We start from the raw sequence: 57,671 nt of genomic DNA, 5'->3' as shown, positions 1-57,671 counted from the left end.
AAGGGTGATCCCATACCGACTCACCAGCCACCGAGTAGTGACCATAGCGCTCTACCTCGTCACGGAAAGGACGGATCATCTGTGAGTGACAGTTGTAACAACCTTCACGAACATAGATATCACGGCCTTCAAGCTCAAGCGCTGTGAGTGGGCGAAGCCCATCTACAGGCTCAGTAGTGTCTTTTTGGAACATCAGCGGGGTGATTTCCACAAGTGCACCAAAGCTAATCGCGAACACCGTTAGGATGGCCATTAGGCCGACGTTCTTTTCAACAATTTCGTGTTTGTTGCTAGAGTTTTTATTGCTCATCATCTACCCCTTAAGCTGGTTGTGCCTGTGTATCGTCAGCGATTGCGCCTTTTTTGGCAGCAATGGTGCGATAACAGTTATAAGCCATAACCAACATACCCGTTACGATGAATACACCGCCTAGGAAACGCATGATGTAGAAGGGATAAGACGCTTCTAGTGATTGTACGAAGCTGTACATTAAGGTGCCGTCTTCGTTCACTGCACGCCACATTAGACCCTGCATTACACCTGAAATCCACATTGCCACGATGTAAAGTACAACGCCCACAGTGTGTAGCCAGAAATGCGTGTTAACCAGCTTGATGCTGTACATGCGACCATGGCCGAACAATGCCGGGATTAGGTGATAGATTGCACCAATAGAAATCATCGCTACCCAACCAAGCGCACCAGAGTGTACGTGACCTACGGTCCAGTCAGTGTAGTGAGATAGGGCGTTTACCGATTTGATAGCCATCATCGGGCCTTCGAAAGTCGACATGCCGTAGAATGACAGTGATACCACCAAGAAACGCAGTACTGGGTCTGTGCGCAATTTGTGCCACGCGCCCGACAGGGTCATGATACCGTTGATCATCCCACCCCAAGAAGGTACGAATAGAATCACCGACATCACCATGCCTAGCGACTGTGTCCAGTCTGGCAGAGCAGTGTAGTGTAGGTGGTGAGGACCAGCCCAAATGTAAAGAGATACAAGTGCCCAGAAGTGTACAACCGATAAACGGTACGAGTACACAGGACGCCCCGCTTGTTTAGGAACGAAGTAGTACATCATTCCAAGGAAGCCCGCTGTCAGTAGGAAACCTACTGCGTTGTGGCCGTACCACCATTGCACCATGGCATCCACTGCACCGGCATAAATGGAGTATGACTTGGTCAGCGAGACAGGCACGGCCATGCTGTTCACAATGTGTAAAACGGCTACCGTGATAATGAAACCAGCATAGAACCAGTTTGCCACGTAAATGTGTGACACCTTACGCTTGATTAGCGTGCCGAAGAACACCACGGCATACGAGACCCACACGACGGCAATCAGAATATCAATTGGCCACTCAAGCTCAGCGTACTCTTTTGAGCTAGTAATACCCATAGGTAAGGTAATTGCTGCAAGTACGATGACAAGTTGCCAGCCCCAGAACGTGAAGGCCGCGAGTTTGTCGGAGAAAAGACGGGTTTGGCAGGTGCGTTGCACAACGTAATAAGACGTTGCAAAAAGGGCACTGGTGCCGAAAGCGAAGATAACTGCGTTCGTATGTAACGGACGAAGTCGAGAGTAAGTTAGCCATGGGGTATCGAAGTTCAACGCTGGCCAGGCAAGCTGGGCGGCAATCAGAACACCGACACTCATGCCAACGATGCCCCAAATCACTGTCATAATAGCGAATTGGCGAACAACTTTATAGTTGTACTCAGTTTGTGATGCTACTGTTTGGCTCATTGTCAGGTTTCCGCTGCATTATTATGCGATTAGAAATGAATTACCTATTCTATGCGAATAGGCCCTACTGATTGTGCTCCAAGCCCGCTATCTAAAACCCTCAACACTTTGAGCATTTCAGAAAACACACTCGAAACACGCTTATTATTTTCGGCCGAAATGATAAAATTTTTGACCTTAAAAAGATAGCGCAAATGGCTAAAATAATGACTTCAATCAAATTATCCCAAGAAGTTGGGGAAAATTTAACTGACTTCTGGTGTAATAAAGCATCAGCCCAATAATGTGTTAGCTACAAGTACGTAATACAGTGACAGAATCGATTACTTCACCACGCGTTGAGCGTGAAAAAAAATACCGCCCAAGCGGCCACCCCCTTTGCTCTGGTGTTGGCGTGCTGATCTGCACATTACTGCTTATCGCTGGTTGTGACAGCGACTCGACGACAAGTATAGAAAATCTCAGTCCGAATACCAGTTGTTGCGAGCATCAGCAGCAAACACATCAAGACATTACCTTTGCCTTGAGTGCTGAACAGGTTCACCCTGAGAACCCGTTTGCGATAAAACTAACACTGCCTAAGCACACTCAAGTAATTAAAGCGCACTTGGAGGGTGTTGGCATGTACATGGGACGCATCCCGGTTTTGTTCAACAAAGTGGGCGCGGGCACTTGGGTTGCAAACACTCAAGTAGGGAGTTGCAGTGAACCAACAATGCGCTGGCAACTCGTTGTTGAAACTGCACAAAACACTCAACAGCAAATTCATCACTTCCAATTTATCTCGACCCCAGCATATTAACTCGACCCCAGCATATTAAAAGACGAAGGCACTGGCTCACTCGGTGTCGATAAGCTGGTGCGGCAAGTCTTTATTGCGCAGCGAATATCTGCGTGTCTGTAAATTGATATGCATAAAAAATCATCCAAACCTGTATTAAATTCGTTCAAGTTAAGTGTTTGCATCATTCTCAAGTTGATTGCGATCGCTGTGCGCTTATAAAAAATAGTGGAGGTTTTTGAATGGGGTAATAAGTTTGTGTGTATAGGTTGTAAATAATCATTTAAGTTAAAACAATTACTGCTGGTTACATTGAATTACAAAATGCGTACACATAGTTTCATTAGTCAAATAAGTGTGTGAAAGTGGGGTAGGTTGCCTGCTTTTGCTGGTTTGTGGGTTGATACATTTATAACATTTCTTTACATGGGTAATGTATCTATATACCCACAGCTTAGGCGGGTTAAAATTAAATCTTTCATTCAGTTATTGTTCATTTAAATAGTCCTAAGTTGCGTCTCGTTATGCAGTACCTTCATATAAAAATGAACTGCTATCGGCCCGATATGGGTAAAAATTCAACAAGTAGGGTTTAATATGAAAAAGACACAACTAGGGCTAGCCGTTGCTGCGGCACTGCCTATGTTCTCAAGTGTTCAAGCAATTGCGGCAGATTCTTCAGCTGAAGCAATTGAAAAAATTCAAGTGACCGGCTCACGCATCAAGCGTGCCGACATGGAAACTGCTAGCCCAGTTACATTGATTGGCGCCGATGACATCAAAGCGATGGGCGCAACCAGCATCGACAGCGTTTTGCAAAAAATGACTGCGACCGGCGGTGCCATGACCAACCCAGGTATCAACAATGGTTCAGGCGGTAACGCGCGTATCGACCTACGTGGTCTTGGTGCTCAGCGTACGCTAGTACTTGTAAATGGTCGTCGTATGATTAACTCTGGTACTGGTGCAGCGTCAACTGTTGACCTTAACACTATCCCAGTATCAATGATTAAATCAGTTGAAGTACTGAAAGATGGCGCATCTGCAGTATATGGTACTGACGCGGTAGCGGGTGTTGTTAACATCATCCTTAAAGACAACTTCGAAGGTCTAGACATGAACCTTAACACTGCGATGAGCGGTGAAGGTGATGCAGAAGAAAGCTCGTTCGACATCACTGTAGGTGGTTCTTTTGACCGTGGTAACGTTGTAATTGGCCTTCAGTACACAGACCGTGGCGAAGCTTCTCAAGCAGACCGTGAATTTTCTGAGTGCCCAATTGCCGAAGCTGGCGGTGAGTTAAATTGTAACGGCGGTTCTGTATACGCTCAAGGTGGCCACATTTGGCAAGATGGCGTTATCGGTGATGTGAACAAAAAAGGTGAGTCTGTAGACGAAGACGGTAACCCAATCACTTCAGGTCTTGCGCTAAATGACTCAGGCCTTAGCGGCATGGGTGGTCTGCACCCGTTCACTGATGCAGATCGTTACAATTTCGCACCTGATAGCTACCTATACACGCCAATGGAGCGTTTAAACCTAACAGGTATCGCTAACTACGAGCTAACAGACGACACACGTCTTTTCACTGAGTTCACCTACAGTAAGCGTTGGTCTCAGCAGCAAATGGCGCCGCAACCAATCTGGTTTGGCTTCAAGTACGATGAAGCGATGGGCGATTCACTACTAGGTCAAACATACAACTCAAAAGTTGACCGTGATGGTGACGGCATTGCTGACCGTGATGCTGATGGTGAGTACATCACTGAAACAGCTAACTACGCATATGGAGACCAAATCTTCTATGGTCGCCGTATGAGCGACACAGGCCCTCGTTTCTTCGAGCAGTCTGTAGACACTGTTCGTGCAGTAATTGGTGCGGAAGGTTTTGTAGGCGACTACGCTTGGGATGTATCAGCTAACTTCGGTCGTAACGACTCTGTTGATAAGCTAAGCAACCTACACAACGTAGGTTCACTTACTGACAGCATCATGTTTACAAATGACGAAGGTCAAGTTGAAGGTACATTTAACCCGCTTGATCAGGCTGCATGGACTTCTGAAGATTTCCGCAAAAATATTTACACCGAAGTAAACAACGGTGGTAGCCAACTATTCATCTTGTCTGCGTCTGTATCTGGCGAAATGTTTGAAATGCCTGCTGGCTACTCAGCATTCGCTGCAGGTGTTGAGCGTCGTCAAGAAAAAGCATGGTACACGCCTGATTCACTAACAGCTCAGGGTCTGGCTAACGATCCAGCAGTTGAACCTACCTCAGGTGGCTTCGATGTAAACGAAGCGTATGTAGAATTCGCTCTACCACTTCTAGCAGATGTGCCTTTTGCTGAAATGGTTGACCTAAGCGCAGCAATCCGTGCGTTCGACTACAGCACGTTCGGTAGCGACGAAACATGGAAACTAGGTCTTACTTGGAAAGTTAACGAAGAGCTAATGCTACGTAGTGTTGTTTCAACAGCATTCCGTGCGCCAACTGTTGACGAGCTATATTCTGGTAACTCTCCGTCATTCGAGCAAGTAGAATTCCCTGGTGCGCAAGACCAAGCAGAAGTCACTGTAGGTGGTAACCAAGATCTAATGCCTGAAGAAGCAGACACGCTAACTGCAGGCCTAGTTTATGAGCCAAGCTGGTTCGAAGGCTTCTCAATGACACTTGATTACTATGACATTGAGATTGAGAACGCAATCACTGAAGTAGACAATCAGTACATCGTTGATACTTGTCTTGAAGACGCAGATAAGAACTCTGGTCTAGCACTTTGCCAGTCTGCTAATGTAACTATCGACTCAACTGGTCGTATTATTTTCAACAACCAGTTGCAAAACATTGGTTCAGAGCAAACTTCAGGTTACGACTTGAACCTTAAGTATACGTTCGAAGCGGCAGGTCTAAACTGGCGTACAAGTTTAGATACAACTTTCCTTGACGAGTACATTGTTCAAGCAACTGAAGAGCCAGTTGATTATGCAGGTTTAATCACATCAGGTACTGGTGGTTATGCTGAAATCAAGTCAAACTTCACTTTGAACGTCTCGGGCGATAACTGGGATATGCAGTATCAAGCACGTTACATTGCTGGTATGGATAGCTTCAGCTGTCTTGAAAAAGATGACTGTTACGCACCTACAACTCCTAGTGTTACATACCACGACCTAAGTGGTTCATACATCGTAAATGATGCAGTAACGCTAACTGGTGGTGTGAACAACTTGTTTGATAAGCAGCCTCCGTACTACACAGGTAACAATGACTCAAACACTGACCCGTACACTTATGATGTACTAGGTCGTCGCTTCTTCGCAGGTGTGAACGTTAAGTTTTAAACTGCGCTAAGCTACGAGTGATAAAATGCCCATCAGCTTGCTGATGGGCATTTTTTATGTGTCTAAACAATGGTATAACTAAGTTGAATTCAGCAACCTAGGTACGGCTCCTTTGCATCACCATATTAGCTTCAAACAAGATGAAGGCCTCAGGCTGCAAATCAGTCAATCGCTGTTGCCAAAGTCTCATTCGCTCGTGGAGTTGTATCTTTGCATTCCCAATGAAATGGGGATCAATCCTAATACTTTAAGTGAAGAAAGCTTTTATCATAACCATGTGAAAACGCGCATGGCTTATAACGCCAGTGGCATCCACCTGCCTTTGGTGCGCAGTCGTTTTATAAGTAAAAACCGAGGTGATGAGCAAGACTATCGGCAGAACCTCAACTTGTATTGTTATCAGGTAAGGTTGGCGTTAGATACCGATGTTAATGAAGCGTTGGCCATAAAGGAGCCGGATGCATTTTTTATTCGTGTTCAAGCCATGCAACAAGAAACTGAGCGGCTGTTAAAGCGTTTACGGCGGTATAAGCCCAAAGAAGAAAAGTTGTTGTCGTTTTTTTACAATGCCGATAACTTTCTTAGCTGGCACGCTGAGCAAGTGATTTTAAAACTCCTTGATAAAGGACCGAAAAGAAGTGAGCATGCTGTTGAGCGCAAGCAATTACTTCAGTTTTGCGAGGCAGAAAACGGCTACCGCGAACAAAAACGTTATAACTCTGTATCCACTGTGGATGACCCCAATCGGCTAGCGAATAAAATGCATTTGTTGCAACGCTTAATCGAGCATGGGGTGGTACTCAGACGAGAAACGCGAAACTTAAACACCTTATTAAGACGTGTTGTTAAAGGCTCGGTCACCGCGATTATGATGGCCTTTGTCATGTTACTGGTGCTGACTGCACGGACCAACTTCACTCAGGTAACTATCGGTTTAGTCGCTTTATTAGGCACCATTTACGGGCTCAGGGAGATCTTTAAAGAAGACATCACGCGTATTATTTGGCGTCGTATTATTATGGGCCGTGCTAAATGGTTACAGTCTTTTTATAACTCCACTACGAAAGTGAAAGTGGCGAAACAAAAGGTCTGGTTGGAATATATAAAACCAACGCGGATCCCCAAAGAGATAGCGGCTATCTTCTCTAAGCGCCGACAGCAAAATAAGCAGGCAGCGCAATGGATGTATATGCGCTTTGAATGTGATGTGCCCGTGAACACCTTTATGCCAGGCTACGATGCCTTGCACCAGAGCATAAACATTAGCATGGCGCCGATGGTGCGCTACTTACGTAAAGGGGAAGGGCGAGTATATGAGTACAGTGGTAAAAAAATCCGCAAGCATGCCGTTGAAAGGCGTTATCAAATTAATGTGGTACTCGTGACGCGTGATGATAACCACGAGGCTCAAGCCCAGCGCTATAAGATCACCCTCAATCGCTCACAAATTGTTGCCCTAGAAAAAATCGGCTCACCCAGTGCGTGAGCCGTGGCCTCGCTACAGCCCTTTTTCTGAATAGAGTGTTACTTTGTCGGAAACTAAGGTTATTTGAATATTTTTGCTCTCAGAGCCCCAAATACAGTTAGTGTGAAGCGCTTTCTTTTCACACGCATCAGCTTCTCCAAGCAGGGCTTCGACTTCGGTTTTATCCATGCCCACAGACAGTTGCTCGTAATTCTCCAGCGTTACTTTCGAGCAGGCACTCAAGGTGAGCACGGTGGCTAAAGAGAGAAAGAGAGATTTTTTCATTGTTTTTCCTCACATTGAATTAATGGTTAAAGCGCCTTATTTGCACCAGCATGCCTAGTTGTGGGTGGTCAAAATAATGGATTTCGCCGGAAATAACACGACGAAATTGCGAAAACTCGCCACTCAAGTGTGTTTCTGTATCCCCAGTCTGACGCAATGTTAACGCCGAGGTAATATAGAGGTAATGGTTTAGATGCACCTTTAAAAAGCCATCTAACTGCCAAATTAAGTTATATTCCGGACGTATTGGGCTCAAAAAATCTGCGCTATTAGGCACATTTTTTGGCACTCGAGCAATTAGCTCGCCACCGTACAAGCGGAATTTAGGGGCCGTTCGTTTCGATTGCCCAGGAAAGCGCCAACCTGTGTGCAAAAGCACTTGCCTACCAATGCGCGCCAGTTGATCACGCTTATCGCTAAATTGCAATTGCGATTGGGCTAGCACATAAGGCGTGTCGGTATGTTCATACACCTCTCCATCGACGACCTGAGGTAAACGGGTCAGTGCGCTAAAATCCTCTTTGCTGTATTCACACGCTGCGGATACTTGGTTGTCACTTGCAAGCAGAGGTTTGGCAGGCGTCGTGGGTGGGTCAATCTGCCCCGCTAAGCACTGCTTGGTGAGCGTCGTGATATAGCCCTCAGTGATAATATCGTCATTACTGTGATAATCATCGAGTTTGGCATTGTCATTGGCTAAGGTCTCACTGATTAACGCATCAGGTTGGCTAAACACCAAGACCTCAATTTCGAACCAGCGCCCATCGGCGGCGTAGCTCAGGCTACTAAAACACCCAGCCATCAGCATAGCTATTATTCTTATCATTTACTTCCTACCTTGGCTTCGAAATCCGCAATCATCGCGGTGATCAGTTTTAAGCGCTCTTGAGCATTGGCTTCATCAATCATTAAGCGTAACCGATTGGCGCCTTCCATTCTATAGTGCTGTGGATCAGCTTGGATTAAACCAATAATAAATTCGGGGCTAACCTTGGTCTGTTCACTAAATTCAAAGTACCCGCCCTTAGGATTGGCCTCAACCTTAGTGATACCCAAGGCCCCAGCGCGGATTTTCAGTTGCTGCACGGCAAATAAATTCTTGGTGGCATCAGGGAGTAGGCCGAAACGGTCAATAAGCTCGACCTTCAGCTCATCAAGGGCATCAAAATCACTGGCACTGGCGATACGCTTATAAAGCCCCAAGCGCAGATTAACATCACTGATATAATCATTGGGCAATAGCGCAGCCAGTTTAATATCGACTTCGGTGTGCGCTTTAATCAGCTTATCTAGGGTGGGTTCTTGGCCATTTTTTAGCGCTTCCACCGCTTGCTCTAGCATCTCCATGTACATGCTAAACCCGATGGTCTGGATTTGCCCGCTTTGCTCATCGCCAAGTAGTTCACCGGCGCCGCGAATTTCTAAGTCATGAGTGGCCAAGGTGAAGCCCGCACCGAGGTCTTCAAGGGACTCGATGGCCTCTAAGCGTTTTTGTGCGTCTTTCGACATCGCTTTAGGGCCCGGGGTGAGCAAATAGGCATAGGCCTGATGGTGGCTGCGGCCGACGCGCCCGCGCAACTGGTGCAATTGCGCTAAGCCGAGACGATCCGCGCGGTCCATAATAATAGTATTTGCACTGGGGATATCAATGCCAGTCTCAATGATGGTGGTACACACCAACACATTAAAGCGTTGATGGTAAAACTCGCTCATTAGGCTTTCTAGTTCACGCTCGCGCATTTGACCGTGGGCGACCGCGACACTGGCCTCAGGCACGACTTTGCGAATATCCTCGGCAGTGCGCTCGATGGTTTCAACGTTATTATGGAGGAAATACACCTGACCACCGCGTTTAATTTCCCGCAAAATAGCTTCACGGATCATGTCATCGTCTCGTTGGCGCACAAAGGTCTTTACCGCTAAACGTTTGGCTGGTGGCGTGGCAATAATGGATAAGTCACGCATGCCACTCATGGCCATGTTTAGGGTTCGTGGAATTGGCGTGGCCGTTAGGGTGAGAATATCGACATCTGCACGCAGGGCCTTAATCTTTTCTTTTTGACGCACCCCGAAACGGTGCTCTTCATCGACAATAAGTAAACCAAGGTCGGCGAACTTAATGTTTTCTTGCAACAACTTATGGGTGCCGATAACAATATCGACTTGGCCATCTTTTATTTTGGCTAAGGTGGCATTTTGCTCTTTCGTGGATTTGAACCGTGACAAAATATCGACTTCCACAGGGAAGTCGGCAAAGCGGTCACGGAAGTTCTCAAAGTGCTGCTGCGCCAACAGTGTGGTGGGCACCAATACCGCCACTTGCTTAGAATCGGCAACGGCAGTATAGGCTGCGCGCATCGCCACTTCGGTTTTACCAAAACCGACATCACCACAGACCAAGCGATCCATGGCATTTTTGCTTTGCATATCGCTGAGCACGGCATCAATAGCATTTTGCTGATCATCGGTGGCCTCAAACACAAAATTATCGCTGAATTGTCGATAGCCAGCATCATCAAGAGCAAACTTATAGCCTGGCTTAGCTTGGCGTTTGGCATAGATATCGAGCAGCTCAGCGGCCACATCACGGACTTTCTCGGCAGCGCGGCGTTTGGCTTTCTCCCAGGCATCAGAGCCAAGTTTATGTAATGGCGCGCTGGCTTCTTCTCCCCCGGAATAACGACTGAGCATATGCAATGCCGATACCGGTACATAGAGCTTGGCGTCATTGGCATACATGATGGTGACGAATTCCGTGGCAACACCCGCTGCATCGAGTGTCTCCAGGCCCACATAGCGGCCCACACCGTGGTCTAAATGGACGATTGGCTGACCTTCTTTGAGTTCCGCTAAGTTGCGGATCAGCGCATCACTGCTGGCCTGGTGTTTATGTTTACGGCGGCGGCGTTGTGATACGCGGATCCCGAGCAGTTCTTGTTCGGTGATTAAACTGACACGGGCATTGTGAGTTAGCACCACGCTTTGCTCAAAAGGTGCCACCAGTAAAGAAATATCCGCGTCGCTGTCTAGACATTGTGCCAAGGTATCAAAAGCGCGGATTTTCAAGCCGCTGGGTTTGAGCAACGTTAGTAGCGCTTCACGACGGCCATCGGATTCTACGCACAGCACGATACGCGCGCCTTGGCGCTTTTGCTCTACGGCGTAATCTAAAAAGGCGCCATAGGGAGGCTGCTTACTATGATCTATGCGTACCTCGGGCAATGGCTCGCAGGGAAGATTAAAGTAGCCGGCTTTGGTTGGCAGCTTCGCTTGCGATAAATCAATGCGCGGATAGGCTTTGCACTGCTGATTTAACTCTTCAATGGGCAAGTAGAGCTGGTTAGGTGGTAACAGCGGTCGCAGAGGGTCCACTTTGCGGCTTTCATAGCGGCTGTGCACATCATCTAAAAACTGCTGGGCACCATGCTGGGTATCGCCCATATGCATAAATACTGCTTGCTCGGGCAGATAATCAAATAAGGTGCCCAAGTGCTCAAAAAATAGCGGCAGGTAGTACTCAATACCCGCAGGCAGGGCGCCTTTACTGACTTGCATGTATACCGAGTCTTGCTCGGCACTGGCACCGAAGGCTTCGCGATATTGGATGCGAAAACGTTCAATGTCGCTATCCGTGGTGCCAAATTCATGCGCCGGTAATAAATTGATGTGGCTTATATTATCGCTAGAGCGCTGGCTGTCGACATCAAAGTGACTCATGCTGTCTATTTCATCGTCGAACAAATCAAAACGCACAGGCGCGTTTTGACCCATTGCGAATAAGTCGACCACCGAGCCGCGCACCGCATACTCACCATGGGCCATCACCTGCTGGGTGTGGATGTAACCGGCATCATCAAGCTGTTTGCGCAACTTGTCGATGTTAAGCGTGTCACCAACTTGATAAACAATGGCATTGCCATAAATAAATTCTTTCGGCGCAGCACGCAGCATCAGCGTGGCAACGGGCACAATCAGCACGCCGTGGCTGATATTGTTCAAACGACTGAGGGTATGCAGCCGGGTAGAGACAATGTCTTGATGAGGTGAGAAATGATCATAAGGCAATGTTTCCCAATCAGGAAATACCATCACTTCATCACGGCTCAAGGTCGCATGTAATTCATGCTCGAGCTTCAACGCACTGGGGGTGTCCGGTGTCACTAACACCACTAACTGCTGATGTTGCTTAACCGCTTCGCCAATGCTCAGAGCGAGGGCACTGCCATGTAGCTGGCCCCACTTTATTTTGTCTTGTTGTGTCTTTACCCAAGGCAATTCAATGAACTGCGCTAACTGCATGGAATACTCCGTTTTAATCGCGATAAAGTTTGGTTAAATCACCATAATGATCGATGCGGCGATCGCGTAGGTAGGGCCAAATGCGACGGACTTTTTCACCGCGCTGTAAATCAAGCTCTGCCACTAATACTTCGGGTTTATCATCACAGGCTTTAGCCAGTAACTCACCCTGCGGCCCGGCGATAAATGAGTGACCCCAGAAATCGATCCCGGCGCTGTGCCCGCTTGGGTCGGCCTCAAAGCCGGTGCGGTTGGCACTGATAACATAGACACCATTGGCCACTGCGTGGGCGCGCTGGGAAATAACCCAGGCATCTTGTTGACGTTGTTGCTCAGCAGCATCATCATTTTTATCCCAGCCAATGGCGGTCGGGTAAATCAAGATTTCAGCGCCTTTAGTGGCCATTAATCGCGCTGCCTCTGGAAACCATTGATCCCAACACACCAACACCCCTAAGGTGCCAAGCGAGGTTTTTATTGGCTCAAACCCTAAATCACCGGGCGTGAAGTAAAACTTCTCATAAAACCCGGGGTCATCAGGAATATGCATTTTGCGATACTTACCAGCGATACTGCCATCCGTTTCCAGCACCACGGCGGTGTTGTGGTATAAGCCGGCGGCGCGACGCTCGAATAGTGAGGCAACGATCACCACCCCGAGCTCTTTTGCAAGCTCGCCAAAGACTTGCGTGCTCTGACCAGGTATGGTCTCAGCCAAATCAAATTGCTCGACATCTTCGCTTTGACAAAAATATAAGCCAGTATGAAGCTCCTGCAGGACCACCAACTGGGCGCCTTGCGCGGCTGCTTCACGAATGCCGTTAATAGACTGTGTTAGGTTGTAATCACGCTCGGCGGTATTTTGCTGTTGCACCAAGGCAACGCGCAATGATTGTTGGGTTGGGGCGCTCATCGTTCCTCCAAAAAGCCATGCGGTAGTTGCATGGTTATACAGTGTAAGCTGCCAAATTGTTCAATCAGCGCGCGACAATCGATACCGATCACCTCACGCTCAGGATACGCCTTGGCGATTTGCTTAAGCGCCACGGCATCATGTGGGTCGTTATAGGTTGGCACCAACACCGCGCCATTGATAATTAAATAATTTGCATAGGTGGCCGGTAAGCGCTGACCCTCGGCGTTGGTGATGGGCCTAGGCCAGGGTAGGGCAATAAGGTGATAAGGCTCATTATCGAGCCCTCTTAGTGCCACGAGCTCCTCACGCATCGCGCCCAAAGCCTGATAGTGCTCATCGTTAGGGTCGTCGCAATGCACGTAAACCAGCACATTATTTGGAGCAAAACGCACTAAAGTATCAATGTGGGAGTCGGTATCATCGCCAGCTAAGTAGCCGTGCTCCAACCACAGGATTTTTTGTGCTCCTAGTAGTTGCGCTAAGGTGCTGTCGATTTGTGCGGCCGATAACTGTTGGTTGCGGTTCTCATTGTGAACACATTGACGGGTACTCAACAGCACCCCATGCTCGTTGATTTCAACGGCGCCGCCTTCAAGGATAAATTCACTGCGCTCTACGTTTACTTGAGCGCTAAGGGCCTGAGCGAATACTTGCTGGTTAATGGCGTTGTCTTTCTCGGCTGCATATTTACCGCCCCAAGCGGTAAACTGACAGTCGAGGGCTTTTAGCCCTGTGCCATCACTTAGGGTCAGTGGGCCATGGTCACGCGCCCACGTGTCGTTGCACTGAGCGCGGACAAAACGCACCTGATTCAAATCGGTGTTTTGTGCCGTTAATCGCACCCGGATATGGGCTTCAAGCGCTTCGTTGTCGACAACGATAAGCAGCTTTTGACGCTGGCTAATATGATCGCACAGCGCTAAATACACGCTCTCGACAGCTGGCAAATTCGCCGCCCAATCGGTATTCGAATGCGGCCAGGTTAACATCACGGCATCCTGCTGATGCCACTCAGGGAGGAGTCTAAACGTCATTTCAATGAATCACAGAAAAACAAGCCGCTAGTTTAGCACTTACAGCTTGAATGTCAGCTAAATAAGGCCCGGAATTATTATCATGGAGCACCGCCAAAAACGGGTAGGTATCTAAGCGTTAATTATCGCGTTGCTGTTCATGGCGCTTTTTCAGTTGTCGAGTTTGAGCGTGTAAACTGGCGCGTACGAGAAGCTCTTGGTCTTGCTCGCGAATAGTAGCAAAAAGAATCTTGTGCAAGCAGCCATCACCCTGGGTATCAACCTCAATGACTTCGCCATAGCAATAGATGGCGGCGGCCTCTTGCTCTAAAAACAACTTACATCGCACATACTGGCCAACCTCCATTGGCTGTTCACGTCGTAAGGTAAACCCTGAGCCACCATAGCTTTGGCAGCGCTCACTAGGCTGGTCGGTACTTTCCTGCATCAAAATATGACTAAGAATGAGATCGATTTTACGGGACTGCAGTGATAAGTAGTGGGCGAGTTCATTGGCGGTTTCACCGAGCAGTCGCAGCGGTCGAAGCGCTGATTGTTCGAGCGTATTGACTTCATTGGCGAGGCGAAAAAGCGGCGGGATATCGCGCTCTAGAGCGTCGGCGTCGGTGGGAACGAGGGCGGATTCTATGCTCTCTACGACGACATTCACGCTTTCTTGAATTTGAAAAAACTCGGCGAATAACTCGCTTTTTTCATTGCTCATGTTGCTCACTTATCTCAACCACATTACTTAAAAGACCTTATCGGCACAGTCATTGTTGCACAGCACTATGAGCAGCGCTGCCATTAAGCCTTACCCTACTGTCGAAAGTAAGTTTTAACTTGCTGATTTTTCTATAGTAGCTGTCATTGCAACGTTTGAAAAGAAAAGGCGCTATAACAGCGCCTTTGAGAGACTTTTTGGCAGAGGCTACAGTAGGCCTTCGTCAGTTTCTACCTGCTCCTTTTTATGTTGCGCTGCGATTTCCTCGCTCAGCGCTTGGCGTGAGCGTTTTTCACCAATACGGCGCTCAGTGAGCCAATAGAAGAACAGTGGGACAAAGAACACGGCTAGGAAGGTCGCGGCCATCATCCCGCCCATCACCCCGGTTCCCACACTGTGGCGGGCTCCGGCGCCAGCACCGGAGCTCAACACTAAGGGCACAACACCAAGAATAAAGGCCAATGAGGTCATAATTATGGGGCGAAAACGCAGCCGGGCTGCTTCTAATGCAGCGGCGGCAGCGCTCCAACCTTGTTGATGTTTGAGCAAGGCATACTCAACAATCAAAATAGCGTTTTTGCCTGCTAAGCCCAGTAGGGTGACCAGACCAATTTGGAAGTAAACATCATTTGTGAGCCCTGCCACCCAAATTGAAATCAGTGCGCCAAAGGTACCAAAAGGCAAAGCCAGCATCACCGATAAGGGCAGTGACCAACGCTCGTATAAGGCTGCAAGAATCAAAAACACCATGATCACCGCTAATCCTAATGCTAATCCGGTGGTGCCAGAACTGCGTTTTTCTTGAAACGCGGTGCCGGTCCAGTCATAGGTCATACCCGCTGGCAGCACTTGCTCGGCAATACGTTCGATTTCGGCAATCGCTTGTCCGGAGCTGTAACCCGGCGCGGCTTCACCGAGTAACTTTACGGCGGGTAAGTTATTATACCGACTCAAGCTATCCGGCCCCCGGGTAAATTCCACCGTGGTGAAAGCCGACATCGGCACCATGTCACCAGAGTGACTCTTGACGTAGATTCGGCCTATGTCTTGCGGCTGCATACGATATTCGGCATCAGCAGACATCAATACTTGCCATGCACGTCCAAACTTATTGAAATCATTGACATAGTAAGTGCCCAGCGTACCAGCCAGCGTATTGAAAGCATCATTAATATTGACTCCCATAGCTCGCGCTTGCTCCCGGTCTATATCCACTTTTAGCTGTGGAGCGTCGGGGCGCCACAAGGTTTGCACACTGCCGACAATAGGGCTTTTTTGTGCTTCATTCATAACCAGCTGCATGGCTTGTTGAAGCTTTTCTGGGCCACCTGCGCCTTTATTTTGAATGTAAAACTCAAAACCACCGGTGGTGCCTAAACCGAAGATAGCGGGGGGGTTAAAAGCCAGCACTAAGGCTTCATTGATGTGTGCGGTTTTGCCAAACAACTCTGCCACTAAGGCCTTGGTATCGACCTCGCGGTCATCCCAATGGGTTTGCGTAACAAATAAGGTTGCGGCGGAGTTTTTATAGCCGCCCCCGATAAAGTCAAAGCCAGTAAAAGCAGCGACATTTTCGTTGGCGGGGTTGGATTTAACCGCCGCGACCACTTCGTCAACCACCGCTGCGGTGCGCTCTAGTGATGAACCATCCGGTAGAAAAACAGCGGCAATGTAGAAGCCTTGATCTTCATCGGGTACCAAGGAGCTCGGCGTTTTTTGCCAAATGCCAACAGTTGCGCTGACCATGGCTATCATTAACACCAGCCCAAGCACGCCACGACGCACCATAAACCCTACGGCGCCCACATATTTATGGGTCACCGCGCTGAAGAACTTATTAAACCAAATGAAGAAACCGGCTGTTTGTTTATGCTCATGCTTTAAAATCATTACACACAGCGCCGGAGTCATGGTTAACGCAACCACACCAGAGAGACTCACAGAGATAGAGATGGTAATCGCAAATTGGCGGAAAAGTTCACCAGTTAGCCCACCCAGAAAAGCAATCGGCACGAACACTGAACACAGCACTAAAACAATGGCTACCACTGGCCCAGAAACCTCTCGCATCGCCTTGATAGCTGCTTCGTGAGCACTGACATGCTCTTCGTGCATAATGCGCTCAACATTTTCAAGCACCACGATGGCGTCATCAACCACAATACCTATAGATAACACCATGCCAAATAGCGTCAGCGTATTGATGGAATAACCCAACATATACATGCCAGCAAAGGTGCCTAATAACGAGACCGGGACCGCTAACGTAGGGATCAGTGTGGCACGCCAGTTCTGTAAAAATAAGAACACCACCAGAAATACCAATAGCATGGCCTCGGCCAGGGTTTTTACCACCTCACGAATGGACACCTCGACAAAGCGGGTGGTGTCGTAGGAGACCACATGCTCAAGACCCATAGGGAACTGCGGTTTGAACTCAGCCATCACGCCATTGACTTCTTTCGCTACGTCCAGCGCGTTTGCGCCGGGCTGCAGAAATATCCCCAACAGCACCGCTTCTTTGCCATTGACGGTGCCGTTAAAGTTGTAATCCTTGGAGCCGAGCTCAACTCGCGCAACGTCTTTAAGGCGCAGGCTGCTGCCATCGGGATTCGAGCGGACAATAATATTCTCGAATTCTTGTGGCTCAGACATGCGCCCGCGAGCGGTGACACTATAAACCAAAGATTGCGGTGACTTGGAAGTCGGGGTCGCACCAATTTTACCCGCCGCATATTGCGAGTTTTGCACCCGAATCGCATTGGCCACTTCATCCACGGTGACGCCCAATTGGCTCATTAAGTCAGGGCGTAACCAGATTCGCATGGCGTAATCTTTAGCGCCAAATATTTGTACATTGGTAGTGCCAGGGATGCGTTTAATACGATCGAGAATGTTAAGGGTGACATAGTTCGAAGTCCACAATGACGAGCGTGACCCGTCAGGGGAGTAAAACGCATGCACTTGCAAAAAGCTCGACGAGCCCTTTTGCACCACCACGCCTTGCCGTCGAGTCTCCTCTGGTAAGCGAGCCTCAACCTGTTTCACGCGGTTGTTCACATCCACAGCGGCTTGGTCGACATCAGTGCCGATTTCAAAGGTCACCTCGATGGTGGTTGCGCCGGCGCTGCTGGAGGTTGAAGACATATACATCATGCCCTCAACACCAGTAATGGCATTTTCGATTGGCGCCGCCACTGTTTGCTCCAAAACTTCGGCGGAAGCGCCAGGATAACTGGCTGTGACTTGCACTACAGGAGGGGCAATTTCCGGATACTGAGCTATGGGTAGGGCACGCATGGCAGCTAAACCAGCAAGGACAATGACAATGCTGATCACAAAAGCAAAAATCGGCCTATCAATAAAATAACGAGAGAACATAATGCTGCTTATCCCTGCTGTTGCTGATTAGACACGGTAATAGGCATACCTGGGAAGAAAATGCGCGCCATGCCTTCGACAACAATTTCATCTCCGGCATTAATGCCGCTGCGAATAATCCATAGGTTCTCAGTCTTGTCACCATTTTGTTTACGATACCATTCGCCCACTTGCACTGGAGCGGGGCGAGCGATGGTTGCACCTTGTTCATTTTTTCCGACAACATACACAAACTTGCCGGTGCCATTATCCAACACCGCACGTTGGGGCACCACGAAGGTGTTGTTACGCACCGCGCCGATAAGTTCTACTTGCACGAACTGACCAGGGCGCAAACTAAACTCAGGATTGGGCACAATAGCCTGAAACTCTGAGGTGCCGGTATTAGGATTGATGCGCACATCAGTAAAGTTAACCTCGCCACCGTGATGGTATTCACTGCCGTCTTGCAAACGTAGGCGTGTTTGCCATTGGCCGTCTTCAGGTAAGCTCAATTCGCCCTTTTTCTGTGCCTGGCGCATCATAAGTTGCTCACGTTCTGAGAGGCCAAAACGCACTCTGACAGGGTCTAATTCGGTAATATAGGTCAGCAGTAACTCGGGCCCTGGCACGAAGGTACCCTCAGAGACTAACTCTCGGCCCATTACCCCGGCAACGGGAGCTTTGACTTGGGCATAGTCCAAGTTTAATTTTGCCTCACGCAGCTGCACTTTGCTGGCTTGTAAATCAGCGGTGGCGATTTGAACACTGGAAATGGCGTTATCATAATCGCGCTGTGATACTGATTTGTCTTCGCGTAACTTTTTCAGCCGCTTGGTTTCTCGCTGCGCTTGCTCTAAACGCGCTTGAGCGGCATTGACAGCCGCTTGGGCTTGCTCATAAGCGAGCTGGTAGGGGGCAAGGTCAATAGTGAACAGGGATTGGCCGGCATCGACTGTTTGACCTTCAGAGAAGTTTCGAGATTCAAGCACGCCGCTGACCCGAGCACGTATCTCCACCTCTTTCGAGCCTGATACCGTGGCCGGTACAGAGATAATAAAAGGCGCATCCACCGCTTTGGCGGTGATGGTTTCGACTTGGGCATTAGGCATGCCCCCTTGTGATTGTTGTGCTGGCTGCTCACAGGCACTTAACAATAATAAAGAGCTGAACACCAGTGTAACTGGACGTAATACAGTAGTAATAGAATAACGACGCATGAGTGAAGCGTTTCCCTTTGCAAATTGAATGATATGGGTCAGACGTTGTTATAGCGTGCTCTCGCAGGCGAGTTGCCAAGCCACACCGAGGTGACAATTCGCGGTTATTCTATGCGGGCGCAGGCTTTTTTGGTGCATGTCATGCGCTCAAGTGTATCGGCATTACTGTGCATGAGCACAACATTGAAGACACAAATCGTGGCACGACCGCCAACGCTCAGTGTAGATGACAGCCGAAAATTTTTACATATTTAATTACGGGTGTTAGCACTGAGTAAACGAAAGTGTATACTTATTTTCATCTCAGGTATACATCTTCGTTTACTATTGCTGCGAATAATCATTGGTTCCGTTATACTGCGCAGCAAATCGTTGAGGGGCGGAATATGAGTAGTAATAAGCAGCAGGCGGTGATCACCGCTGCTATCGCATTATTTGCACAACACGGCCTTGCAGGTACCACTATGGAAGCGGTGGCGGGCAAGGCAAAGGTATCAAAGCGCACTTTGTATAAATATTACTCCAGTAAAGAGCATTTATTTGATGGTGTGGTGGACCTACTCATAGAGCGTATTCGTCCACTGCAAGAAAACCATTTTTGCGCGCAAACCCCGATAAAAGAGCAATTGCAAGCACAGGCCCATGTCGGCTTACGATTGACACAAGACAAAGACTACCTGACCCTGTCGCGCATTGTTATGATTGAATCCTTGCGTTCGAAAAAGCGCGCGGCCAAGCTGCAAGAGCGGTTTCAAAGTTTTGAGCAAGGTTTGCACTCATGGTTTTATGAGGCGCAGCAGCAAGGTGCTTTGGGTGAAACGCCCGCCGAAATCGCTGCTGCCGTGTTCTACGGGGGCATGAAAAAGTTGGCATATTGGGAGCAGCTCATCAAGTGGAAACCGCCGGTGGAAAAAGAAAAGCTCGACCAGTTAGTCGAGCTTACCTGTCGGATGTTCACTCGCCATTAAAATAATCGGGCGTGCCATGTGCTTCAATACCGTCACTGAGGCGCTTGAGTGCGACGGCATAGACCGCATCGCGAAAATCGAGTTCTTGGCGCTGTACTTGCTCGTTAGCGCGCGCAAATGCACGGCGCATCACTTGCTCTAGCTCTTGCTCAACCCGCTCTCGCGACCATTGGTAACCGCAACGGTTTTGTACCCACTCGAAGTAGCTGACAGTCACACCACCGGCGTTGGCCAAAATATCAGGGATCACAATGACACCCTGTTGTTTTAGTATACTGTCGGCATCACTGGTTACCGGGCCATTAGCTATCTCAACGATATACCGTGCTTTGACTTGCTCAGCATTCTCAGCGGTGATCACGCCGCCTAATGCAGCGGGAATTAAAATATCGACATCGCAGTGCAGCAGCTCCTCATTAGAGAGGGTGTCGTAGTCCTGACTTTCACACACTGAGCCTTCACAATAGACCGCTTTAAGCTCTTTATGCTCTTGCTTTTGCTGATAGACGCTATCAACGTTGAGACCTTCTTGGCGATAAATAGCTCCTTTAGAGTCACTAACGGCCACTACTTTGTAGCCATCGTTAGCGAGTAAACGGGCAACATGATAACCGCCGTTACCGAAGCCCTGCACTGCCACTGTGGTTTGCTGAGGGTCGAGATTGTCACGTTTTTCTAATTCTTTAATACATAGGTAAGCGCCGCGCCCAGTGGCATCGTCGCGGCCAATACTGCCGCCGAGAGCCAATGGTTTACCGGTGATCACGCCGGGATTTTTAACCCGGGTAATTTTTTCATACTCATCCATCATCCAGCCCATAATAAGGGCATTGGTATACACATCCGGTGCTGGAATATCACGCTCAGGGCCAATAAAATCGGCCATAGAGCGCACATAGGCGCGTGATAAGCGTTCAAGTTCAAAAGGAGATAAGGTTTTCGGGTCGACACTCACACCGCCTTTTGCGCCTCCAAATGGAATATCGACGACAGCGCATTTGAGCGTCATCCACAGCGCTAAGGCTTGTACTTCTTCGCTGTCAACTTCGGGGTGGAAGCGAATACCGCCTTTGGTCGGGCCGAGCACATTGTTGTGCTGGCAACGGTAGCCAGGGAAATACTGAACATGGCCATCATCCATACGCACTTCAACGTTCACGTGCATCATTGCCTGCGCGTGACTGAGCGTGTTGAGAACGTGTTGCGAGCACTGGATGGCATCCCCGATGCGTTTTAATCGTGCCACTGCGTCGTCAAAAGTTGTGCTACTCATTGGGCCTCCATTGGCGTGATTCGATTTTGCTTAAGAGCAAGGTCGAACTATTTAGAACAATTATTTTTTATACCTAAATCAAACGTCTATATAGCATTTGTGGTTCACTTTTTAAGGTTATTTAATTTCTGGGATTGAAATAGATAAAATCAACCCTATCTCTAAGAGGCATTCAATATCGGCAATTAGCCGAGTATAAATATAATTACAGGGCACCCATGCGCAACGGTATAATTATGGTCATCGTGTTAATGACGCTGCTTTTGAGCAGTGCATCCGCGCTTGCCCATACCCATACCACGACAGCCGAATCACCGCTCTGCTCACTGATGATGCAAGAACCAATGCAGTGCAGCTTTGATGATGTTAGCGCCGATGACGCCTCTGAGCACCAGCGCTCAGCACCGCACCCCGCGCAGTTGCCCGAGCGCGCTATGCGTACTCACCCCAGCTATTTTTTACACCCGGAGCAACAACCACTTTACTTGCTGGCGTACACATTGGCGCAACACACCGCGCCGTTTAAACAGCGCTTTGAGGCGCCACCCGCCAGCCATTTTGAACCTTGGTATATCGCTAGGGAACAGAAAAAATGCGGCCTTATCAATCACTGTCAGGCCGCGAACTTAACTTATCGTAGCCGGCTTCACTACGAGCCCTGAGTTAAATCGACCTTCGTTCTATTAATACCGAAATCAAGATTTAACACGCTTGCTGAGCAAGCGAAAAGGACTCACAATGAGACAACAACCTCACTCGCAAGAGCGAGTCAAAGGCGCGTCGGCGCTGAGCAGACAGCTGCGCTTATTTACTTGTATTAGTGTTATTTTAGTACTTTTTCTTAGTGCGCTTCCCAATATTTACCCTGATCAAGCTGTAGTGCATGTGGCGTCTGTGCACACCCACAGCGACACCGTTAATATTAAAACAGAGTTGACAGAGGCTGGTTTTACCCTCGCAAAGGCGCACTATGATGCTAGCGAGCAACGCTTTGATATCCGTTTAACTGATCCCGCACGCAGTGCCGAAGCCGCACGTATATTGCGTGAGCATGGGCACGAGCAGGTCAAAGTCGTCAGCCAAAGCAGCACACCACAATGGCTTCAAAGTTTGGGGTTAGCGCCGATGAAGCTCGGTCTGGACTTAGGGGGAGGAGTGCTATTCGTATTGCAAGTGGATACTGACCAAGCACTCGCCACACGGTTAAAGAGCATTGCCGAAGAGGCCAATACGCTGAGAGTTAAAGCGCGTTTACGGGGCATAAAAATACACTCGCCGCAAAATAACGAAGTACGCTTAGTGGCAGCGCCGACCAACCAAGCGCACTTACAGCAATTGGTTGACAAGCTGCAAGCGGCCTACCCAAAACTGGATATCGGTCGCGCCCATCAAGGCAGCTTAGAAATAGTATCCTTACGCTACACGCAGGCGCAGCAACAGCAATTTGCTCAGGCAGATATGACACAAGCGTTGGCTACTTTGCGCTCGCGCATCGAGGAGCTAGGCATAACCGAAGCTGTGGTGCAACGCCAAGGCGAGCGGGCTATTCGTATTGAGCTACCCGGTGTGCAAGACCCCAGTGAAGCAAAGCGTATTATTGGTGCCACTGCACAGCTTTCTTTTCACGGCCTGCAAGAAATTGGCGGTAAGCGGGTGCGCACAGAGCAAGGGCACAGCATCGCCATAGAGAGTAAAGCGATATTTACGGGTGCAGATATCACCGGTGCTCAAGCTGGTCGAGATGAAATGGGACAGCCGATCGTGCAGTTGCAGTTATCTTCAGCAGGAGGAGATAAAATTAATCGGTTCTCGCGTGCGCACATAGGTCAACCCATGGCCACCTTGTACAGTGAATATGTAGCAGATGCGCAAGGTGAGGTGCAAATGCGCGAGCAGGTCATATCTGTGGCGACCATTAACGAAGCCTTGGGAACACGTTTTAGTATTACCGGGCTGGGCACCTGGCAACGGGCTCAAGACTTAGCCTTAGTATTGCGCGCAGGCTCATTAGAAGCACCCATTACCATAGTCAAAGAGCAAACCATGACCCCCAGCCTCGGTAAGCAAAACATAGAGAACGGTTTTAACGCCTTGTTATTGGGCTTGGCGTTGACATTGTCGTTTATGCTGCTGTGGTATCGGCGTTTAGGGATTGTCGCCAACCTTGCATTGGCAATTAACCTAATTGCTTTGGTGGGGCTCATGTCACTGCTACCCGGCGTGGTTTTAACGCTACCTGGGATCGCCGGTTTGGTGCTGACCATTGGCATGGCGGTGGATACCAACGTCATTATCTTTGAGCGTATCAAGGAGGAACTGCGCTTAGGCAGAACCCGCCTACAGGCGCTCAAACGTGGCTATCAAGGCGCGATGAGCAGTATTATTGATGCCAACTTAACGACATTTATCAGTGCCTTAGTGCTTATCGGTGTGGGCTATGGCCCAGTTAAAGGTTTTGCCATTACTTTGGCGCTGGGCATTCTCACCAGTGTATTTAGCGGTGTATTGGTGTCTTCTTACTTGTCACAGTGGTTGTTCGCAGCTGCGAAGGAGGTGCGTCATGGCTAATTATTTAACGCGATTACGCCATCTGGGAATGGCGGTCAGTATGCTTATGCTAGCACTCGCCGGCTCTGTGATTGCTATCAAAGGAGTACCGCTTGGCCAGGATTTTACTGGCGGTTATGTGCATCAATTTCAAGCGCCTGAGGCGCTCACTCAACAGCAACTACAAAGCCAATTAGAGGGCATACTCAGTGGCGATTTTCAATTAAGTGCGCACAGTGATAATCAATATCAATTGTTTCAACCACCGAGCGAAGGGCAGAGCAACCCTAAGTGGCTCGATGCCTGGGTCGGTGACAACGCATTGGTGCTACTGGATAGCAGCTTCTTAGGTGCACAGGCCGGTGACGAGCTCATCGACCAAGGGCTAATGGCGTTGTTATTCGCAACCCTAGCGGTGATGCTGTATTTAGTCTGTCGCTTTGAATGGCGTTTAGCGCTGGCGGCCACCTTGGCGTTGGTGCATGACGTTGCACTGACGCTGGCGGTGCTGGTGCTCTTTGACATTCCTTTCACCTTAACCGTGTTAGCTGCCATCCTTGCCATCATTGGCTATTCGCTCAATGACTCCATTGTTATCGGTGATAAGGTGCGTGAGATTGTCCGCGCTAAGCCCGCACAATCGGTGGCGGTGAGTATCAATACCGCCATTGCCGCATCCATGAGTCGCACGCTAATCACCTCAATGACCACACTGGCGACGATTGTCAGTATCTGGGCGTTGGCAGGGCCGCCGCTGCAAGGGTTTGCCATCACCCTGTTTGTGGGTGTGCTGGTGGGCACTTGGTCATCGGTGTTTATCAGTGCCACCGTGCCGCATTGGTTAGGGCTTAGCGCCGAAAACTACACCAACCAAGACAGTGATGAGGTAAAACGTCAACTCGCTCAACCTTAGCGTTACTCTCTATCTAGGAGGCTTAGCCTCCTAGATTATATCCCGCCTAAAGTCGCATTTTTATCTCCATAGCCTAGTATAAAGTGACATAAACAAGCAGTTTTACAAGCACTTGGAGTGAACATTGCTAGAGTCATTGATAGCCAGCGTAAATGCGCTGTTGTGGGGAGAAGGGCAGATCCTTATTTATTTATTGCTCTTTGCTGGTGTGTGGTTTTCGATTTCGCTCAGAGGGATTCAGCTCACTCATTTTACCCATATGTTTGCGCTATTAAGAACCAGCACACACGCTCACAAAAACCAGATAAGCTCATTTCAAGCGCTGTGCACCGGTCTAAGTGCTCGTGTCGGCACTGGCAACCTCGCCGGTGTGGCAGTGGCTATTTCTTTGGGCGGCAGTGGTGCCGTGTTTTGGATGTGGGTGATTGCCATACTCGGTATGGCCACTGGCTTTGCCGAAAGCGTGCTAGGGCAAGTGTATAAGGTACGTGATAGCCAAGGCGAGTTTCGCGGCGGCCCTGCGTACTACATTCAAATGGGACTGGGGCAAAAATGGTTAGCCATTGCCTTTGCGCTGTGTTTGTTTCTCGGTTATGGCTTTAGCTTTAGTGCCATGCAAACCAACACTATCACCGATGCGTTGCATCACGCCTTTGGTATGGACCGATTTTATGCCGGTTTGGTTATCACCTTAGTCACAGGCAGTATCATCGCCGGTGGCTTTAAGGCCATTGCCCGTTTTGCCGAGCGAGTGGTGCCGTTAATGGGGTTAGTTTTTGTGTTTAGCGCCCTGGTGGTGACGATGATCAACTATGAACGGGTGCCGGCGATGCTCAGTGATATTTTGCACAGTGCATTCGGCCTGCAAGAGGCGGGAGCTGGGGCGCTCGGAGCAGCGATTAAAAATGGTATTCAGCGCGGCCTTTATTCCAATGAGGCTGGAGCCGGGAGTGTTCCCCACGCAGCGGGTGCGGCAACACCAACACCGAATCATCCAGCCACACAAGGGTATATACAAATGCTAGGGGTGTTTTTCGACACCATAGTGCTATGCAGCTGCACGGCGGTGATTATATTACTGGCGGATATCCCCATCAGCGGCGATATGGAGGGCATTCGCCTCACCCAGGATGCCATGACCGCGCATATGGCCGATGCCGGTGTGTATTTTGTTGCGGCGGCAATCACCTTGTTTGCATTTACCTCAGTGGTGGCAAACTTCGCCTATGCCGAGAGCAACTTGCACCTTTTTGCACTGGATAATCGTATGGGCAGAGGCCTGTACATGCTCAGTTATCTAGCGATGATGTTATGGGGAGCCAGTGCCAAGCTTGAGCAAGTATGGAGTTTAGCCGATATGGCCTTAGGCTTGATGACGCTGGTTAATATCATCGCGATTGTGCAGCTCACGCCGACGATTAAACGCGTTACATCAGACTACCACCGCCAGCGTAAGCAGGGTAAAGCTCCCGAATTTTGCGTAGCAAAGGTCAAGATACAGGGGCAAACAGAGTCCGGAATTTGGCAAGAGAAAAGTATAGATAACTGAGCTAAAAGCATTTTACGTTATTCATGGCAATTTTTGTTACACTCACGGCTTTGATGACTGTCGCCGTTAAGGTGTTAAGGAAAACCATGAGTAAACTACGAATTAGTCGTGATAGTGGCTATGCAGATAGGGCTAGAAAGTACACGGTTATGTGTGAAGGTGAGGCGTTGGGTAAAATTGGTAATGGCGAAAGTGTTGAGTTTGATGTGCCACCAGGCGAAAAAGAAGTTTATTTAAAAGTGGACTGGTGCCGCTCTAATAAAGTGCGTATTAACGTGCCAACAGAAGGGACGGCGCAGCTAAGCGGCGGTTCAAACTTACGTGGTCCGCGAATTATGCTCGCCATTGTTTATGTACTTTTTAAGCCGCATGATTACCTATGGCTAACTGCGCAAGCAGACTAGCCGTTCAACCTTCCTCTGTTTTAGGTGGTGATGGCTAGCGCTGTCACTACCTAATAGGGCGATGATTAAAAACGCCGCTCAGACCTAGGTTTTTGTCGATAAATTTCATTCAGATTAATTAAAACTACTGTTAACGAAATTCACTGCTCATCGGATGTTTTTGAGTTTATTCTAAGCTGGCAACATGCAACCCCAACCCATAAAACGAGCTTTGTAGGCTCATTTTATAATACGGGACGGGTCACTTTCCAAGCATTAGAGGCAGCGATGAAGCAAATACTCATTACACTCATGATTTTATTTAGCACCAGTGTATTGGCTGAAGACCAACTAACCAAAAACAAACAACTGGTCATTGATTTTTATACCGATGTGGTACTCGCCGAAGACGGGACACATATCGATAAGTACCTAGGTCCGCGCTATATCCAACATAACCCCATGGTCGCAGATGGTAAAGAAGGCCTGCGGGCGTTATTGCGCAGCTTGCCTAAACGAGATAAAAGCGCCGGACCCAGTGGCGAAATAGTGCGGGTGATAGCTGAGGGCGACTTGGTGGTATTACACGTTAAAAGTGACCACTGGCCGCAGCCAAATGGCGGTGCCATTGTTGATATATTTCGTGTGGAAAATGGCAAAATTGTTGAGCACTGGGATGTCATTCAAGCTATTCCTGAGCAAGCCAAAAATACCAATACCATGTTTTAGCTTTACCATTGAGCAGTGCAACCCGAGGCCTAATTATACTGCCTCAGGTTGTGGCTCGGGCTCTTTCCATCGATTGACTGCTTTTAAGCCAACTTCAAAACCGAGGCGATAGTCCTCTTCTAAAGTCTCGATACTTGAGCCTAACACCATAGATTGTAATGGCCGAGTTGGGGCTATTTGAACCACGTTAACACCTTCAGGTGGTGACCTCATAAACTCAACAGCCTCGGCGTAACGTTGTTGATAGTGATGATAAATTTCAAACATCCGTGGCGATTGGTTGATGCGCCTCATAATAGGTTTAAGTCTCTCCAACACCGGCATCTTGCCATCATCATGAGCTTCAACTGTGCGGATCACCCAAATGGTTTTCGCGCCTTTTTCATGAGCCCACCGCACCGGCAGGGGGTCGGCAACGCCACCATCCATCATGCCATGACCTTCGACTTTTACGCCGGGACGATACAGAAATGGGATGGCGCTTGAGGCCTTTAGGTGCGCAAACATATTTTCATGCCACGTATGTAAGTAATGCGGCTCAAACGAGTCGTAGTGGCTAGCAACCGCATAAAAATTACTCTCTGGCGTGAGGTTATTAGGCTCAGTAGGGAAGCGCACCTTGCCGTTGTGCTCAACTTGATGGAAATACCAGTCGAGGTCAATGACGTTACCACCGGTGAAAAACCGGGCCGGTCGGAAAAACTGTTGCTCTGTGGTGAGGTGCTCAATCGCTGTTTGCGCGTATTGGCGCGCCCGAGCACAGTAAGCAGCGAGATTTTGGGCGCCTGCAGAAACACCGACTTTTAAATCGAAGGGCGCAAATTTCTTTTCTAGGAAAGCATCGAGCACGCCTGCGGTAAAAATGCCTTTTTGTCCACCGCCTTCGGCAATAAGTGCGGAGCGTATATGTGTTGTCATGTTGTACTCTTCTATTAATTATTAATGTGTGAAGAGGTACACATTTCACCAAAACCAATTACGTGCAGAGATTTTCGCCGTCAGCTTTGGTCAATTGTGTTTCATCCCCCACTGAATGTGGAATATTAGCTGTATTATGGGCGATAGCGATGAATTTCAAGTTAATCAACAATAATAGCGGCTAAAAGTTGTTCGCCCATTTGTGTTAACAGGGCTTCATCTGGCTGTGTAAACGCATAGGTGCGCATGCCGTAAATGCCCATGGCCAAAAAGCGCGCTAGCTTCATCGCGTCATCTTGGTTCACGGCTTCACCTTGGTGTTGAGCGCGGCGAATTTGCGCAGCTAGGTTCTGCTCTAATTGCTTGAGGTTTTGTGCAAGAATATTGGCCACTTCCGGGTCTTGGCCTTCAATTTCATTTAAAGAGCGAGTGAGCAAACATACCTTCGCACAGGTCTTTTGCACGCACTCAGTGACCGTGTTGGCGATAAATTCACGCAAACTATCAACAACCGGGCGTTGGGCGTTAAAAATGGTGTCGAACGCTTGTTGTTTTTGCTGATGGTAGTGACTCACCGCCTCGATAAACAGGCCTTTTTTACTGCCAAATGCGCAATAAATAGAGCCCGGATGCAACCCCGTTGCTTGGGTTAGTTTTTGCATGCTGGCTTTGCTGTAACCATGCTCCATAAAGGTTTGCATGGCTTGTTGTAAAACGTGGGCTCGGTCAAATTCGGCGCTGCGCATAAAAACGACATGATGCTGCTAACTAAGATAACGAACATGGTACCATTTATTTTCAATATTTACTTGAATTAGCATTCAACAATCCATACGTTGAATATACATTCAAAAAAATAAATATGCTTTATATGACCGATCTTCTTTTACAACCTTATTCATTAAATGACGAACTGACTCTTAAAAATCGCATTCTTATGGCGCCGCTTACGCGCTGTATGGCGGATGATAATCTCGTACCAACGGAAAAAATGGCGGCCTATTATGCTCGTCGCGCTGATGCTGGGTTGATCATTAGTGAAGCCACGATTATTCGCCCTGATGCTCAAGGCTATCCGAATGTGCCGGGTATATTCACCAGTGAGCAAATACAAGGTTGGCGCAATGTCACTGAGCAAGTGCATGACCAAGGAGGCAAGATATTTTGCCAACTATGGCATGTTGGCCGTGTCGCCCATCCACACTTCTTTGCAGGGGATGTGCTCGGTGCCAGTGCGATTGGTATCGAAGGCACTGTGCCGCGCATGCGTGAATTAAGTTATCAAACACCTAAAGCCGCGAGTGAAGCGCAAATCGAACAGCTTGTGGCTGATTACGCTAAAGCAGCAGAAAACGCGATAGAAGCTGGTTTTGACGGCGTTGAGATCCATGGTGCTAATGGCTACCTGATTGATCAATTCCTGCACCACAGTAGCAATCAACGCAACGACAACTATGGCGGCAATGCTGCCAATCGCGCACGTTTTGCACTTGAGGTGGTCGACGCTGTAATCGCGCGTGTGGGTGCTGCGAAAGTGGGTTTACGGTTATCCCCTGGGGCGTACTTCCTGCTCGATGAGGGCGATGAGCAAGATACCGCCGTATTCGACTATTTACTGGAGCAGCTGAATCATCGAAACCTTGCGTATCTACACTTGGGTATTTTCGATGACAGCATGCGTTTCCCTTATCTTGGTGGCAACGGCATTGCCTCGCAATATCTACGTAAACACTATAACGGGAACTTGGTAGGTGTTGGCAGTTATACGCCGGAGCAAGGCGCCGAGGCAATCAGTAATGAAGAGTTCGATTTACTAGCCTTAGGTCGTCCTTTTATTGCCAACCCTGATTTGGTCGCCAAAGTGAAAGCGCAAAAACCACTCACGCCATACACTGATGATATGTTGGCTGAACTTTACTAAAAAGGCTGCGCTAGCTTTGCAGTGCCGCTATATTTCTGGTGGTGGGCGAAGAAAATGCAAAAATATGACCCTTGTCATGAATTTGCAATTTTGGCGCTTTATGATGAGTGGCAAGTAATGACGTATGTGTTGCTTGAACTCTGATTAGACCCCGACTTAGCCGCTGACAACAGCGGCTTTTTTTTGTGCCGATTTTTGCACATGTAAATCACATATCGAGTAGACATTCACAGGCAGGCTAGGGCGGCGCTTATCGCTGATGTTGAATTCATTTTCAGCAGAGAGCAAATTACACTGCAACTGCGACAGGGTTTCTTGTAGCACGAAGTTGTCTAATTCATGGTCAATGGCGGTGTACCATAACACGTACTGTTGGCCTTGGTAGCGCACACTGATGTCCTGCCATAAGCGCTCAGGAGGCTCGCCAAAAACAGGGTGCTCTGTGGTCATGGGGGCAAAGTAAAAGTGTCCGCTGCTGTCAGTTTTCGCACGGCTAACGAATTGCTGATCGCCCACCGATAAGGTGCGGGTAATTTCAACATTAGCCAGCTCAGAGCCGCCTAAAGCAAGCTTTCCCTTCACTTGCGGGGATAGGGTTTGAGATTGGGTCACTAAATCAGAGATAAGTGGGCGATGTTGCCCAAAATCACCAAGCAGCGTCACTGAGCAAGCAAGTAAGCCGGCACAAAAAAGGCTGAAAGCAATCAATCGCATTGGCACGCTCCTGTGTGCTAATTCATTCCATTGTGGTTATAACTTAATCTATGTTCCTAAAATATGCAAATTCAAGATGTTACCGAATGTTTTGCTATTAACTTAGGTGCAACAATGAAGCCGCTTAACAATCACCAATAAGGTGAAAATACACTGTGATGTCAACCTAGTGCCCGTCATTAAAATTGCGTACACTGGCTATCTAGGCATTCCAATAATACCGATAACGCATGCTGCATATAATACAGTCAAACCGTATGGAGATTCTCAGCGCCCAGCTCTGTGCGTTGCTGGCTAATACCAGCAGTTCTAATATTTTCCATAAAGAGCAAGTATTGGTGCATTCTCCAGGAATGTCACAATGGTTGAAGCTTGAGCTTACAGCGCAGTTAGGCGTATGTGCACAGGTCGACTTTCCATTACCTTCGAGTTTTATCTGGTCTTTGTACCAGCAAGCTTTGCCTGATGTGCCGCCAGAGTCGTCGTTTAACAAAGCCAATATGACATGGAAGCTCTACGAACTGTTGCCGCAAAAATTAACACAGGCTCATTACCAGCCCCTGATGCGCTACCTTGATGGTGACGATGATGGTCACAAACGCTATGCCCTGTGTGAAAAAATTGCCGATGTGTTCGATCATTATCTAATGTATCGACCACAGTGGTTGGCTAGTTGGCAAGCGGGTGAAGACCAACTAGATGACGTTGATATTAGCCATGCACCTTGGCAGCCCGATCTTTGGCGTGCTTTAGTCGCGCGTGTTCAAGAGCTAGAGCAAAGCCCATACCATCGCGCCAATATGCACCAAGGCTTGCTCGATGCACTGGAGGCAGGGCAGTTGCAACTGCCGCCACGTATTTGCTTGTTTGGTATCTCCGCTTTGGCGCAATCGCAGCTAGCGATTTTTCAGGCGCTCAGTGAGCGCACGGATGTGTTGATATTTCTGTTCAACCCCAGTGAACATTATTGGGGCGATATCGTCGATGAGAAAACTCTGGCTAAAATACACACTCAGTATCAACGTAAGCCTAATATCGACGCAGCTGAATCTGAGCAACAATATTTTATCGTCGGTAATCCGTTATTGGCATCATGGGGTAAGCTTGGCCGCGATTACCTAGAGCAACTACTGCAATTAGATGGCAAGTGGCTGGATGGTTTCGATGATGAATTTGCGCCGCATTTATTGGGTCGTCTGCAGCAAGAGGTATATGAATTAGCTTTCAAAGGAGAAAGCTTAGCGCAAGACCCACACTGGTTTATCAGTGAGCAGGGCAAGATAGCATTGGCGCAACAAGATCACTCCCTGTTAATCAGTAATTGCCACACCGCTTTGCGCGAAGTGGAGTGCCTACACGACCATCTACTCGCTGAGTTTGCCCGCGATCCAACCCTAACACCCAAAGACATCATTGTGATGATGCCTGATGTCGGGCAGTACAGCGCCTTTATTGAAGCGGTGTTTGGTGGCGCTAAAGGCGAGCGCCATATTCCCTATGCCATTGCCGACTTATCCATTGCCCAAGAGCAGCCTATTGTTAATGCCTTGGTGAGCTTGGTGAATCTACCCTTTAGCCGCTTTGGTGTCAGTGAATTGATGGATTTATTATACATTGAGGCCATTAGCCAGCATTTCGGCTTCGTCGCCAGCGAACTCGAGCAGTGCCAAGTGTGGCTTGAGCAAGTCGGGGTGAAGTGGGGAATTGATGGCGCGCACAAACAAGAATTCAACCTGCCAAGTATTGATCTCAACACCTGGCGTTTGGGAATAAAACGATTATTGTTAGGCATCGCGGCCACCGATGCGCCTTATCATGGGGTCTATCCGGCTGACGCAGTTGAGGGCATGGCCAGTGATACATTGAGCAAACTCTTGGCCTTTATCAATGTGTTGTTACAGGCCAAGCAGGCACTTAGTGGTGATGCAAGCTTATTGGATAAGTGTACCAGTTTGCGCGCAATAGCCAGTGAAGTGATGGCAATAGAACATTTAAGTGCTGCGGACTTAGCCTTGTTAGATGGTCTCTATAGCGACATTGAAAAGCACTATGATAATGGTGACTATCAAGGGCCTATCTCGGCACGTATCTTCGCCACCTTGATTCAACAAGGTGTCGAGCAAAAAGGGGTGGGGCAGCGGTTTTTAATCGGTAAAGTTAATTTTTGTACGTTGATGCCGATGCGCGCCGTGCCCTTTAAAAAGGTCTGTATCTTGGGGCTGAACGATGCCGATTACCCGCGCAGTGTACAGCCTATTGGTTTTGACTTGGTGCCTTACAGTCAGCGACGCAAAGGCGACCGCTCACGTCGCCTAGACGACCGCTATTTATTTTTAGAGGCCTTGTTGAGCGCCAGAGATAGCCTATATCTCAGTTACATCGGTCGCTCTAGCCGCGATAACAGCCCCCGTATGCCCTCGGTATTAGTCAGTGAGCTGTGCGAATATTTAGACCGCAGCTTTTGCTGGCAAGACAGCGATGATGCGTTCACAAGCCGATTAGTGATGCAGCATCATCTGCAGCCGTTTCATCCGCAGTATTATCAAAAGGACAGCCGTTGGCAAAGCTTTAATCCGGTGTGGGCCTTGCCGTTAACAGCCGTACAAGAGCAAAAACAACAGCTTCAGCCTTTGGTTGTCACAGCGCCACAACTGTGCGAGCTCGATACTTTGATGCAGTGTGTTACTCGCCCACAACGTTATTTTTATCAACAAGTACTTGGGGTGCGCATAGATGGCATTGATGCACACGATGAAGATATCGAACATTTTGATTTAGATGCCTTGTCACGTTATCAATTGCTCGATGAGCTGCTCGAAGGACAACTGCACGGTAGCGCTCCGAGTGACGAGGAAATTATCCAGCGCGGGGTGCTGCCCCAAGGTGTGTTATCGACATTGACCTTGCAGCAACTGCGTAGCCGCATCAGCCCTCTGGCAGAGCAGGTTCAGTTGCGTACGCAAGGGCAAATGGCGCAGATGCTGGAAGTGGATATCACGGTTGCTGGGGTACGCCTGCAAGGTTGGTTAGCGCACCTCTATGGCAGTCAACAGGTGTTTTATCGCAGCGCCAGTATTAAAGCGAAGGATAGAATCCAAGGGTTTATTTATCACTTACTCGCGCAGCTGTGTGGGGAGGCGGTCACTACCGTGGTGATGGGCTTAGACGAGCAAGTGTCTTTTGCCCCGATGAATGCTGAGCGTGCCGAACAATTATTAGCGCCTTGGCTTGAACTCTTTACTAGCAGCCATCAAAGCAGTATGGCATTTTTCCCCGCCAGTGCCTGGGAATGGATACAAAGCCAAGATATGAATAAAGCCAATATTAAGTTCGTCGGCAGTCCTTATGTGGGGGTCGCCGAGCGCAGTGACCCTTACATCGCCACTGACTTTGCCGACCTTTTCCAGTGCGAGCAGGAATTCTGTGACTGGAGTACGCGATTGTTGCAACCCATAGCGCAATTAGGCGAGGAGCAACGCTATGCAGACGCTTAATCCTGTCACCCTTGCCTTTGATGGACAACAGCTTATTGAGGCCAGTGCCGGAACCGGTAAAACCTATACCATCACCGGGTTGTATTTACGCTACTTATTGGGCCTGTATGAAGATGCTAAGGGTAATCAAGGCGAGCCCCTGACGGTCGAGCAAATATTGGTGGTGACCTTTACCGAGGCCGCCACCAGTGAAATCAAAGACCGGGTGCGCTCGCGCATTAGCATGGCAAAAAACATGCTGCTAGGGGAGCACAGCAGCGATGCGCTATTGAGTGACTTGATAGCGCAGCTTGACGACCGTCAACAGGCATTTAATCGCCTGGATATGGCGGCGAAATCCTTGGATGAAAGTGCCATTTACACCATTCATGGGTTTTGTCAGCGCATGCTTAAACAACATGCGTTTGAATCGAACATGGCCTTTAATTTGCGCTTCACCCTGGATGAGAGTGAGCTGCATGAGCAGGCGGTGTTCGATTTTTGGCGACAGTTTGTGTATCCGCTGCGTGCAGAGCAAGCGCAGGCGGTCCTCGCTCATTACAGCTCGCCACATAGCCTGCTAAAAGAGCTGCGTGCGCTCATTAATCGCGAACAGCTGCAGTTACAACCGCACATTGATGATCCTGAGGCTGAGCTGACCCAATTGTGGCATTGCCAAAGCGAATACCTCAAGGCTTTGCCCCAATTCAAACAGGCACTGCGCGAGGGCGATTTTTTCAATGCCATTGCCGCCAGCGATATCAAAGGCAATGCCAAACCTAAGCATAAAAGTAATTTGGCGGGCTTGGCAGCGTTTAGCAACAATGATGACACCCAGTTGAGTTTAGGTGCGGCCAAGCACTCCTTTAGCTTATGGAGTGCGCAAAGCCTTGAGGACCCCAGTATTTATAAGAAAAATGGCCAACCTTTTTCTCACCCTTTGGTGGTGGAATTTGAACGTATGGCGCAGCTTAGCCAGGGCCTGGGTGAGCGCTTGGCACAAGTGATATGTGTCTTGGCGCTCGCCTATGTGCGCCGCCATGTGCAGAGCAACAAAGCGCGCACCGGCATTATCGCCCCCGATGACCTGCTTAGTCAGCTCTATGATGCGTTGCACAACGACAGCGACAACCAGCTACAACAGCAAATTCGCCGCCAATACCCAGTGGCGATGATCGATGAGTTCCAAGACACCGATCCCATTCAGTATGGTATTTTCAGCACTATTTATCGTCCCAGCGATGAGCAGTTCACTAACCTCACCATGATAGGGGATCCCAAGCAGGCCATTTATGGTTTTCGTGGCGCCGATATTTTTACCTACATCGATGCCAAGCAACAACTGAGCGCGCAGCAGCAGTATACTTTGGCAAAAAACTTCCGCTCGGCAACGCCATTAGTGGAAAGCGTCAATAACTTATTCAGCAGTCACCCGCAGAGCTTTATCTTTAACGATGCCATTCCCTATCAAGAAGTGGAAGCGAATGGCAAAGATAAAGCGCTGTTGTATAAAGGCGAGGCGCTCGGTGCCATGGATTTTGCCTTTTACGGCAGCGGTGCTGAGGTGTTATCGAAAGAGCAAGGACAAAGCGCCTTGGCCGAGGCATTTGCAAAGCGGGTTCACTTTTTGTTGGCTGCGGCGCAACAAGGAGACTTGCTGCTGGGTGAGGCGCCACCGTGCGCCGGCGATTTTTGCATCTTGGTACGCGACAGGGGCGAAGCGGCACTGATGAAACAGGCGCTTACCCGCCAAGGCGTTGCCAGTGTTTATCTAGCCCGCGAAAGTGTGTTTAAGCAACCGCTGGCGCAACATCTTTACCGCTTGTTGGCGATTATACACGGTCCCTATGATGAGCGCGCACTGCGCGGCTTGCTGGCGGGGCCATTTTATAACTTCAATAGCGCGCAACTGCTGGCACTGAGCGATGATGCCGAGCAGTGGCAGCAACAATTGCAGCACTTCGCTGAGCTCAAGCGGCGTTGGTACCGCGACGGCGCGTTGGCAATGCTCGAGCAGCTGTTATGGCAAAATCAATTACCGCAAGTATGGGCCGAGCAAGGGTGGGATGTTGAGCGCCTATTAACGGATTTTCGTCATCTCGGTGAAATTCTCCAGCATAAGCAACTTGAACTGGATGGCACGGCGCGGTTGCTGAAATATTTTCACCAGCAATTGACCCGTGATAGCAGTGAGGGTGACAGCGCTCAGCTGCGTTTGGAGTCCGATGCCCAGCTGGTGCAAATCGTGACCATGCATGCTTCTAAAGGATTAGAATACCCCATTGTGTTTATGCCGTTTGCGGTCAATTTCCGCAGCGCCAGTGCCGCTTATTATCACCACCAAGGGCAGCTGTACTTAGATTTATCTAAACAACAAGAGAGCCTTGCGCGCGCTGAGCGCGAGCGTTTAGCCGAGGACTTAAGGTTACTGTATGTGGCCCTGACCCGGCCCATCTATCACTGTGCCTTAGGGCTTTATAATTTGGGTAAACATAAACGCTCGCAGCTTTTGCAAAGTGCGCTAGGGTACTTATTATTTCCAGGGGCTGAGGGCACGGAGAATGTTCGTGAGCTGCTGCAGGCTCGGCTCGCGCCTTACCCGGACATGAGTTTAACCGATGCAGATCATTATCAATCGGGTGAGAATCTGGTACAGGAAAACGCAGCCGTTGAGCGCCAGGTACGCGCCCAACAGGCGGTCATTGAGCGCAACTGGCGGGCCACCAGCTTTAGCGCCTTGAGCTTCAAGCACAGTGATTATCATGGTACCAGCCACAGTGGCGGTGATGATGAGGATCACCGTTTGCAGCAAAGTTTAGTGCTTAAGCAGGCCCTCCCGGTGGCGCAGCTAACGGCTTATGATTTTCCCAAAGGCCCGGGGCCTGGCAGTGCACTGCACGATATTCTCGAGCAAATCTCTTTTCGCGGCGTGCTCGCCGGCGAGGCGCAGGCCATGGAAGAGCTTGAGCAAGTGATCGTCCATACCCTGCATAAATACGCACTGGATGAGAGCTGGCACGCGCTGCTATGCAGCTGGATGGCGGCGATTATGCGCTGCCCCATACTCGAGTCAGGGCTTTATTTGGGGCAGTTACAAAGCGATGATTGTTTAGTGGAGATGGAGTTTCATCTCGCGCTCAATGAGCTTGATGCCCAACATTTTAATGCCACCATGATAAGCCTGTTTAGCTATGACTTTGGTCTTGATTTTGAACGTGTTAAAGGCGTGCTAAAAGGCTTTATTGATTTAATCTTTTGCTATCAGGGGCGCTATTACGTGCTTGATTACAAATCGAATTACCTCGGCGAGAGCGCCGATGATTATAACGATGAAGCCTTAACGCACGCCATGAATGCCCATAGCTATCATGTCCAAGGGGCGATTTATATGGTGGCATTGCACCGCTTGTTGGCGGCGCGATTGCCTGAGTATGACCCCGCTAAGCACCTAGGTGGCATGGTGTATACTTTTTTACGGGCTATGCCCGAGGGACACGGAGTGTATTATCGGCCATTCAGTGTTGCTGAAATCGACACCTTAGACGGGCTTTTTGCCAAAGGAGCGCACTATGCTTGAGGTACTGTTAGAACAGCGTAAAGTGCGTACCGTGGATGTCGAGTTGGCGGCGTTACTTGTCGATGAGCAGCAACCACCTTACAGCGAGGGATTTTATATTATCCTGCTGTTGCTCAAAGCTATGCATGAGCAGCATACCTGCTTAGATTTGCACAGTGTGAACTGGGACAACCCCTTTGAGCTCGATACCCGCGCGCCAGTGCCCGCGTTTTTTGCGCCTGACTTTGATGCCCTCGGCTGCCTTAATGCCTTGCCTTGTACCGGGGTTGAAAAACCGCTGCGCTTACATGGGCAGCGCGTCTATCTGGCACGCTATGATGGCTACGAAGCGCAGTTAACCGCGCGCTTTTTGCAGTTAGCTAAGCAGCCTTTGAAGCTTGATTTGCCGACGCTCAAAGCGCTGTTGGCGCATTACTTTAACAATCAAAACAGCGAGCCTGATTGGCAAAAAGTGGCCTGTGCTCTGGCAGCCACCAGTAAGTTTTGTGTGATCACCGGCGGTCCGGGGACAGGTAAAACCACCACAGTGACGCGTTTGTTGGCGATTTTACAATCGCTCTATGCCCAAGCCCCTTTGCACATTGAACTGGTTGCGCCAACCGGCAAAGCAGCAGCACGGTTAAGCGAGTCTATTCAAGGAGCAAAGGGCGGCTTAGCGCAGACCGACCAGGCGGTATTAGAGAGTATTCCCGAGCAAGCGCAAACCTTGCATCGGTTGTTAGGCACGGTGCCCATGTCCAATCATTTTCGCCATCATCGGGGTAATCCGGTGCATGCCGATTTAGTGATAGTCGACGAAGCGTCCATGGTCGATATTAGCCTGATGAGCAAATTGGTAGACGCCTTAGCACCGCACACTCGGTTAATTTTATTGGGCGATAAAGACCAGCTGAGTTCAGTGGACACGGGCAATATCATGGCTGATATTTGCAGTGAATGTGCCCTTGGCCAACTGCCGCACTACAGTGACCAGCGCGCCAAGCAACTTGGCTATTTATGCGGTGAGCATTCTTATCACAGTGGCCAGCAATCACCTTATGCGTTAACCGATCATGTTGCCTTTTTGCAGCACAGCTATCGCTTTGATGGCGACAGCGGCATAGGCCAACTGGCGTATGCAATTAACACAGCCGATAGCAAAAAAGCACGGTACCTGCTGCAAAGCCGCGCCAGCGATATTAGTTATTACCCTTTGGATGAGGGGTTTTACAGCGCACTCATTGCCCGCTGCGCCGAGCAGTACAGCCACTACTTAGCATTGATTGCAGCCGGGGCAACGCCCGCACAGGTGCATGACGCATTTGCCCGCTTCCAGTTACTTGCCGCACTGCGAGAGGGGCCCTTTGGTGTGCATGCGCTTAACCAACGCATTGAATATCACCTCGCTCAGCAAGGGAAAATCAATGTGCAGCAGCGCTTTTATATTGGTATGCCGTTGATGATCACTCAGAACGACTATCAGCTTAACCTGTTTAATGGTGATATTGGCATTATTATGGCTGATGACAACGGCGAGCCTCAGGCCGTTTTTATGGGCGCGCAGGGCGAGGCCAGGGCATTCTATCCGGGGCGTTTACCGCAATTTGATAAAGTTTTTGCTATGACCATTCACAAATCACAAGGCTCTGAGTTTGCCCACACCGCCATGGTGCTGCCGCCGCTGCATCGGGGCGGCCAAGGACTTAATCGCCAGTTGGTGTATACCGGGGTGACCCGTGCCAAGGCGCATATTGAATTGATCTGCGATGCGCGCACCTTGGCTCATGCCATCGCCACGCCAGTGCGCCGGGCATCGGGGTTGTATCAACGTTTATGTGAGTGTTAGCGATGTGGTTTTATGTCATTTTAGCGGTGGTGCTTATTAAAACCTCTTTATTGGGGTTAGGTGTGGTTTCCATGGCCATTGCACTGTGCGCATGGCTACTGCTGCGCTTGGGAGTGGTGGCTATTCACCCGAGTATGAAGCAAGGGTTTAGGCGGTTATTTAAAGTCGCGTTTGTTTTGCATCTTAGCGTTTATGTGGCGCTAATACTCAAGCTGCTGCTGATCGACTCCTTCGACGATATCCCGGCCTTTATTGTCGGCCACTTACTGATACACCACCTGATGTCAGCCGTCATCGGCGCAACGGTGATCTTTATGCTTATCCGGCGATACTTTTATTACAAGGGCTTACATAAGAGCACGAGTTAAGCCAGCGACTCCTAGTTTTTAATGGCAATAGCGCAAATAGGAACAAAAGGAGAGAACTATGGCTATCGATACAGGACTCGTTGGCTCGGTAATTAATGCCTTGCCATTGGACCGCATGATAGGGGGGCCATTGCATGCAATGATCACCGCCCAAGTACAGGCAAGTCGAGCTTACGCCGAATTTTTGATGACCGTGTGCATTAAAGATGGCAAGGCGGTGAATGTTGAGTTCGAATACGATGAAACCCAAGTGGATACCGAAGGTAACTTCAAGGGCACCATACGTAAAACTATGCGGGTGCCGCTACTTGCAGCGATCACCCACCCCAATATTTGTGTCGAAGAAGGGTCAATTGACTTTGAACTAGAAGTGACACAATCAGAAGAAAGCCACAGCGAAACCAGTGCTGAAGGTGGCTTTGAGGCGAAAATGGGCTGGGGTCCATTCTCCGTTAAAGTACACGGCAAGGTGTCTCATAAGTCGGAGCAAACCCGTAAAACCGACACCCGAGCTAAATACTCAATTCATACCGCAGTGAAACGTCAAGGGCCGCCTGAAGCATTAATGCGGGTCATTGATTTTCTCACCGATGCGGCTACCAAGCCCGTGGTTATCGGTGATGGCTCACCGACCTCTGCCGATGCCTTACCTGCGGACACCAAAGCCAACATCGCGCCCCCCCCTGAAAACAACAATAACCAGCCAAGTGGCGGCTAAGGTGAAGCTAAAAAATGCTTGGCGGCGGTGTTGGCAGGCCATCAGTGCATTGTGGCCAATACCAAGTCGGTATTGGTCTTCGCACTGTCACACCAAACAGACCAATGTGGTGCTGATACATTCCGAGCACTCTGGGCGCGCTGGTGATACGCGCGCCTATGTTAACGTGCAGCTGCATGCTCAAAGTCATTTTCTTAACACTGAGTTATTACAGCGGCTGCGCACTCCCAATGTCATTGATAGTAAGGATTTATGATGTTTGGCAAAGAAAAGATGAATGCGCAAATGCTCACCGATATCACTCGGGGGATCCACCATGCGGTGAACACCACCGGGACCATGATATCGCAACAATATGTGATGCAATTGCAGCAGTTCTTCGATACTCAAGAGGATGGCTCGCTAGCGGCGAAAATGGTGAAAGTGCAAGTCGACGAGCAACACGATATGTATGTGCCGCTTATTGCTTTAGTACAGCCGCAAGGCATAGCCTTAGATAAAATGCGCTTTGATATGTCGATTCAAATCAGTGAAAGCGAGTTGAAACGGGCCACGCACCAAGTGGATGGGTTTAATGCCGAGCGAGTGGCATTCAAGGTGAACCTTTCGCCGAAAACCAGCGACAGCAACCGCCGGCGAACCGATATTGTCGATGTGGAGATGCAGTTTACGCGTTGTGAAGCACCAGAGGGAATGCATCGGCTCATTGAACAATACGCCAATATGATCCAGCCCTTTAAAAACGGTGAGCCAGTGTCTGATGAGCCTAATTCTCCACCGGGGCAGGGACCATTAAAGAGCGCCGCTGCGAGTGAGCGTAAGCCCAATTTAGTACGCATGAATACCCATGCCACTGGCAATCTTGATGAGGGCGAGCGAGACGAGCCAAAAATATAGGCAAGTTAGGGGTTTTACTCTAAACTGAGCACAAGGTTAATAATAAAAAAGGTGCAAACACCATGAAAACCTTGGTTACCCAATTAAGTAATTACGCTCGTTATCATCGTGATAAACGCAATATATACACCCATTTTATCGGCATACCCTTAATCGTGTATGCCTTGCTGGTGCTGCTCTCTCGCCCGAGTTTCACCGTTTTAGCGCTCAGCCTCACCCCCGCTGTGTTGGTCGTGAGTATTACCTGCCTTTATTATTTAAAGCTATCCCTCAGGCTAGGCCTGCTAATGAGCGCATTGTTGGTGCTGGGTCTGCTCGGGGCTGCGCCCGTGGCGATGCTTAGCACGTGGCTGTGGCTGTCCGTTGGTATCGGATTATTCGTTGTGGGCTGGGTCTTTCAATTTGTTGGTCACTATTACGAGGGCAAAAAACCTGCCTTTGTGGATGATTTAATCGGCTTGGTTATTGGGCCCTTATTTGTTGTCGTTGAAGCCTTATTTTTAATGGGGCTTTGCAAAGAGCTGCAAGCGCAAATTGAACACCAAGCAGGAGCGATAAAATGAACTTAGATGGCAAACGGGTGTGGTTAAGCGGCGCATCATCGGGCATTGGTGAGGAGCTGGCTAAACAACTTGCGGCCAAAGGCGCTAAGCTGGTGTTATCGGCGCGCAACGAGCAAGCCCTTGAGCAGGTGAAAAATAGCTTGGTGGGGCAGGGACATGTTGTCTTACCTTTGGATTTGAGCGCCGCTGAGAGCCTACTTAAAGAGCTGCCCGAGCAACTCGCAGCTATCGGTGATATTGATATTTTGATTAATAATGGCGGGGTGTCGCAACGTAGCTTGTTTGCCGACACCGACTTTGCTACTTACCAGCAATTAATGGCGGTCAACTACTTTGGCACTGTGGCCCTCACTAAACTGGTGGTTGCGCAAATGCAGGCCCGAAAGCAGGGGATGATCGTGGCAATAAGCAGCGTCGCGGGCAAAGTGGGCTCTAAGTTTCGCTCCGGTTATTCCGGCTCCAAATATGCGGTGGTCGGCTTTATGGATTGCATTCGCGCCGAGCTTGCCGCTGATGGCATTCATTGCCTCACCGTGTGTCCTGGCTCGGTGCAAACCCGCATTGCTCATAACTCCTTAAACGAGAAAGGGGTGGCGCAAAATCACAGCGAACAGTCGATTGAAAACGGTATGCCGGTGAGCGCCTGTGTGCAAGAAATCATCACCGCGATTGAAAAGCAAAAGCAAGAAGTGGTGATTGGCCAAGGCTTAAGTTATTGGGCACCCACCATCAAGCGTTTTTTCCCCAGGTTATTTAATCGCCTAACCGCCCGGCTGGAGTATCGATAACACCGCCATGGCTGTTGGTTCAGGTAGCAACTATGTTAATATCGCGATCATTATTTCCTAATCGAGCAAGGCCATGGTCAGGCGTTCGAAGGCTGATGCCGAACAAACCCGCAGTGCTATCTTAGATGCCGCCGAGCATCAGTTTTACCAGTATGGTGTGTCACGGACCACCTTGGCACACATCGCCAGCGCCGCAGGCGTCACGCGCGGCGCAATCTATTGGCATTTCGACAACAAAGCCGATCTGTTCAACGCCATGTTAGACCGTATTCGTCTGCCGTTTCGACAAATGCTCAGTGAGCTGCAAAGTGCCAATGATCTGAGCGCTTTGGCGCAAATAAAAGACGTGATGCATCGCGCCTTGGTGATAGTGCAACAAGACCCCCAGTATCACCGCGTGCTAACGGTGGTGTTCCATCGCTGTGAGTATGTTGATGAGCTTAATCCCGCAGTGCAGCAACAAGAACAACTCAATCAAGAAGTGCAGGACACGCTCACGCTGGCGTTCGCCAGAGCATTGGAAAATGGCGAGCTTAACCCCGCTATTGAGCCGCGAGTCGCGGCAGCGGCGATGAATTCCCTCGTCGGTGGCCTTATCAGTAAATTCCTGCAACACCCAGGTTATATTGACCTTATTGAGCAAGCGCAAGCCCTCCTTGATACCTTGTTTTTAGGCATAAAAAAGCCGGACTAAAAAGTCCGGCTTTGGGGTTGGGTGCAGTTACTTTCGAACAAAGAGCTTTTGCACCACGAGATAAAACACGGGAACTAAAAAGATAGCCAAGAAGGTGGCACTGAGCATGCCGCCAAGGACGCCAATACCAATGGCGTTGCGACTGGCCGACCCGGCTCCTGAGCTTATCGCCAATGGCAAGACCCCGAGCGAGAACGCCAGAGAGGTCATGATGATGGGCCGTAAACGCAAGCGCACGGCTTCGAGCGTGGCGTTGATCACCGAGCGACCTTGTTGCTGTAAATCTTTGGCAAATTCGACGATGAGAATCGCGTTTTTAGATGCCAAGCCCATGGTGGTCAACAAGCCCACTTGGAAATACACGTCGTTCTGAAGACCGAACAAGAAGGCGGCACTAAGCGCACCGATGATCCCCAGCGGCACCACCATAATCACCGAAAATGGAATAGCCCAGCTCTCGTATAGGGCGGCTAAACATAAGAACACCACCAAAATCGACAAGGCATAGAGCATCGGCGCCTGTGAGCCAGACATTTTCTCCTGGTAAGAGGTGCCGGTCCATTCAAAGTCAATGCCCGGTGGCAACTGAGCAACCAGCTCGGCCATGGTTTGCATCGCCACGCCAGAGCTGTATCCCGGTGCTGGCTGACCTTGAATTTCCATAGCTGAGATGCCGTTGTAACGCTCTAAACGTTGCGGACCATACACCCAGCGGCTGGTGGCAAAGGTATCAAAGGACACCATTTCACCTTCGTTATTGCGCACATACCAATGGCTTAAATCTTCCGGGGTCATGCGGTACTCGGCATCGGCTTGCACATAAACCTTTTTAACACGGCCTCGGTCGGTGAAGTCATTGACGTAACGCGAGCCCCAGCCGATAGACAACGCTTGGTTTATCTCGCTAATTGAGACTCCTAACGCTTGCGCTTTAAGTTGGTCGATATCCACCTGTAATTGCGCGGCATCTTCCATGCCGTTAGGGCGCACAGCCATCAGCTCAGGGCGCTGCGCCGCCATTCCCAGCAGTTGATTACGTGCCTGCAGTAGCGCGTCATGGCCTAAGGCGCCCCTATCTTGCAAGAACAGGTTGAAGCCAGTGGCTTGTCCTAGCTCTTGAATAGGAGGCAAGTTAAAGGCAAAAATTTGCGCCTCTTTAATGGTAGAAAAATACCCCATCGCCCGGCCGATAGTGGCCTGTACGCTCTGGCTGTCGTCGCGCTCACTCCAATCTTTAAGGCGCACAAAGGCAAGGCCGACGTTTTGTCCGCGTCCGGCAAAGCTAAAGCCGCTGACGGTGAACACCGAGCGCACTGAGTCTTCGCCGTGATAATAATCGGCGACCTTAGTCATTATTTCTTCGGTACGCTCTTGGCTGGCACCACTTGGCAGCTGCACCATGGTTAAAAAGATACCTTGGTCCTCATCGGGCAAGAATGACGAGGGCAGGCGGGCAAACATCAATGCCATCACTGCGATAATCGCGCCATATAACGCCATTGAGCGCACCGGGCGCTTAAGCAGGCCACCTACTGCCCCTTGGTAACCGTCGTTAGAGCGATCAAAGGTACGGTTAAACCAGCCGAAGAAGCCGCCTTTTTCCAGATGGTCACCTTTGATGGGTTTCAAAATGGTGGCACACAGTGCCGGCGTGAAAATAATCGCCACCAACACCGATAACGCCATGGCCGAAACGATAGTAATAGAGAACTGCTTATAGATAGCCCCAGTTGCGCCGCCAAAAAAGGCCATCGGCACAAATACGGCAGAGAGCACCAAACCTATGCCCACCAAGGCGCCGGTGATTTGTCCCATGGACTTGCGCGTTGCTTCCACAGGCCCCAAGCCTTCCTCGCTCATGACCCGCTCAACGTTTTCGACCACAACAATGGCATCATCCACCAATAAGCCGATGGCCAGCACCATACCAAACATGGTGAGGGTGTTTATCGAAAAGCCCATCGCCGACATAATGCCAAAGGTGCCGAGCAAGACCACAGGAATCGCTAGGGTCGGAATTAAGGTGGCGCGGAAGTTTTGCAAGAACAAATACATCACCACAAACACTAACAGCACGGCTTCAAACAGTGTTTGTACCACCGAGCTGATAGAAAGCTCAACGAACGGCGTAGTGTCGTAGGGCACTTCAATCTTGAGCCCTTCTGGGAAATAAGGCTTTAGTTCGTCAAGGCGATCGCGCACCGCTTCAGCGGTATCGAGGGCATTGGCTCCGGTGGCCAACTCGATGGCGATCCCCGTTGCTTGCATGCCGTTATAGCGCGCCATAACGGAATAGTCTTCACCGCCGAGCTCGACGCGAGCCACATCTTTAAGCTGCACTCGTGAACCATCTTCGTTAACCCGTAATAGGATTTGGCCAAATTCTTCTGGGCTACTGAGGCGGCTTTGTGCGGTGATGGCGGCATTGTATTGCTGCCCGGGTAATGCCGGGGCGCCGCCAAGCTGTCCGGCTGTCACCTGATTATTTTGCACTTTAATGGCAGCAGTGACATCGGTGGGGGTCAGTTGATACTGGTTAAGCTTTTGCGCATCAAGCCAGATACGCATGGCATACTGGCTGCCAAATACGGTGACATTACCCACCCCTGGGGTGCGGCTAATTGGGTCTTTAACATTAGAAACCACATAGTCGGCGATGTCTTCGCGGTTCATCGAGCCATCTTCAGAGATAAAGCCAATAACCATTAAGAAACTGCCATTAGACTTGGCTACCGAAACCCCTTGCTGCTGCACTTCTTGCGGTAACAGAGGAATTGCCCGTTGCAGTTTGTTTTGCACCTGAACCTGAGCAATATCCGGATCAGTGCCGGTTTCAAAGGTGAGTGTCAGGCTGACATTGCCCACCGAGTCACTTTGTGACGACATATACATGAGGTTGTCCAAGCCGTTCATGGCTTGCTCTATCACCTGAGTAATGGCGTTTTCAGCTGTTTGTGCGGTGGCACCAGGGTAGCTGGCATTAATGCTGACCGCCGGCGGCGCAACTTTAGGGTATTGCTCTACGGGCAGCTGTTTTACCGATAGCAGGCCCGCAAGCATGATCACGATGGCGATCACCCAAGCAAAAATAGGCCGGCCAATGAAAAAATTAGCCATAAATTATGCCCCCGTGTCCTGTTTTGCCACTGTCACTTTGCTACCGGGGCGAACCTTTTGCAGCCCGGCGACTATCACTTGGTCACCGGCTTGTAGCCCGGAGTGGACTTGCCAGCTTTGGTTTATCTCTTGACCGAGCTCAACTACGCGAGTTTGCGCCGTGCCTTCTTTGCTGATTACCATCACTGTGGCCTCACCTTTGGGAGTGCGCACAATGGCTTTTTGCGGGACCAATAAGGCGTCATCATCTTGGCCGGTAGCTAACTGCGCTCGCACGAACATGCCTGGCAGTAATTCACCATTGGGGTTGGGGAACACTGCGCGCATGGTGACCATAGACGTTGATGGGTCAACGCTTACCTCGGAGAACTTCAGCTCACCCGAGAGCGCATACCAGTCGTTATTTTCTAATCTCAGTTTAACCTCGGGGTTTTGGCTGAGATTGCCTTGATGCATGGCGCTGCGCAAAGAAGATAGCTTGGAGGCGGCGCGCGTCATATCCACGTAAATGGGGTCAAGCTGGCGAATTATCGACAGCGCAGCGCTTTGATTGGCCGTCAGCAAGGCCCCTTCGGTAACACTAGAGCGACCAATCTGACCGTCAATGGGGGCACGGATTTGAGTGTAATCAAGATTAATTTCGGCGCTCAGTACAGCGGCTTTGGCGGCTGCTAAATCGGCCTTTGCTTGTAGCAAGGTGGCTTCGGCATCATCATAGTCTTGCTGGCTGACCGATTTATTACCTAATAAGCCTTTGATACGTTCGGCCTTCATGCGAGTGTTGCGAACACTGGCTTGAGCTTTTGCGAGCGCCGCTTTGGCACTGGCAAGTTCAGCTTGGTAGGGCGCGGGGTCAATTCGATACAACACATCTCCTTTGCTCACCATTTGTCCTTCTTCGAACAGTCGCGCCTGCAAAATACCGCTTACTTGAGGGCGGATCTCAGCTTGACGAAAATCGACCGTGCGGCCAACCAGCTCGGTGCTGAGGTCAATACTTTGTGGCGACAACGTTATGGCCTCGACTTCAACGGCAGCGGGGGCCGTTTGGGCTTGTTGTTGTGGTTGCTCCTGGCAACCACTTAAGCTAAGCGCCGCAAGTACTGTGACTGCGACCAGCGTTTTTACATTCATAACCTACCTTTAGCTGAACAATTTATTAAACCGACTAGAGCAGGAATATACATACATGAATGTATGTAAGCAAGGTAAACTATCTCGTTTACTTTTAAGGTGTTGATATAAAGCGTAAAAAAGTCTTTTTTACGGAGGGGATAACACGCTAAATTAGGCTGGTAAGGGACTGAGCCAAGCAACAAAAAAGGCCGCTCAATAGCGGCCTTGTTAATGTTTTTATCGTGCAGTTATAGGCTGTAGCTCAGGTGCTGATAAAAGCGGGTGTTAATATCTTGGCGCTCTGGGTTTACCTGTAAGCTATTACACAGCGCCTTGATCACGCTTTCGACTTGATTCATAAAGCGGCCATAGCCCATATCATGATGATCCTCGACGCCGGCAACAATCACAAAGTCAATGCTCTGTACCAAGTTGGCGGCATCAAAGAGCACGTGACTTTGGGTTTCGCCTTTGCCGGGTTCAAAGCTGAGCTTTTCCAGTTCGTCGTTGTGCGCGCTGGTGTCGATATCACGGTGGCGAATAAGCGGTGTGCGGCCATTGGCCACCATTGCCCGGCGCGGTAGGCGCTTGGCCTCACAGGCACTGATAAAGGCATCTTCAATATGGCTATAAAAGTTTCCGTAATCCGTGGCGCTGGCATCCAATAGCTGCGTTTTTAACTGCCGTGTGAGCGGCAAAGTAAAACGCGCATAAGTCAGGTCGCGATGGCTGGGTAAGGGGCAGCCACGGGCTTCATAGCGTGGTGCCAGTGCTCTAAGTTTATACCCGTAGCTTTCTTTATGCCCTTTGGCGCGGGCGAACAAATCATAGGTTAGGTGCTGATGGTCACGCACTTTCAACTTATTGGCATCGCCGGGAAGTTGCTCTTGCAGTGCGCTTAGCACCTTGGCAACGCGGCGGTGAAAATCGGCAGAATGAGCACGAATGTCTTCACCTGTCGCGAGGAATAGCAACCGTACTTTGCGTGCTCGGCTTTCGCAGCAGCCATGTAGCTGATGAGCTTCGTGATATCGCGGATTATAAAAAAACAGCTGCTGACGTTGAGTTTCTAAGCAATATGCCTCTTCATGAAAGCGCACAATGGGCAGCTTGTCGTTGACCAGCATGTGCACATTGTAGAGCTCGGCATCGTCACATAACGCGAACAGCTGTCGGGCAACGCGCTGATATGCGCTGCGATAATCGCTAAAGCAGGCGTAAAAATCATCATCCGGTTTAAACTCGGCGAGAATATACTGGTTGGCGCGAGCATTGGTCGGTATATAAACGCGATGTTGATTCTGTGAAGCCATGGTTATTCCTTGTTCCTAGGTTTGTTAAATTCGCCTCAAGTGTAGGGCAGATAAATGTCAGCGATGTTGCGCTAGATTAAACTTTTATGACTTTTTCAGCAGCTCAACGCTTAGGCGCACAAAGTCTGAAGAGGTGAGTATGCCGAGCAGTTTTTGCTCCTCAACCACCGGCATACAGCCATGACGGTTATTGAGGAAAAACTCAGCGATATCACTTAAAGCATCACCGGGGGCCACGGTATCAAAATCTTGAAGCATAATATCGCCCACTTGCGTTTGTTTCTCTTTGCGCTCAAGTGCCGGTGCACCAAACACTGAAATAATGCGCATCACTTGGGCAATCATCAGTTTTTGCGTCAGCATGCCGATAAGTGTGCCGTGCCCATCGGTAACGGGAATATGGCGAATATTGTGCTCACGCATTAATGCATGGGCATCATGCAACGAGGCATCAGCGGTTACGGTCAGCGGCGCTGGGGTCATTAAATCTGCAGCAGTATGCAATTGCATCACGGCTCCTTTAGCGTTGTAATGAATGTCTCTGTAGCATAGCTTAGCGTGACGCACAGTGATTAGATCCTAATCAATAAAAGGAGCATTCAATGCAATTACACGGGCTAGACCATGTTGTGCTGCGCACCGACGATGTGCCTCGCATGTGCGCATTTTATGAGGGAGTACTTGGCGCTCAGTTAGAGCGCGTACTGGAGCAAGAAGGGTTGTATCAGTTGCGCGCCGGCCAAGCCCTGATTGATATTCTTAGCACCCAGGGCAGCTTAGATAGCAAGCAACCGGTGCAGGTGCGCACCTCGCCACTGGCGCATTTTTGCTTGCAAATCAGCGCCGCGAGCGAACAGGCGGTGATCCGCACCTTAAAAGCCAAAGGCGTAAACCAGTCGTTGCAGTTCGCTGAGCGCTACGGGGCCACTGGTTTTGGTCGTTCTTTATACATTCTCGACCCAGACGGCAACACCGTTGAATTAAAGCTGGTGTGACCTTACTAAAAGCTGTAAGTTAAGCGCAGTATTTGTCATAATGCGTGGGTTATAAGTCACGCAGAATTCAGAGGAAAGTATCCCAATGGCGGAGATTGAGAATCGCCCAACGAACTTTATTCGTAACATCATTGACGCAGATTTAGCCTCAGGCAAACATCAGCAAACGCACACGCGTTTTCCACCCGAGCCAAATGGCTTTTTGCACATTGGCCACGCCAAGTCTATTTGCCTGAATTTTGGCATTGCACAAGACTACAACGGGCTGTGTAATTTGCGTTTTGATGATACCAACCCAGAAAAAGAAGACATCAACTATGTGAACTCAATAAAAGAAGACGTGAACTGGTTGGGTTTTCAGTGGAGCGGTGAGATTCAATACTCTTCTAATTACTTTGACAAGTTGTATCAGTACGCTGTTGAGCTTATTGAAAAAGGCCGCGCTTATGTGTGTTTCTTAACACCAGAGCAAGCTCGCGAGTACCGTGGCACGTTAAAAGAGCCGGGTAAAAATAGCCCTTATCGCGATACACCTGTGGCGGAGAACTTGGCGTTATTCGAAAAAATGAAAAACGGCGAGTTCAAAGAGGGCGAGTGTGTACTGCGAGCCAAAATCGATATGGCCAGTTCCTTTATGGTGCTGCGCGACCCGATTATTTATCGCATTCGTTTTGCTCACCATCACCAAACCGGTGACAAGTGGTGCATTTACCCAATGTATGACTTTACCCATTGTATTAGTGATGCGCTTGAAGGCATTACCCACTCATTGTGTACCTTGGAGTTCCAAGATAACCGCCGTTTATACGACTGGGTGTTAGATAATATCAGCCTAGAGTGCCACCCACAGCAAATCGAGTTTTCACGACTGAACCTCGAGTACACCATTATGAGTAAGCGTAAGCTTAATCAGCTGGTGGTCGATGGTCATGTTGATGGTTGGGATGACCCGCGTATGCCGACGATTGCCGGGCTGCGCCGACGCGGTTATACCCCAGGCTCTATTCGTGAATTCTGTAAGCGCATTGGTGTAACCAAGCAAGATAACCTAGTGGAAATGGGCATGCTTGAAGCCTGTATTCGCGATGATTTAAATGAAAATGCACCACGTGCCATGGCGGTATTAGACCCGGTGCGCGTCGTGATCGAAAACTACCCACAAGAGCAAGTGGAAATGCTCGATGCGCCAAATCATCCGAACAAAGAAGAAATGGGTTCGCGTCAGCTGCCGTTTACCCGCGAGGTATTCATTGAACGCGAAGACTTCCGTGTTGAAGCGAATAAGAAGTTTAAGCGCTTAGTGCTAGGCAAAGAAGTGCGTTTACGTAACGCTTATGTGATTAAAGCAGAGCGCATTGACGAAGACGAGCAAGGCAATATCACCACTATTTATTGCTCTTATGACCCGGAAACATTAGGCAAAAACCCAGCCGATGGCCGCAAGGTTAAAGGGGTTATTCACTGGGTGAGTGCCAGCCATTGTATTGAAGCCGAAGTGCGCCAGTACGACCGCTTATTCAATGTGCCTAACCCAGGTGCGGCAGAGGACATTACCGATGCCCTTAACCCAGAGTCACTAAAAGTGGTTAAAAACGCCAAATTAGAGCCTAGCTTAAGCGAAGCCGCTGCTCTGAAAGGGTATCAGTTTGAGCGCACGGGGTATTTCTGCCGTGACGATCATTTTGAACACTTAGTGTTTAACCAAACCGTGGGGCTACGTGATTCTTGGGCCAAGATTGAGCAACAAGATAAAGGCCAATAGGGCCTTAATGCGTTAATACGCAACCCAGTAGAACCAATAAAAAAGGTGCGCTATGCTTAGCGCACCTTTTTTTGTTTTATAGCAGGCGACAAGGATGAAAAATAATCACGAAATGCTGAACTATGTGGAATACCCTGCGCGTGACCTCGAGGCCACAAAAGCATTCTTTACGGATGTTTTTGCATGGCAATTTACTGACTACGGCCCAGATTACACAGCCTTTAGCGGAGCAGGGCTCGATGGCGGCTTTTATCGTAGCGACTTAAACGCTCAGACCAGCAAAGGCAGCGCATTATTGGTTTTTTATTCCAACGATATTGCGCAAACCCAAGCTAAGATAGAGCAAGCGGGAGGCGAGATTTCCACAGCGTTATTCGACTTTCCAGGCGGGCGACGGTTTCACTTTGTGGAGCCCAGTGGCAATGAGTTTGCGGTGTGGTCGGAGCCTGCTTAGCGTAATGTGCACTGCTGCATGGGCGTGTTGTACTGCCATTGCACAAAGGCACTATCGCCTTTTTGCCAAAACACTTGATTGCGGCCTTGGTATTTAGCGCCACTGGCGGCAATCACGCGCTGCATCAGCCATTGTTGCTCACCCTCGCGCAGGGCAATAAATTGTGGCGTGGTATCATAAAAATCAACACTTACCTGTTTGCCCTCGCAATCATACTGAAGGTGATCCACAGCCGTGGTGAGTTGATATTGCACTTGCAGTGAGGCGTTGCGATGCTGATAGGCATCAATAATGCACTGTTTTACATTTTCAGCCTGCCAGCACGCATCGCGGCCTTTTATCCAACCACGTTGCATGGCCCGTAACGTGCTTTTATGTTTATCACTATCGGATTGTGCCAGTGCTTTTTCGAAGGTGTTAGCCAATTGCGCATCTAACTCACTCAGCCTTGGCGACTGGCATACTTGGCGGGCGATATCACTTTGTGCTTGCTCACAGTTAAAGCTGGCTGAGGTGTTCGCTTGGTTTGCCACCCATTGGCACCACTTCGGTGTTAATAATGGCGGCTTATCTGCATGGTTATTGATATCTAAACGGTACTCCACACTGTTTGCCCATTCCGCAGTGCCAATATCCGGGCCGTGTCCGCTGCCATCGCTGGTACTGACTAGCTGCTCAATTGCATTGAGATTAGCGTGGGTACATTGGGTCGATGTGGGAATGTCTGCTGGTGGGGATTCACCGCTTGGTGCGGTAGCAACATGACAGGCGGCAAGAGTCAGAACGGCAGTAACAATGGCTAAACGCTTCATAATTAACAATAGCGAGAATAAAAACGCAATTATAGAAAAGAGGTATTAATAGAGGGTGAATAGCGCGATACGTTGCGCTGCTCCGCTAGGCAGCGCCTGAGATCTCAGTATGTTTAACCATTTAAAAGTTTAAAACCCCTTATCCACATCGAGTAAACTTTTTCCGTTCCTAAGCTGTAACGCCCGTTCTTGGCTCAATGCTTACTGACTCTAAAAATAGTATGAGGGCATAACAAAACCAATAGAAGCTGTATGCACAGTTAAAGGTGGCCTTTATTAAAAAAGCCAAAACAAGGCATGTTATGCAAAGTAATATCAGCCGCGACTAAACCAATGAAATTTTTAAGGTGTTGAAATATTGCTATTTATTTATATGTAGCAAGCCAAACTCGGCACGATTATCTTATTGCGCGTTTTCAACCGCACGCCTTAGTATCGACATAGGAACCTCCAGCTGGTAACTTTATGATTTATTAACACTAAATGAACGTTAGCGTGGTTCAGTAGCCAAAGGTTATTTGGTTTAACCCGAAATGCACGTTAATAAGCTGTTATGTGAACCCAGCAAGCTTTGCTTGTAGGTAGAATATCTGGATATGCAGTCTAAGAAATATATGAGCTAACTTAAAACGGAATTGATTTGAATAAATTAGCACTCAAATATTGCGTTGATGGTTTTTAAATAAGGATATGTTTTGTTAGTCCCCGAAATAAGGTACATTTCTGAAACGGTTGAACTCCATGTTTTGGATTTAGTTGACTTAACTCCCGAAATTGTTGAGCAAATAGATCAAAGCTTGGTCCAGATTTGTGAAGGCGACAGTGAGTCTTCTTTGCAATTAGTTAAATCAAATTTCCTTCGCTTTTTAGAATCAAAAGACTACCGGACCCGAATGGGTGCTGTAGCTGAGTTTTTTGTTCATCTTTACTTGAGGCAGACCAACCTTAAGCAGGAATTCTTGTTTTTTAATTTGGAAGAAGGATCTATTAAGAAAGGTTTTGATGGTTTTTTCTCGAATGGTGCTGAGGAGTATTTAGTTGAAAGCAAGTCAGGCTTGGATTCAACAACAGGAATAAGTCACAGGAATAAACTAAAGGAAGCTTTTGACGATATTTCTTCAGTAATTGCTGGAGATAGTAAAAAAAGTAAAAATAACCCATGGAAAAACGCTTACAACCACGCAAGTCATATTGACGTTGGGTCAAGCAGATCTATTAGAAAAAAGATTAAGGAACTTTCGGATCTGTTTGATAATAATCAGTTCAAGAGTGCAAGTGAATTTAATATCATTCCCTGCTCAAGCATATTTATTACAGATAAATGGAATGCAGATATATCGAGTGCCATTTTAGGGGCTGAAGAACATTTTTTTTCAGGTTTGAAAGCTAAGTCACTAAAGGCAATTTGCATTACAAAAGCTAGTTATGACTCATTTTGTAATTATTTAGGAGGTGAGTTATGAGTAGAATAAATAATCTAACATGGTTGAAAGGCAATGAGCGGTTTCTACAAATAAACTCTAAATTGGCAATGGATGTTTCGCTGAGTGAAGATGAGTCCACTTTCTGTTTATCTGTCGCTATTCTGCTCATTAAAGAATATGAAAAAGATAAAAGGAAAACATCTTATTTAGAGTTTGGGTATTACCTGATTTTGAGTTATTCCTTGCAAAGTGATAACTATGAGCCGTTATTTGACCTGAGTACGAATTTAGGGTTTTACCCAATTTCAAAGTATGTTCTTGAAAATGGTATGATCGATGAAGAAAGGCTGCACCATTACTTTGTCAACAACGGATTAAGTAAGTTTGAGTATAAAAAAATAACTGAGACTCTAGAGCAGAGAAGGTTCAGAAATCAGTTAGTTGAAAGTGAAGAAAGAGATAACTGCTACATAGCTCCTACGTCATTTGGAAAAAGTTCAATGATGGTCGAGCTAATCTCAGAGTTAGAATTAGATAAGATTTTCATTATCGTTCCCACTAAATCATTGCTTACTCAAACATATAAGCTAATTAATTCTACATTTACAAATAGGAAAGTTATATTCCATGATGAAATGTATGGTGGAGAGAGTAATTTTATAGCCATTTTCACTCAAGAGCGTGCACTTAGGCTTTTAAAGAGTGAAGAGAACATGAAGGTCGATGCTTTACTTGTGGACGAGGCACACAATTTATTTGAGTCATCGTCCAGAAGTATTTTACTTAGTAGGCTTATTAGAAGAATAAGAGCTAGAAAACAGAACTCCAAAATCTTCTATTTTTCACCGTTAATTAGTGATAGCGATAATCTAAAGTTTGAAGAGCAGCAAAATATAGATACCAAGCGGATCCAGTTTAACATTAAAGAAGCAGATATAAATGAATATCGGCTCGATGGTAGGGTATACAAATACAACAGATTTTTAGACGTTTTCTTTGATGTTAAATCTGAACGAGATATGTTGACTTACATAGATAAAAACAAAAGGTCAAATAACTTTCTATATCTCAGGGCTCCGCGAAAAGTAGAAAAATTCGCTGGAATCTTAGCTGAAAAATTACCTTTCACTGAAAATAAAGAACTAGAGCAGTTAGCTATTACAATATCCAAAAATGTACACGAAGACTTTTATTGTGTTGAGCTTGTTAAAAGGGGGGTTTTGTATATTCACGGAAAGCTGCCTGATCTTATCAAAGAGTACCTAGAGTTCAATTTTCGAAAAATAGGTGTGCTAAATTTCATTGTCGCAAACTCAGTAATTCTAGAGGGAGTAAATTTGCCCATTGACAACTTATACATTTTAAACACTTATTCATTGGGCGCAAAGGAACTGACAAATTTAATAGGAAGGGTAAATAGACTCAACGAAGTGTTTTCTGGAGAGAATCCTAGTTTAACTAAACTAAAACCTTCTGTTCACTTTGTAAACTCAGAAGAATTTAATAGAACCAGTAGTAACATGGCCCCTAAAATCGGTACTTTAAAATCTGGTAAGTTTAGTGATGAAGTTAAAAATCCGACCTTGCTTAATTTTGATATATCAAGATATGACCACATAATTGAAAACTCAAGTAGTCCCGAAGCTGTTAACTCTGCTATGACAGGAAAAAGCAATGCCTTATCTATTATAGAAAGAGAGAATTTTCTTACAAAATCTCCGCTGACTAAAGTTGATAGGATGAAAGCTCAGTTTTTTGAATCAGGATTGCACTCTGCATATTATGATTCTGAAAGTACTTTTGACGCCGTTTTGGATAGGGTCGAAATTATGCAAACAGATCCTGACAGCGATAAACTTGATCCAATTGAAAAGGTATACTTAATCTTTATATCTGGACTAGAGAATGAAATAAAAGATTTATCATTCGCTCGGCTTCAGAACGAAAAAGCTCGAAATTACTATCGCTCGTTTGTGAAGAATATCCATGCTTCAACATTAAAAGAGCATATAAATTCAACTGTTAAATATTTTTACACAAATGCATCTGAAACTGGAAATAATATATTCTATATTGGAAGTTCTTATGGAGAGCTTGCGAAGGATGGCTCAGTTAGTGGAACCAAAACGTATATTGACTTGTCGACCAAAAGTCATAAGGAACTAGTAAACCTAGCATTAGTTAAGATAAAAATGGAAAGCGACTTTATTTCTTATAAGCTGAATGAGTTTGTTTCCCTCTTAAAAGACTGTGGAGTTGTATCAGAACCAGATTATGATATTTTCATTTATGGTACAGCGAAGAAAAGAAACACAGATTTAACAAAACTTGGTTTAAGCGGAGCAATAATTAAAAAGTTTGAATCAGACGGCCAGATTAAAAATATTGAAATAGATGATTTGGGGCATATTTCTGTTAATGATGAATTCAAACATTACTTGGAAATGCAAGATGACTTGGTGCAGTTTGAAGTAAAGAAATACATCACTATTTAAGTTCTCTTCGTTATTGCAGAGAATAATGGGCACTGTTGAAATATCACATAACAAACCACTGCACTCGGAAATTTTACTCGCTCTGCTCCTAAAATTCCGGTGAGTGCGGCGTTAAGTAGCCAAGGAAAGTACGGCGTTTAAATGACCTACGAAGAATTTTATTACAGCATTGATTGCAGGTTTCCTTATCATCAAGAATGCGAGTG

At 48.4% G+C, this 57,671-nt stretch carries 45 protein-coding genes (1 of these 45 running past the window's edge); 26 read left to right on the top strand and 19 right to left on the bottom strand.

Annotated elements, in window-relative coordinates:
• On the bottom strand, positions 1–310 hold the 5' end (the start) of the coding sequence (gene ccoO, locus MHM93_RS09470) for a cytochrome-c oxidase, cbb3-type subunit II (RefSeq protein WP_022943665.1). 311 nt of this gene lie to the left of the window's left edge; 310 of the gene's 621 nt are visible here — the first part of the coding sequence; its start codon is at positions 308–310; its stop codon lies beyond the left edge, outside the window.
• Positions 311–320: 10 nt separating this feature from the next.
• Positions 321–1,754 (bottom strand): cytochrome-c oxidase, cbb3-type subunit I, encoded by a 1,434-nt coding sequence (ccoN, locus tag MHM93_RS09465; protein WP_022943666.1) that lies wholly within the window; start codon positions 1,752–1,754, stop codon positions 321–323.
• Positions 1,755–2,064: 310 nt separating this feature from the next.
• Here ccoN and MHM93_RS09460 point away from each other — a divergent pair, with 310 nt between their 5' ends.
• From MHM93_RS09460 to MHM93_RS09450, 3 genes are all read left to right on the top strand, one after another.
• Positions 2,065–2,556: a hypothetical protein gene (locus tag MHM93_RS09460; RefSeq protein ID WP_239448886.1), complete on the top strand. Its 492-nt coding sequence runs from the start codon at positions 2,065–2,067 to the stop codon at positions 2,554–2,556.
• A gap of 576 nt (positions 2,557–3,132) precedes the next feature.
• Entirely contained in the window at positions 3,133–5,877 is a 2,745-nt protein-coding gene (locus tag MHM93_RS09455) for a TonB-dependent receptor (protein ID WP_239448884.1), read from the top strand.
• Between the two features lie 112 nt (positions 5,878–5,989).
• Positions 5,990–7,363, top strand: coding sequence for a hypothetical protein (locus tag MHM93_RS09450; RefSeq protein ID WP_239448882.1), 1,374 nt, complete (start codon positions 5,990–5,992; stop codon positions 7,361–7,363).
• A 12-nt stretch (positions 7,364–7,375) separates the two neighbouring features.
• Here MHM93_RS09450 and MHM93_RS09445 read toward each other — a convergent pair whose 3' ends face one another.
• The 8 genes from MHM93_RS09445 to MHM93_RS09410 form a co-directional block, all read right to left on the bottom strand.
• Positions 7,376–7,627, bottom strand: a complete 252-nt coding sequence (locus MHM93_RS09445) for a hypothetical protein (RefSeq protein WP_022943670.1) — start codon at positions 7,625–7,627, stop codon at positions 7,376–7,378.
• Positions 7,628–7,646: 19 nt separating this feature from the next.
• Entirely contained in the window at positions 7,647–8,453 is an 807-nt protein-coding gene (locus tag MHM93_RS09440) for a CsiV family protein (RefSeq protein WP_239448880.1), read from the bottom strand.
• On the bottom strand, positions 8,450–11,926 hold the full coding sequence (mfd, locus tag MHM93_RS09435; protein WP_239448878.1) for a transcription-repair coupling factor: 3,477 nt from the start codon (positions 11,924–11,926) through the stop codon (positions 8,450–8,452). Before mfd ends, MHM93_RS09440 begins: the two co-directional genes overlap by 4 nt.
• Before the next feature lie 13 nt (positions 11,927–11,939).
• Complete coding sequence (locus tag MHM93_RS09430; protein ID WP_053911239.1) at positions 11,940–12,839, bottom strand: carbon-nitrogen hydrolase; 900 nt, start codon at positions 12,837–12,839, stop codon at positions 11,940–11,942.
• Positions 12,836–13,876, bottom strand: a complete 1,041-nt coding sequence (locus MHM93_RS09425) for an agmatine deiminase family protein (protein WP_239448876.1) — start codon at positions 13,874–13,876, stop codon at positions 12,836–12,838. Before MHM93_RS09425 ends, MHM93_RS09430 begins: the two co-directional genes overlap by 4 nt.
• Before the next feature lie 118 nt (positions 13,877–13,994).
• A complete protein-coding gene (locus tag MHM93_RS09420) occupies positions 13,995–14,579 on the bottom strand; it encodes a PilZ domain-containing protein (protein ID WP_239448874.1) in 585 nt (194 codons plus the stop codon).
• A 207-nt stretch (positions 14,580–14,786) separates the two neighbouring features.
• Positions 14,787–17,960 carry a multidrug efflux RND transporter permease subunit gene (locus MHM93_RS09415; protein ID WP_022943756.1) on the bottom strand — a complete coding sequence of 1,058 codons (3,174 nt, stop codon included), beginning with the start codon at positions 17,958–17,960 and terminating at the stop codon, positions 14,787–14,789.
• 8 nt (positions 17,961–17,968) lie between these two features.
• A complete protein-coding gene (locus MHM93_RS09410; RefSeq protein WP_045978677.1) occupies positions 17,969–19,159 on the bottom strand; it encodes an efflux RND transporter periplasmic adaptor subunit in 1,191 nt (396 codons plus the stop codon).
• Between the two features lie 386 nt (positions 19,160–19,545).
• Here MHM93_RS09410 and MHM93_RS09405 point away from each other — a divergent pair, with 386 nt between their 5' ends.
• A complete protein-coding gene (locus MHM93_RS09405; protein WP_022943758.1) occupies positions 19,546–20,127 on the top strand; it encodes a TetR/AcrR family transcriptional regulator in 582 nt (193 codons plus the stop codon).
• Here MHM93_RS09405 and MHM93_RS09400 read toward each other — a convergent pair.
• Entirely contained in the window at positions 20,114–21,400 is a 1,287-nt protein-coding gene (locus MHM93_RS09400) for a Glu/Leu/Phe/Val dehydrogenase (protein ID WP_239448872.1), read from the bottom strand. The two genes, MHM93_RS09405 and MHM93_RS09400, sit on opposite strands and share 14 nt — an antisense overlap.
• A gap of 218 nt (positions 21,401–21,618) precedes the next feature.
• On the opposite strand from MHM93_RS09400, the gene MHM93_RS09395 reads away from it, so the two are divergent.
• The 6 genes from MHM93_RS09395 to MHM93_RS09370 all read left to right on the top strand — a co-directional run bounded on the left by MHM93_RS09395 (position 21,619) and on the right by MHM93_RS09370 (position 27,521).
• Positions 21,619–22,062: a hypothetical protein gene (locus MHM93_RS09395; RefSeq protein ID WP_239448870.1), complete on the top strand. Its 444-nt coding sequence runs from the start codon at positions 21,619–21,621 to the stop codon at positions 22,060–22,062.
• A gap of 76 nt (positions 22,063–22,138) precedes the next feature.
• Positions 22,139–23,968, top strand: a complete 1,830-nt coding sequence (secD, locus tag MHM93_RS09390; RefSeq protein ID WP_239448868.1) for a protein translocase subunit SecD — start codon at positions 22,139–22,141, stop codon at positions 23,966–23,968.
• Positions 23,961–24,860 (top strand): protein translocase subunit SecF, encoded by a 900-nt coding sequence (gene secF, locus MHM93_RS09385; protein WP_239448867.1) that lies wholly within the window; start codon positions 23,961–23,963, stop codon positions 24,858–24,860. Before secD ends, secF begins: the two co-directional genes overlap by 8 nt.
• A gap of 124 nt (positions 24,861–24,984) precedes the next feature.
• The gene (locus tag MHM93_RS09380) at positions 24,985–26,409 is read left to right on the top strand and encodes an alanine/glycine:cation symporter family protein (protein ID WP_239448866.1); all 1,425 of its coding nucleotides are present in this window, start codon (positions 24,985–24,987) and stop codon (positions 26,407–26,409) included.
• Positions 26,410–26,495: 86 nt separating this feature from the next.
• Positions 26,496–26,813 (top strand): hypothetical protein, encoded by a 318-nt coding sequence (locus tag MHM93_RS09375; RefSeq protein ID WP_239448864.1) that lies wholly within the window; start codon positions 26,496–26,498, stop codon positions 26,811–26,813.
• A 267-nt stretch (positions 26,814–27,080) separates the two neighbouring features.
• Positions 27,081–27,521, top strand: coding sequence for a nuclear transport factor 2 family protein (locus tag MHM93_RS09370; RefSeq protein WP_053911228.1), 441 nt, complete (start codon positions 27,081–27,083; stop codon positions 27,519–27,521).
• A 33-nt stretch (positions 27,522–27,554) separates the two neighbouring features.
• Here MHM93_RS09370 and MHM93_RS09365 read toward each other — a convergent pair whose 3' ends face one another.
• Positions 27,555–28,439, bottom strand: a complete 885-nt coding sequence (locus MHM93_RS09365; protein ID WP_022943766.1) for a patatin family protein — start codon at positions 28,437–28,439, stop codon at positions 27,555–27,557.
• A 161-nt stretch (positions 28,440–28,600) separates the two neighbouring features.
• The gene (locus MHM93_RS09360; protein WP_022943767.1) at positions 28,601–29,185 is read right to left on the bottom strand and encodes a TetR/AcrR family transcriptional regulator; all 585 of its coding nucleotides are present in this window, start codon (positions 29,183–29,185) and stop codon (positions 28,601–28,603) included.
• Between the two features lie 125 nt (positions 29,186–29,310).
• Here MHM93_RS09360 and MHM93_RS09355 point away from each other — a divergent pair, with 125 nt between their 5' ends.
• Positions 29,311–30,360, top strand: a complete 1,050-nt coding sequence (locus tag MHM93_RS09355; RefSeq protein ID WP_239448863.1) for an alkene reductase — start codon at positions 29,311–29,313, stop codon at positions 30,358–30,360.
• 156 nt (positions 30,361–30,516) lie between these two features.
• Here the strand turns inward: MHM93_RS09355 and MHM93_RS09350 are convergent, their stop codons facing one another.
• On the bottom strand, positions 30,517–31,074 hold the full coding sequence (locus MHM93_RS09350; protein ID WP_239448862.1) for a DUF6795 domain-containing protein: 558 nt from the start codon (positions 31,072–31,074) through the stop codon (positions 30,517–30,519).
• Positions 31,075–31,304: 230 nt separating this feature from the next.
• On the opposite strand from MHM93_RS09350, the gene recC reads away from it, so the two are divergent.
• From recC to MHM93_RS09300, 10 genes are all read left to right on the top strand, one after another.
• Positions 31,305–34,568, top strand: coding sequence for an exodeoxyribonuclease V subunit gamma (recC, locus tag MHM93_RS09345; protein WP_239448861.1), 3,264 nt, complete (start codon positions 31,305–31,307; stop codon positions 34,566–34,568).
• Positions 34,555–38,124, top strand: a complete 3,570-nt coding sequence (recB, locus tag MHM93_RS09340) for an exodeoxyribonuclease V subunit beta (RefSeq protein ID WP_239448860.1) — start codon at positions 34,555–34,557, stop codon at positions 38,122–38,124. Before recC ends, recB begins: the two co-directional genes overlap by 14 nt.
• A complete protein-coding gene (gene recD / locus MHM93_RS09335; protein WP_239448855.1) occupies positions 38,117–39,949 on the top strand; it encodes an exodeoxyribonuclease V subunit alpha in 1,833 nt (610 codons plus the stop codon). Before recB ends, recD begins: the two co-directional genes overlap by 8 nt.
• Positions 39,950–39,951: 2 nt before the next feature.
• Positions 39,952–40,317: a hypothetical protein gene (locus MHM93_RS09330; protein ID WP_130144948.1), complete on the top strand. Its 366-nt coding sequence runs from the start codon at positions 39,952–39,954 to the stop codon at positions 40,315–40,317.
• A 58-nt stretch (positions 40,318–40,375) separates the two neighbouring features.
• Positions 40,376–41,035 (top strand): DUF2589 domain-containing protein, encoded by a 660-nt coding sequence (locus tag MHM93_RS09325; RefSeq protein ID WP_239448854.1) that lies wholly within the window; start codon positions 40,376–40,378, stop codon positions 41,033–41,035.
• Between the two features lies 1 nt (position 41,036).
• Complete coding sequence (locus MHM93_RS09320; protein WP_239448853.1) at positions 41,037–41,291, top strand: hypothetical protein; 255 nt, start codon at positions 41,037–41,039, stop codon at positions 41,289–41,291.
• On the top strand, positions 41,291–41,932 hold the full coding sequence (locus MHM93_RS09315; protein ID WP_022946208.1) for a DUF2589 domain-containing protein: 642 nt from the start codon (positions 41,291–41,293) through the stop codon (positions 41,930–41,932). Before MHM93_RS09320 ends, MHM93_RS09315 begins: the two co-directional genes overlap by 1 nt.
• Positions 41,933–41,994: 62 nt before the next feature.
• Positions 41,995–42,495: an Mpo1-like protein gene (locus MHM93_RS09310; RefSeq protein ID WP_045978688.1), complete on the top strand. Its 501-nt coding sequence runs from the start codon at positions 41,995–41,997 to the stop codon at positions 42,493–42,495.
• On the top strand, positions 42,492–43,283 hold the full coding sequence (locus tag MHM93_RS09305; protein WP_022946210.1) for an SDR family oxidoreductase: 792 nt from the start codon (positions 42,492–42,494) through the stop codon (positions 43,281–43,283). The genes MHM93_RS09310 and MHM93_RS09305 overlap by 4 nt, the downstream gene beginning before the upstream one ends.
• A 73-nt stretch (positions 43,284–43,356) precedes the next feature.
• Positions 43,357–43,977 (top strand): TetR family transcriptional regulator, encoded by a 621-nt coding sequence (locus tag MHM93_RS09300; protein ID WP_239448852.1) that lies wholly within the window; start codon positions 43,357–43,359, stop codon positions 43,975–43,977.
• A gap of 27 nt (positions 43,978–44,004) precedes the next feature.
• On the opposite strand, the gene MHM93_RS09295 is transcribed toward MHM93_RS09300, so the two are convergent.
• From MHM93_RS09295 to MHM93_RS09280, 4 genes are all read right to left on the bottom strand, one after another.
• Positions 44,005–47,094 carry an efflux RND transporter permease subunit gene (locus MHM93_RS09295; protein WP_053911220.1) on the bottom strand — a complete coding sequence of 1,030 codons (3,090 nt, stop codon included), beginning with the start codon at positions 47,092–47,094 and terminating at the stop codon, positions 44,005–44,007.
• Positions 47,095–47,097: 3 nt separating this feature from the next.
• A complete protein-coding gene (locus MHM93_RS09290; RefSeq protein WP_239448851.1) occupies positions 47,098–48,228 on the bottom strand; it encodes an efflux RND transporter periplasmic adaptor subunit in 1,131 nt (376 codons plus the stop codon).
• A gap of 230 nt (positions 48,229–48,458) precedes the next feature.
• A complete protein-coding gene (locus MHM93_RS09285; protein WP_239448850.1) occupies positions 48,459–49,523 on the bottom strand; it encodes a DUF3083 family protein in 1,065 nt (354 codons plus the stop codon).
• Between the two features lie 84 nt (positions 49,524–49,607).
• Positions 49,608–50,033: a CBS domain-containing protein gene (locus MHM93_RS09280; RefSeq protein ID WP_239448849.1), complete on the bottom strand. Its 426-nt coding sequence runs from the start codon at positions 50,031–50,033 to the stop codon at positions 49,608–49,610.
• Between the two features lie 92 nt (positions 50,034–50,125).
• Between MHM93_RS09280 and MHM93_RS09275 the strand changes: the two genes are divergently transcribed.
• The 3 genes from MHM93_RS09275 (at position 50,126) to MHM93_RS09265 (ending at position 52,734) form a co-directional block, all read left to right on the top strand.
• Positions 50,126–50,518 (top strand): VOC family protein, encoded by a 393-nt coding sequence (locus MHM93_RS09275; protein WP_239448848.1) that lies wholly within the window; start codon positions 50,126–50,128, stop codon positions 50,516–50,518.
• A gap of 85 nt (positions 50,519–50,603) precedes the next feature.
• Positions 50,604–52,280, top strand: coding sequence for a glutamine--tRNA ligase (glnS, locus tag MHM93_RS09270; protein WP_239448845.1), 1,677 nt, complete (start codon positions 50,604–50,606; stop codon positions 52,278–52,280).
• A gap of 94 nt (positions 52,281–52,374) precedes the next feature.
• A complete protein-coding gene (locus tag MHM93_RS09265) occupies positions 52,375–52,734 on the top strand; it encodes a VOC family protein (RefSeq protein WP_239448844.1) in 360 nt (119 codons plus the stop codon).
• On the opposite strand, the gene MHM93_RS09260 is transcribed toward MHM93_RS09265, so the two are convergent.
• Positions 52,731–53,546, bottom strand: coding sequence for an MliC family protein (locus MHM93_RS09260; RefSeq protein ID WP_239448843.1), 816 nt, complete (start codon positions 53,544–53,546; stop codon positions 52,731–52,733). The two genes, MHM93_RS09265 and MHM93_RS09260, sit on opposite strands and share 4 nt — an antisense overlap.
• Before the next feature lie 695 nt (positions 53,547–54,241).
• Here MHM93_RS09260 and MHM93_RS09255 point away from each other — a divergent pair.
• Both MHM93_RS09255 and MHM93_RS09250 read left to right on the top strand, forming a co-directional pair.
• The gene (locus MHM93_RS09255; RefSeq protein WP_239448842.1) at positions 54,242–55,009 is read left to right on the top strand and encodes a hypothetical protein; all 768 of its coding nucleotides are present in this window, start codon (positions 54,242–54,244) and stop codon (positions 55,007–55,009) included.
• Positions 55,006–57,465, top strand: coding sequence for a DEAD/DEAH box helicase (locus MHM93_RS09250; protein ID WP_239448840.1), 2,460 nt, complete (start codon positions 55,006–55,008; stop codon positions 57,463–57,465). The genes MHM93_RS09255 and MHM93_RS09250 overlap by 4 nt, the downstream gene beginning before the upstream one ends.
• Positions 57,466–57,671 lie beyond the last annotated feature (206 nt).

This window comes from Pseudoalteromonas sp. MM17-2, assembly GCF_022347945.1.
GTDB lineage: Bacteria > Pseudomonadota > Gammaproteobacteria > Enterobacterales > Alteromonadaceae > Pseudoalteromonas > Pseudoalteromonas ruthenica.
This window is presented reverse-complemented; position numbering and strand designations above follow the sequence as displayed.

Bases quoted from the DNA above. Each gene is read 5' to 3' on its own strand.
- ccoN (WP_022943666.1), bottom strand. From the start codon at position 1,754: ATGAGCCAAACAGTAGCATCACAAACTGAGTACAACTATAAAGTTGTT.
- MHM93_RS09455 (WP_239448884.1), top strand. From the start codon at position 3,133: ATGAAAAAGACACAACTAGGGCTAGCCGTTGCTGCGGCACTGCCTATG.
- MHM93_RS09445 (WP_022943670.1), bottom strand. From the start codon at position 7,627: ATGAAAAAATCTCTCTTTCTCTCTTTAGCCACCGTGCTCACCTTGAGT.
- MHM93_RS09440 (WP_239448880.1), bottom strand. From the start codon at position 8,453: ATGATAAGAATAATAGCTATGCTGATGGCTGGGTGTTTTAGTAGCCTG.
- mfd (WP_239448878.1), bottom strand. From the start codon at position 11,926: ATGCAGTTAGCGCAGTTCATTGAATTGCCTTGGGTAAAGACACAACAA.
- MHM93_RS09430 (WP_053911239.1), bottom strand. From the start codon at position 12,839: ATGAGCGCCCCAACCCAACAATCATTGCGCGTTGCCTTGGTGCAACAG.
- MHM93_RS09425 (WP_239448876.1), bottom strand. From the start codon at position 13,876: ATGACGTTTAGACTCCTCCCTGAGTGGCATCAGCAGGATGCCGTGATG.
- MHM93_RS09420 (WP_239448874.1), bottom strand. From the start codon at position 14,579: ATGAGCAATGAAAAAAGCGAGTTATTCGCCGAGTTTTTTCAAATTCAA.
- MHM93_RS09415 (WP_022943756.1), bottom strand. From the start codon at position 17,960: ATGTTCTCTCGTTATTTTATTGATAGGCCGATTTTTGCTTTTGTGATC.
- MHM93_RS09410 (WP_045978677.1), bottom strand. From the start codon at position 19,159: ATGCGTCGTTATTCTATTACTACTGTATTACGTCCAGTTACACTGGTG.
- MHM93_RS09405 (WP_022943758.1), top strand. From the start codon at position 19,546: ATGAGTAGTAATAAGCAGCAGGCGGTGATCACCGCTGCTATCGCATTA.
- MHM93_RS09400 (WP_239448872.1), bottom strand. From the start codon at position 21,400: ATGAGTAGCACAACTTTTGACGACGCAGTGGCACGATTAAAACGCATC.
- MHM93_RS09395 (WP_239448870.1), top strand. From the start codon at position 21,619: ATGCGCAACGGTATAATTATGGTCATCGTGTTAATGACGCTGCTTTTG.
- secD (WP_239448868.1), top strand. From the start codon at position 22,139: ATGAGACAACAACCTCACTCGCAAGAGCGAGTCAAAGGCGCGTCGGCG.
- secF (WP_239448867.1), top strand. From the start codon at position 23,961: ATGGCTAATTATTTAACGCGATTACGCCATCTGGGAATGGCGGTCAGT.
- MHM93_RS09375 (WP_239448864.1), top strand. From the start codon at position 26,496: ATGAGTAAACTACGAATTAGTCGTGATAGTGGCTATGCAGATAGGGCT.
- MHM93_RS09370 (WP_053911228.1), top strand. From the start codon at position 27,081: ATGAAGCAAATACTCATTACACTCATGATTTTATTTAGCACCAGTGTA.
- MHM93_RS09365 (WP_022943766.1), bottom strand. From the start codon at position 28,439: ATGACAACACATATACGCTCCGCACTTATTGCCGAAGGCGGTGGACAA.
- MHM93_RS09360 (WP_022943767.1), bottom strand. From the start codon at position 29,185: ATGCGCAGCGCCGAATTTGACCGAGCCCACGTTTTACAACAAGCCATG.
- MHM93_RS09355 (WP_239448863.1), top strand. From the start codon at position 29,311: ATGACCGATCTTCTTTTACAACCTTATTCATTAAATGACGAACTGACT.
- MHM93_RS09350 (WP_239448862.1), bottom strand. From the start codon at position 31,074: ATGCGATTGATTGCTTTCAGCCTTTTTTGTGCCGGCTTACTTGCTTGC.
- recC (WP_239448861.1), top strand. From the start codon at position 31,305: ATGCTGCATATAATACAGTCAAACCGTATGGAGATTCTCAGCGCCCAG.
- recB (WP_239448860.1), top strand. From the start codon at position 34,555: ATGCAGACGCTTAATCCTGTCACCCTTGCCTTTGATGGACAACAGCTT.
- recD (WP_239448855.1), top strand. From the start codon at position 38,117: ATGCTTGAGGTACTGTTAGAACAGCGTAAAGTGCGTACCGTGGATGTC.
- MHM93_RS09330 (WP_130144948.1), top strand. From the start codon at position 39,952: ATGTGGTTTTATGTCATTTTAGCGGTGGTGCTTATTAAAACCTCTTTA.
- MHM93_RS09325 (WP_239448854.1), top strand. From the start codon at position 40,376: ATGGCTATCGATACAGGACTCGTTGGCTCGGTAATTAATGCCTTGCCA.
- MHM93_RS09315 (WP_022946208.1), top strand. From the start codon at position 41,291: ATGTTTGGCAAAGAAAAGATGAATGCGCAAATGCTCACCGATATCACT.
- MHM93_RS09310 (WP_045978688.1), top strand. From the start codon at position 41,995: ATGAAAACCTTGGTTACCCAATTAAGTAATTACGCTCGTTATCATCGT.
- MHM93_RS09305 (WP_022946210.1), top strand. From the start codon at position 42,492: ATGAACTTAGATGGCAAACGGGTGTGGTTAAGCGGCGCATCATCGGGC.
- MHM93_RS09300 (WP_239448852.1), top strand. From the start codon at position 43,357: ATGGTCAGGCGTTCGAAGGCTGATGCCGAACAAACCCGCAGTGCTATC.
- MHM93_RS09295 (WP_053911220.1), bottom strand. From the start codon at position 47,094: ATGGCTAATTTTTTCATTGGCCGGCCTATTTTTGCTTGGGTGATCGCC.
- MHM93_RS09290 (WP_239448851.1), bottom strand. From the start codon at position 48,228: ATGAATGTAAAAACGCTGGTCGCAGTCACAGTACTTGCGGCGCTTAGC.
- MHM93_RS09285 (WP_239448850.1), bottom strand. From the start codon at position 49,523: ATGGCTTCACAGAATCAACATCGCGTTTATATACCGACCAATGCTCGC.
- MHM93_RS09280 (WP_239448849.1), bottom strand. From the start codon at position 50,033: ATGCAATTGCATACTGCTGCAGATTTAATGACCCCAGCGCCGCTGACC.
- MHM93_RS09275 (WP_239448848.1), top strand. From the start codon at position 50,126: ATGCAATTACACGGGCTAGACCATGTTGTGCTGCGCACCGACGATGTG.
- glnS (WP_239448845.1), top strand. From the start codon at position 50,604: ATGGCGGAGATTGAGAATCGCCCAACGAACTTTATTCGTAACATCATT.
- MHM93_RS09265 (WP_239448844.1), top strand. From the start codon at position 52,375: ATGAAAAATAATCACGAAATGCTGAACTATGTGGAATACCCTGCGCGT.
- MHM93_RS09260 (WP_239448843.1), bottom strand. From the start codon at position 53,546: ATGAAGCGTTTAGCCATTGTTACTGCCGTTCTGACTCTTGCCGCCTGT.
- MHM93_RS09250 (WP_239448840.1), top strand. From the start codon at position 55,006: ATGAGTAGAATAAATAATCTAACATGGTTGAAAGGCAATGAGCGGTTT.